The sequence below is a fragment of the Planctomyces sp. SH-PL62 genome (assembly GCF_001610895.1).
Classification (GTDB): domain Bacteria; phylum Planctomycetota; class Planctomycetia; order Isosphaerales; family Isosphaeraceae; genus Paludisphaera.
In genome coordinates this window covers 979,729-1,037,399 of record NZ_CP011273.1, presented here as the reverse complement: position 1 = coordinate 1,037,399, position 57,671 = coordinate 979,729, and the positions used below count along the sequence as shown (strand labels likewise).

The following is a 57,671-nucleotide window of genomic DNA, read 5'->3' as shown; positions in this document are numbered from 1 at the left end:
CCGACGAATCGTCGAGCTGACCAGACGGCTGGCCGAATCGAGCCCGATCGTCGACCCGTCCAGCCTGGCCCCCAACTATCTCCGCCGCAGCGCGGCCGAGGACCAGTGGGACGCACGCGTCCCGCGTCCGGACGTCCGCTGAGGCCCTCGATTGTGGCGGGGGGGCGGCTCGATTAGACTGGGGATCGTCCGTTTTGGTTCCGCCCGCCTGGAGGTCCCTGGCTTGTCTTCCCTCCGAACCCCCGCCCGCGCCGCGTTCACCCTGATCGAGCTTCTGGTCGTGATCGCGATCATCGCGGTCCTCATCGCGCTGCTCTTGCCGGCCGTGCAGGCGGCCCGCGAGGCGGCCCGACGCGCCCAGTGCACGAACAACCTGAAGCAGCTCTCGCTGGGGGCCTTGAATTACGAGTCGACCCACCAGACGCTCACGCCGGGCGGATTCACGAGGCGGGCGGCGCTGCCGGGCTCGATGTGGAATTTCAGCCCGTTCGTCCACATGCTGCCGTTCTTCGAGCAGGCGAACGTGTTCAACATGGTGAACTTCGCCCCCGGGGCCTTCACTGCGGAGAACGTGACGCTGGCGGGGATCAGCTTGTCGGCCCTGCAATGCCCGAGCGACGCGTCGAGCTACGACCTGACTCCCGTGAACGCCGGCCAGTACGCGAGCCTGCCGACCGGGGACTGGAAGCAGGCCAAGACCAGCTATTCCGGAATGGTGGGGGCGTGGAGCCTGATGCTCCACGTCGACAACCCGACCTTCGAGGCGCGGCGCCAGAACACCAACGGCTCGATCTACGCCCACAGCTCGACCCGGCTGGCGGAGATCACCGACGGCGCGAGCAACACGATCCTCTTCGCCGAGCACAACCACGGCCTGTTCGACTCCGCCGGCCGCGCCCAGTACCACGGCTGGAACTCGGGCTTCTGGACCGACTCGCTGATCGGCGGCTACTACCCAGTCAACGGGGCGCTCAAGGTCATGCGGCTGAGCGACACCACGGCGCGGGACTACATCGCCTTCAACATCGGCAGCCGGCACCCCGGCGGGGCCAACGTCGGCCTGGCCGACGGCAGCGTCCGGTTCCTCAAGGACTCCGTGGACTGCTGGCCGATCGACCCGGCGACCAAGACGGCGAACGGCCTGATCTTCAACGGCGACGGCCGGGGCGTGATGACCATGACCCCCGGGATGAAGGTCGGCATCCTCCAGGCCCTCTGCACCCGCAACTTCGGCGAGGTCGTCTCGGCCGATTCCTACTGATCCGACCCGACCCGCACCCGACCGGCGCCGCCATGCCACCAAGCCCTCCCGACCAGGCCCGGACGAAGTCGACCTACGGCCTCCAGTGGAACCGCTTCCGCATCATCCGGGAGGAGGAGGACCGCGCCACCTTCGCCAACCGGACGGGCCTGCGACCGGCCGACCTGGCCGGGACGCGCGTCCTGGACGGCGGCTGCGGGATGGGGCGATACCTCCGCGTAGCGGCGGCGGGCGGCCCGAGCCTGGTCGTCGGCCTGGACCTGAGCGAGGCCGTGCTCGCCGCCCGCGACCTGACCGAAGGCTCGCCGAACGTCGCCGTCGTCCAGGGCGACCTGCTGCGGCTGCCGCTGGCCGAGGGCTCGTTCGACCACATCTACTCGATCGGCGTCCTGGACCACACCCCCGATCCCCGCGCGGCGTTCCTCGGCCTGGCCCGGCTGCTCGGGCCCGGCGGGCGGATCGCGATCTGGATCTACCGCCGCGAGAGCCCGATCGTCGAGCGGATCATGAACGCGCACCGGGCGGTGTCGACGCGGCTGCCGCTGGGGCTCTTGCTGCCGCTCTGCCGGATCGCGGCCCCGATCGGGCGGCTGAAGCGTCGGCTGATGGCGAGCCCCCGGCGGATCGTCGAGCGGGCCGGGGTCGCGCTGCACGCGCTGACGATCGGCGTCTCGATGCACCCAGACGCCGAAGTTCGGGTCTGCGACACGCTCGACTGGTACGCCCCCAGGTACCTCTCGCGGCATACCGTCGAGGAGGTCGCGGGCTGGTTCGCCGAGGCCGGGCTGGTCGACGTGGTCGACCTGAGCGCCGGCCAGGTGTTCCACCACGAAGGCCAGGGCAACGGGGTGAACCTCGCGGGACGTCGCCCCCCCGCGCCGGCTTCGGTCGAGGGAGGCGGCGGCGAGGGGGCCGCTTGACCCCGGAGAGCGGGCGTTTCTAAGATAATGGTTCCCGTCGCGTGAACGCCCCGAGGGGGTCGGTCGTACTAATCTCATCCGTCTTCGCGGCGACGCCCCGTCCTGCGCCGGCCGTCTTCGATGCGGTCGTCTTAACCGGAGAATGAGCATCATGTTGCGGTGGGTCATCCTGGCGGTCGTGGTCGTCGTGCTGGCGGCGGGCTCGACGCTGCTCATGAATCTGTCGACGTCGCCCGGCACGTCCTGGAACCTGCCGGTCACCCCGGCGAAGGCGGGACCGATGCCGAAGGCCGTGGTCGAGGGGGAGCTGACCCACGAGTTCGGCGAGATGGGGCAGCAACAGACCGGCAAGAAGTCGTGGAAGCTGACCAACGAGGGTGACGCCGACCTCCAGATCTGGAAGGGGACGTCCACCTGCATGTGCACCGTCGCCAAGCTCCAGAAGGAGGGCGACAAGCTGACCCTCAAGCCGGGCGAGTCGACCGACATCGATATCGAGTGGAAGACCAACTTCGTCACCGGCGACTTCCACAAGGGCGCCAACATCGAGACGAACGACCCCGACCACCCCACCTTCCCCCTCTTCGTCCACGGCAAGATCAACCCGCCGGTGGTCGTGATCCCCGGCGACACGATCGACCTTGGCGCGATCAACAGCGACGAGCCCAAGACCGTGTTCGTTGCGGTCTACTCGCCGGATCGGCCCGAAACCAAGATCACCGAGATCAACACGTCCAAGCCCGACTACTTCAAGACCGACGTGGAGTCGATGTCGGCGTCCGAGCTGGAGAGCGGCGGCCTGAAGGCGGGCAACAAGATCAATCTCCACGTCCAGCCGGGCTTCCCGCTCGGGACGATGCGCGAGGAGATCGTGATCCACACCGATCATCCGTTGCGGCCCGAGATCAAGCTCACCGTCGTCGGCTCGGTGAGCGGGCCGATCAGCGTCGTGCCCGACCGCCTGCGGATGGTGACCGTCAAGAGCAAGGAAGGCGCCTCGGGCGAGGTCAGGCTCCTGGTCAGGGGGGGCAAGGAGGCGCATTTCGACGTCGCCCAGAAGCCCGAGAAGCTCGAGGTCTCCGTCGAGCCGATCGATCCGGTCGGCGCCAAGGGCCGCTACCTCATGAAGGTGAGCGTCCCGAAGGGGACCGCGCCGGGGCTCATCGACGGCGAAATCCTCCTGAAGTCCGACCTGCCCGGCGTGGCCGAGCTGAAGGTCCCCGTCAGCTTCCTCGTCGGTGCGAACTGAACGAACCGGGACGTCGCGAGGCGCCTCGTTATTGACCTTATCGGACCTCGGCCCGGCGAGTAGACTGCGCGTCGGCCCCGACCTCGCGACGACTCGCCAGGCCGTCGGCCGCATCGCGCCGGGCGCGATGGGGGATCCTGCAAGGAGGGAACGACGTTGCGCGGAACATCTCTGAGGTCGACGGCCGCGGTCGCCACGGCGGTCGCGCTCCTGGCGTACGTGGGATGCAGCCGCCCTGCCTCCGAGAAGCCGGGGGAGGCGTCGACCACCTCCGTCGCCCCCGCCGCCGGCAAAGGCGACGCGGGGGCCCCCGGGCCCGACGCGTCGGCCAAGCCCTCCGGCAAGTCCTCCAAGCTGTTCGCCCAGTGGACCAACCCCAAGGCCATCCTCGTCGTCTCCGGCGAGATGGACGGCTACCTCGAGCCCTGCGGCTGCTCCCAGGGCCAGATGGGCGGGCTCATCCGCCGCTATGACCTGATCCAGCGTATGGAGGCCCAGGGGCTCCCCCACGCCCTGATCGATCTGGGCAGCCTCATGAAGGATCCGGCCGGAGCCCGGGGCGGCTTCGAGCAGGCCAAGATCAAGTTCGGGATCGCCTTGAAGGCCCTCGGCGCGTTCAAGTACGACGCCCTGGCCCTGAGCGCCGACGATCTCAAGGTCGGCGTCGGCGAGGCGTTCGCCCAGTTCCTCAACGGCCTCAGCGAGCCCACGAAGCTGGTCGCGGCCAACGTCGTCCCCGGCGCGGGCTTCGAGACGATGATCGTGCCGCACGTCTTCGCCCAGGCGGGTCCGGTGAAGCTCGGGATCACCGCCGTCGTGGACCCCGAGGCCATCGCCAAGCTGGTCGACCCCGACAAGGCCGACCTGCTGCCCACCGTGAAGCGGCCCGACGAGGTGCTCGCCACGGTCCTCGGCGAACTGGAGGCCGCGAGCGACTACCAGGTCCTCATGGTCCAGGCCCCCCCGGCGGAAGCCCGACGGCTGGCGACGGCCTATCCCGGCTTCGACATCGTGGTCGCCACCTCGGAGGTCGCCGACCCCGAGCAGGACGCGCAGATGCTCAACAACGGCAAGACGATGCTCGTCAACGTCGGCCGCCGGGGCAAGTACGTCGGCGCGGTCGGCTTCTTCGACGGCTCCGCTCCCAAGTATCTCCGCCAGGCCCTCACCGAACGATTCGACGGCCCCGGGACCGAGGTCAAGAAGATCATCGAGGACGAGTATCGCGGCCTCCTGAAAGCCGTGGGGACCGTCGAGAACTTCCCCCTGCACGACTACGTCGGCGGGGCCCCCGGCGCGAAGTTCGTCGGGGCCGAGTCCTGCAAGACCTGCCATCCCAACACGTTCCTCAAGTGGTCCACCACCAAGCACTCGCAGGCGTACGCCTCGCTGGAGCACGACCCCAAGCCCAACGTGATCTACGACGCCGAGTGCATCAGCTGCCACACCACGGGCTTCGAGTACAACTCGGGCTGGAAGTCGGCGGAGGCCACCCCGAACCTCAAGGGGAACCAGTGCGAGAACTGCCACGGCCCGGCGTCGAAGCACATCGCCGCCCCCGACGACCTGGCGTTCCGCAACGCGCTCAAGGTGACCGCCGAGCAGGCCGACCGCAACCGCCTCTGCGTCCGCTGCCACGACGAGGACAACTCCCCCAAATTCGACTTCGCGACCTACTGGCCGCAGGTCATCCACAAGGGGCTCGACACCTACACCGACCCGAAGGTCCACCAGGGCGTCGCCGCCCAGGCCGACTGAACGCCGACAGGGAAGGCCCGAACATGACCCCGATCGCCGACGCCCCCGCGACCCCGACCACGACGCCCCCTCGCCTGGAGCGGATGCGGTCGACGTATCGCGAGGACCACCAGAATCCCATCAACCATTTCCTCCACGTCGGCGTCGGCTGGCCGATCATGGCCGTTGCGGTGATCCTCGCGCCGTTCCGGCCGTGGTGGGCGCTGGGCCTGTTCTGCCTGTCGTACGCGATCATGTGGACGGGCCATTTCGTCTTCGAACGCAACCTCCCCACCATCTTCCGCCACCCGACCACCCCGTTCGTCATGGCCTGGACCGTGACCGGCCAGCTCCTCGCCGGCCTCGGCCGACTCGTCGGAATCAAGCCCCGCCGGGCCTGAGTCTAACGGCGGCGAGTCGTCGGCGGATTGGCTTCGCTCGCGAGGGCCCGCAACCGAAGCCAATCGACGCAAACTGTTTCTCAACAGATCTTTAGCCGCGATTCTCTCGGCCTGAAATTGGCTTCGTTCGGCGATTTTCATCGAGGCTTCGTTCCTCGCGACGCCCTTCTCGCCGTCCACCTCGCGGATCGTCGGCGCAGCATCCCTTACCTTGAGGATGCACCGACATCGGAGATTGCGCCCAACTCGCCGCGAATGGGCAAGTGAGCCAACGAGCCGTCGACGTGACCCCTTCCCCCCTCGAGGGCGAAGGTGCCGCGCAGCGGCGGAAGAGGGGGCGACGAGCGCGGAAACCGTCGCCGGTTCGGTCACTCGTCGTCCATCGGGTCGTCCAGGATCGAATCCAGGATTCGACCGGGGCAGTCGTGGCTGAATCTCATGTGGACGAACTGCCATTCGTCGTCGGGCTGGTCGCGGACGCCGACCACCCAGCCCTCGATGACCACGCCTCGCGAGCGGGAGAGGACGAGGCGGAGGATGGCGTCCGTCGGGGGGGCCTCGCGGACCAGCAGCCCGGCCCCGCCGCGACTCAGGTTCACCACCCGAGCTTCCACGGCGGACTCGGCCAGGGCGGAAGACCACCGCAGCGTGGCCTCCGGAGATCGGACCGATCCCCGGGGGCAGGACCGGCGATCCAGGACGGGTGTATTGAGCTGGGGGGCGTCTCCCCGATGATGATGGCGGACGAATTTCATGGTCGGCGGCTCGTCGGGTTGCGGGTCGGGACCCGGGACCTCATCGTCAGCAGCCGAGCACGTCCTCGGCTTCCTAGAAAAGCCTAGGCCAGGCTTTTCAAGCCGTCACCCGGATCGCCCAGATTCCTGGAACGTCGGAGCTTCCGGGGCTTACGAGCCCGCCGGGGCGGGTTCGACCCAGTTGGGGAGGGCTCGGCCTTGCTCGAAGTTGGTCAGGCTTTCGACCACGGTCCGGGAGATGTTGCCGATGGCCTCGCGGGTGAAGAAGGCTTGGTGCCCGGTGATGAGCACGTTGGGAAACGTGAGCAGGCGGGCGAGGACGTCGTCCTTGATGACGCGGCTGGAGAAATCCTCGAAGAAGTAGCCTTCCTCCTCCTCGTAGACGTCCAGGCCGAGGTAGCCGAGTCGGCCCGATTTGAGGGCGTCGACCACCGCTCCGGTGTCGATCACGTCCCCTCGGCTGGTGTTGATGAGCATCGCTCCCGGTTTCATCGCGGCGAGAGTCCGGGCGTTGACGAGATGATGGGTCTCGGGCGTCAGCGGGCAGTGGAGGGTGACGACGTCGGACGCCGCCAGCAGTTCGTCCAGGCCGACGTACCTCGCGCCGATCGCCGTGCAGGCCGGGTTGACGTACGTGTCGTGGGCGAGGATCTCGCAGCCGAACCCCTTGAGGATGGAGGCGGTCAGCGAGCCGATCTTGCCCGTGCCGACCACGCCGACCGTCTTGCCGAACAGGTCGAACCCCATCAGCCCGTCGAGCGCGAAGTTCCCCTCGCGGACCCGGTTGTAGGCCCGGTGGATGTTCCGGTTGAGGGTCAGGATGAGCCCGACGGCATACTCGGCGACCGCGTGCGGCGAGTAGGCGGGGACGCGCGTCACGGTGACGCCCAGGTCGCGGGCCGCGTTCAGGTCCACCTGATTGACCCCCGCGCAGCGGCAGGCGAGCAGGCCCGTCCCGCCGTCCTTGAGGGCCCGGAGGGCGGCGGCGTCGGCCTCGTCGTTGACGAAGATGCAAACGGCGGGGAAGCCGCGGGCGAGCCCGGCCGTGTCGTGCGCCAGCCTCGCCTCGAAGTACCGGAGCTGATGCCCGGTCCCCTCGGCGGCGGCGTCCAGGAATTTCCGGTCGTACGACTTGGCGCTGAAGACGGCGACTTGCATGGCGGCGGCTCCGGTCGGTCGGATCGAGAGGGGGGTGGAGCACCGAAAGGGACCGACGCGGCTCAGGGCTCGCGGGCGGGGGCGGCGGCCACGAGCGCGAGCAGGACCTCGATGTCGACCGGCTTGACCAGATGCCTGGCGCAGCCCGCGTCCCGCGACCGCTCCCGGGCGACCTCGTCGGCGAGGCCCGACAGGGCGATCAACAGCGGGGGCGGGGACTCGCGGCGGAGGGCCTCGGCGAGCTGGCAGCCGTCCATGTCCGGCATCCCGATGTCGAGCAGGACGACGTCGGGCCGGAAGCGGCGGTCGGCCTGGAGGGCGTCCAGGCCGTTGTAAGCCGCTTCCGCCTGATGTCCCTCGAAATTGAGGACCATCACGGCGAGGTCGGCCGCGTCGCGGTTGTCGTCCACGATGAGCACGCGGGTCGGTCGCACGCGGGGCCCTCCCGGTCGGTCGTTTCAGTCGCGCGAGGCCGCTCCGGCGGGGACCGCGAGCCGCTCGCGAAGGTCGTCGAACGTCGATGGCGCGTCGCGGTCGAAGACGAACTGGGCCGGGAGGCCGACGATCCGGCTCGCCCCCAGCTCGAACAGGGCGCGCTGGCAGGCCGTCAGCTTCTTGGCCGCGACCAGGGCCGTGACCCGCCAGCCGGGGAGGCCGCGATCGTCCCAGACCTCGCCACGGGCCAGGTGCTGGGCCCCCTGCCCTCGCAGGTACTCGGTCACGGCCGCCGCCGTCTCCGGACCCGGCCCCGGCGCGGCGGGCGAGCCGACGACCTCCAGGTGGAGCAGCCCTTCGGAACGCCGCACGCCGTCCATCGCGTCCAGCAGCAGAGCCAGCGGCCCGGTCTTGCCTTCGGCGACCAGCGCCGCCAGGCTCGGCGCGTGGCCGATCAGGCAGGAGGCCGAGTCGAGCACGATCCCCCCGGCCAGCTCGCGGAGCCGGTTGTCCTTGAGCGTCACGCCGGAACTGGTCAGGTCGACGATGATGTCGGCGATGCCCAGGCTCGGGTGAAGCTCGAGCGCGCCCTCGGAATCGATCAACTGATAATAATAAATGCCCCACTTGCGGAAGTACTGCCGCACCAGGGCCGGGTACTTCGTCGAGACCCGGAACGTCTTGCCGGCCGCCTTGAACTCGGCCGTCAGGTCGACGAGGTCCATGATATGGCCGACGTCCACCCAGCTCTCCGGGACGGCGACGACCAGCCGGCAGCCGCCGTAACCCAGGTCGGGCACGACGACCGCCGCCTCCTGCGCCTCGAAGGCCTGCTCGGCGTAGACGTCCATGCCTGTGACGCCCAGGTGGCAACGCCCCTCCTGGACCTGGAGCACGATGTCGGTCGGCCGCATGAAGACGACGTGGAATCGGGGCTGGCCCGAGATCGTCGCCTCGTACTGGCGGTCGCTGGCGCGACGGACCTTGTAGCCGGCCGTCTTGAGGATCTCGATGATCCCCTCGTAGAGGTGCCCCTTCGAGGGGATCGCCAGGCGGATGGGGTCGATCGGACTCGCGTTCATCGGACTTCCCTCCGGGCCGCGGCGAGCCGACCCCGGATCTGTTCAAGCCATTCGCCCCCCTCGATCGGACGGAGGCCGTGCGCGTTGGGGTCCAGGTCCCAGGCCTCGACGTCCGGGCCGGCGGCGACGATCCGACCCAGGCCGAGGCCGCGGGCGTAGCCCTCGGCGGCGGCGGGCCCCGGATCGGCGAGGACCACGGGCGCGTCGAGCCGCTCGCGGAGGAACGCGGCCGTGATCGCGGCCTCGCGGCCGAGGCCCCGGCCGCCGCCGGTCACCAGCACGCCCCGGACCTCCGGCGGAATCGCCCCACCGCCGCCCTCCCCCGCCCCCTTGAGGGCCTGGTCGAGCCGCTCCAGTCCGAACGCAAACCCCGCGCCTCGGTCGTCGCGGTCGCGACCGCCGAGCACGCGGGCCAGGCCGTCGTACCGGCCGCCCCCGCAGACCTCGACGGGGCCGTCGGGGGTGTCGACGGAGAGTTCGAAGATCATCTGGGTGTAGAAGCCGATCCCCCGGCCGAAGCCCAGGTCGAGTTCCACCCGGCCGAGGTCGACGCCGTGGTCTTCCAGCATGGCGGCCAGCTCGCGGATCGCGGCCGTGGATTCGGGGGCCAGCCCCGCGAACCGGCGGTCGAGCCGGTCGAGGACCTCGGCGGCGGGGCCGCGCAGGTCGGCCAGGTCGCGGACCAGGTCGCGGACCTTGCCCAGGGCGTCGTGGAGCGAGTGCTCCAGGGCCCACTTCCGGCGCAGGCGGCCGACGATCTCGCCGGCCGAGCGGCGGCCGGCGACGTCCGGGACGAGGTGGCGGAACAGGCGGTCGACGGCCGGCTCGGGGGCCGCCGCCGGGGTGGCGAACGCCGCGGCGGCCTCCTCGGCCGTCCCGCTCGATCCCAGCCAGGTCGTCAGCCGGTCGAGGGCCGCCTCCAGGGCATGGACCCCCTTCCCCTCGCTGGCGGCCTCGCTCAGCGACTCGACCAGCGCGGCCGTCGCCGCCGCCGGCAGTCCCGCCCGTCCCAGAAGTTCCAGGATCAGGCCGACATGGCCGACCCGGATCTTCGGGGAGGCGACCCCCAGGGCCTGCAACGACCAGTCGGCGAGCCAGATCAGCTCGGCGTCGGCCGCCGGGCCCCCCGCGCCGATCAGCTCGACGCCGGTCTGCACGAACTCGCGGTCGAGCCCCCGCCCCGTGGACCGGAAGCGGAAGACCGGGCCGGAGACGCTCGCCCGCCAGGGGAGCGCCGGCGGCTCCTCGGCCTCGACGTAGGCCCGCACCAGACCGGCGGTCAGCTCGGGACGCAGGCAGATGCCCGCCGTCCCGGCGCCCGAGACCTCGAACAGCTTGCCGACGATCCCCGCGCCGCTCTTGCGCTCGTGCAGGTCCGAGAGTTCCAAAATCGGCGTCCGCGCCGGGCGGTAGCCGGCGCGGGCGAAACGGTCCAGCAGCGTCCGCTCGTAACCGAGCAGACGTGCGTAGTCGGCCTGGAGCCGGTCTCGCGTGCCCCGGACCTGGCCGACGTGGCGTTCGGTCGCGACCGACCCGGCCGTCGCGGCTTCGTTTACGTTCGAAGGGAGCCCGCTCATGAGGGGAGCCTCCCGTTGTCGAGGACTTCCAGGGCCCCTCGCACCGAGTCTTCGAGGACCGACCACGCCAGCCCCTTGTCCTCGTGCCGCGTCTCCAGCGAGCGGAGGTTGAAGACCTCCGCGGCGACCTCGTCGGGACCGACGATCACGGCCAGCTTGTAGCCGTGCTTGGAACCGTAGCCCATCTGCTTGCCCACCTGGATCGGCTCCGGGTAGATCTCGCAGCCGACCCCGGCCTTCCGGAGCCTCGCGGCCAGCCGGACCGCCACCGCCGGGTCGGTCCCCGGGAAGTTGGCGATCAGGACCGGCGCGGTCGACGTGGCCGCCTTCAGCGCCCCGGCCTCCTCGAGCAGGGCCAGCAGCCGGTCGAGGCCGATCGAGGCCCCGACGCCGGGGAGTCGGCGGTTCGTGTAGAGGCTCGCCAGGTCGTCGTACCGGCCGCCCGAGGCGATGCTGCCGAACTTCTCCCAGCCGTCCACGGTCGTCTCGAAGACGACGCCGGTGTAGTAGTCGAGCCCTCGGGCCAGGCCGAGGTCGATCGCCAGCCGGTCTTTGGGCACGCCGCCGGCTTCCAGGAGGTGGACGATCGTGCGAAGGCCGGCGATCCCTTCCGCGGCCCTGGCGTTCGAGCCCAGCGCCGACTCGGCGGCGTCGAGCACCCCGGCGTCGCCGCGACCGGCCTCGGCGTAGTCCAGGATCCGCGCGGCCTGGTCGGCGTCGAGCCCCGCGCCCGCCGCCTCGGCGGGGCGTTGCAGCTCCGTCGCGACGCCGTCGCGGCCGATCTTGGCGAGCTTGTCGAGCGAGCGCAGGACCAGCCCCGACCGATCGGAGAGGTCCAGCGTCTCCAGGAGGCCGTCGAGGATCTTGCGGTTGTTGAGCGTGATCGTGAACGGCGGGACGTCGGCGGCGGCGAGGGCGGCGTGGATCATCTGCGCGGTCTCGGCGTCGGCGAGCCGGCTGTCGGTGCCGATCGTGTCGAAGTCGCACTGGACGAACTCGCGGAACCGGCCCTTGGCCGGGCGCTCGCCCCGGAACACCGACCCGATGGCGTACCGCTTGAACGGTACGCCGACCTCGTCCATGTGCCGGGCGACGAACCGGGCCAGCGGCACGGTCAGGTCGAACCGCAGGGCCAGCTCGCCGGGCGTGCCCCCCTTGTTCGTGACCTCGAAGATCTGCCGCAGCACCTCGTCGGAGCCGGCCCCCTTGCCGGTGAGGACCTCCATCCGCTCGATGTGCGGGGTCTCGATCGGCACGAAGCCGAAGGACGCGAAGGTCTCTCGAAACGTCTGCAAGATCCGCTCGCGGGGGATCATGACGGCGGGGAGCAGGTCTCGCAGCCCGCTGGCCACCCGGGGGTCGATCATCGGCTTCTGCCCTATCGCGGCCCCGCCCCGGTTCACCGACCGGAGGCGGACCGCCCTCAACAAGTTGCGACGAAGATTCCGCGCGTTCGCGCGGAACCAGACTAGCAGAACGACGCCCATCCCGGCAATCGCGACGGGCCGCCGCGACCCGAAGCCCGCGTCAGGGCGCGATCTCCGGCCAGGGCTTCGCCGCGCCAAGTCGTTCGGCCAGCGTGCGGGGCCACTCCCAGTAGGCGGCGGGGGAGCCGACGATCCGCACGTCTTTCGGGAAGAGCAAGGCGACGGCCTGGGGCATGTCGAGGATGCGGCCCAGGTTGAGGAAGGCCGGGCCGTCGCGGACGGTCGCCGGCGGGTCGATCAGGACGAGCTTCGAGACGTCGTCCCGGAACGCCGCCGCCCAGAGGGCGAGGGCCGCGGCCTCGCCCCGCCCGACGAGGGTCAGGGGCTTGCCGTCCGATGGGGTCATGCAGCGGACGGCCCGGCGGACGTCGAGCACGCGGACGCCGTCCACGGTCTGGCCGAGCAGTCCGAAGCGGCGGCGGACCGACACGTCCTTCGACTTCGGCCAGGCGGTCCGGCCGACGCCCGTCGGCGCGACGAGGGCGAGACGAGGGCTACCCTCGGGCCGCGCCTTGAGCGCCGCGAACTCGGTCGCCGCGAACCCGGGAAGTGTGGAGGGGTCGCCGTCCTTGTCCTCGAAGGCGTCGATGAGCGGTCCGTAGTTCTCCCAATCCTCGGGCGTCAGCACGACCAGCTCGACCCCGCCCGTGGGCGTGGCGCGGCCAGGCTCGTGGAACATCCAGATGCGCAGCTTCCGTTCCGGCTGCGCCTCGATCCAGTAGTCGTACGCCGTGACCGCCAATCCGTGCTTCGCGATCTCGGTCGTTTCGCCCCCGGAGCGCGATTGATAGGGACGATCGACGACGACGGGCGCGTCTGCGTTCGGCGCGTCGCCGGCGAAGCATCGTGCCTCCAGGGCCTGCCGCCAGGTCGCCTTGAGGGCCTCCCACTCGGCCTGGTCCTTCGGGACCGGGGGCGCGGCGGCGAGGGGGATGAACGACTCGTGCACCGTGTCGTTGACGTTGGCCGGGAGGGGCTTCCTGGGCTCCAGGACCTTGAGAAGCTCGATCGGCACGGCGCGGTCGGGTTCCTGGATCGCGGCGAGGGACTGCGCCGAATCGCCCTTGAACCAGCGTTCGAACCAGGCGAAGGCGGGGTGTCGGATCTCGGGAGTGTCGACGTGGCCCCCCTTGCCGACGACGAGGTCGAGCTTCTCGCGGGCGCCGTACCAGCCGTAGACGGTCTCCAACTGCTGGAAGATCCGCCGCACGCCGGCCTCGGGGAAGATCGGATCGACGTCGGTGTTCGCGACCAGAAGCGCCCTGGGGGCGACGAGCGCCGCGAGCATCGTGTGGTCCCACTGGTCGGTGTTCACGAAGTACATGCAGTCGCAATGGCCGTCGACGACCCCCGCCGGGTGGGCGACCTTGGGATTGCCGGCGATCAGGTGGTCGTGCAGGTCGGTGATCCCGGCGACGGGGACGACGACCTTGAGGCGGTCGTCCACCGCGCCCAGGTACCACGAGATCGCCCCGCCCCCGGACCGGCCGGTGACGCCCAGGCGTTCGGGATCGACCTCGGGGCGGGAGGTCAGGTAGTCGAGCGCCCGGATGCCGTTCCAGACCTCGACGCCTGCCGGGGTGTAGCCGCGCGACTGCCACCACCACATCCCCTCGCGATACGTGCCGTGGTGGAGGCCGGGGACCTCGCCGAGCTGGAGGGTGTCCAGCACCAGGCAGACGTAGCCGTTGGCGGCGAACCAGGCGGCGTGGTGCTGGTAATGGGCCTTGTTGCCGTAGATCACGCCGTCTTTCTCGACGTTGGCGTGGCCGCAGACGTAGAGCACCGCCGGCAGCGGCTTCTCGACGACCTTGGGCCGGTACAGGTTCCCCGTGACGTACAGGCCGGGCGACGACTGGAAGACGAGCCGCTCGACGACGAAGTCCGGACGCTCGACGACGCCCCGGACCTCGGGCTTGACGTCGGTGCGCGGGGGGAGCGGGTCGAGGCCCAGCATGTCGCGGAGCCGGCGCTGGAACTCGGGGCGTCGCGCCTTCCACTCGTCGGCCGTCTGGACGCCGAGCAGCGGCCGCGCGGCGAGGCGGCCCGCCTCGGCGTCGAGGTAGGCCTTCAGCGGCGGCGGGATCGGATCGTCGGCCAGGGCGGAAGTCGCCCACGTCGCCAGGATCGCGGCGAGGAGCGTCGTCGTTCGGAGGCGGGTCGTCATGGCGGCGGGCTCCGGGGGGGTCAGGGTCTACGCTTCCAGACGTCGAAGGCGGCGTCGGACTCGCCGGCGACCGCCAGGTCGGCGATCGCGCGGCCGACGAGGATCGAGAACTTGAAGCCGTGCCCGCTGCAAGGGCTGGCGACGATCACGTCGCGGCGGGCCGGGTGGAAGTCGACGAGGAATCGCTCGTCGGGCGCCACGGTGTAGAGGCACGTTTCGGTGGCGACGATCTCGGCCCCGGCCAGCGAGGGGAGGTGCTCCGCCAGGAAGCCTCGGATCAGGGCGATGTAAGGGTCGGTGATCGTCGAGTCCGGCGCGTCCGGATCGGCGTCGGGGCCGTCGTGCCGCGCCACCTTGACGCCCGTCCCCAGGAACTCGGGCATGCCGTAGAACGCCTCGTCCGACGTCCTCCCCATGTGGATGAAGGTCGGGAACCGACCGACCTGGAATGGGGATGGGTCCCGGGGGCGGAAGTAGAGGACCTGCTGGCGGGTGGGGCGGAGCGTCGGGGCGAGTTCCGGGACGAGCCGGCCGATCCACGAGCCGGCCGCCAGGATCAGCCGCTCCGCCTCGATCGTCAGCCCGTCGGCGACGACCACCGGCCGTTCGCCTTCCAGGTCGATCCGGCGGATCGGCGTCTCGGCCAGGATCCGCGTGGACGGGCTGCGTCGGGCCAGCTCGATCATCGCCTCCTGGGCCCTGGCGGCGGCGAGGACGCCGGCGTCGGGCTCGAAGACGACCTCATAATCCGCCGGGAGCGTAAAGGTAGGCTGGGCGGCGTTCCAGGCGTCGCCGGTCATCGTGCGATGCGGGACGTCGAGTTCGGCGAGATTGGCGGCGACCCGGTCGACGTAGCCGACCCCCGGCGGGCCGAACGAGGCGCCCCCGGTGCTGACGTAGAACGCGCGGGCGGCGTCCGCTTCCAGTTCGCGCCAGGCGCGGAAGGCGGCGGGCATGAGCCGGGCGGAATCGGGATCGGCGTAGGAGTGGCGGGTGATCCGGGCCGCGCCGTGGGAGCTGCCGCGTGCGTGCCCGAGGCCGAACTGCTCCACCAGGACGACCGGCTCCCCCCGACGCGACAGGTGGTAGGCGGCGGCCGATCCGACCGCCCCCGCGCCGACGATCACGTTCCTGGCGACGAGAGACTCCATGCGGCGGGGCTCGCGGGGGATACTGGCGAGGGATGCGACGCCTCGTCAGCCTAACTCACGCGGGGGGGCGTTCAAAGCCCCAGGCGGCGGGCGAGGAACGCGACGAAGTCGCGCGGCACGCCGTCCTCGGGGTCGGGACGATCGCGGTAGTCGTCGTCGTGGACCAGAACGCACTCGATCCCCATCGGGTCGAGCCGCTCCTTGAGCGCGACGCCGAATTCGGGATGGTGGATCCCACGGCCCGGCGGGTCGTCCTCGGAGAGCGGCGCCCTGGGCTCGGAGTAGGCCAGGAACGCCGGCGGCGCCCCCGGCCCGACGTGGGTCAAAGGCGAGGCGTCTCGATAGAGCGCATCGAGGGCCGGGTCGTTCAGATCCGCCCCCGGCGCGAGCCCGAAGAACGGCCGGATCGCGACGTGATCGGCGGCCCTCCCGCCGATCCGCTGCTTGATGAACCGGGGGTCGTACGAGGTCTGCGCGCCGATGACGGCCGTGCAGGCGAGGCGGGACGACCGCCGAGCGACCGGATCCGGGTCCGAGGGGTCCGCCAGGTCGGGATGGAAGGCCAGCCAGAGGACGATCCCCGCCCCCGCCGAGTTCCCCGAGCCGGCGATGCGGTCGCCGTCGATCCCCAGCTCGACCGCATGCTCACGCAGGTACTGGACGGCGCGGCCGCCGTCGCGCATCGGCGCGGGGTACGGGGCCTGGCGCGAGAACCGGTAGTTGGCCGAGGCCACTGCGATCCCACGCTCCCGGCAGCGCCGGATCAGCCACGCCGGCACGCTCGACTTGTCGCCCCCCAGGAATCCGCCGCCGTGGAAGAAGATCACGACCGGGGCCGGGCGGGGAGGTCCCACGAGCGGGCCGGTTGGGAGCCAGAGGTCCAGCACGTTCCGCTCGAACGGGCCGTACCGCAGCCCCGCCCGATCGGGCCGATGCGAGATCGACGAGAGTGCGGCCATCCGGTCGCGCAGCCGCTCGAAGCCGTCGAGGGCCAGCGGCGCGACGAGTAGGGTCAGGGCCGACAGGGCCACGACGGGAGGGCGGTGAGACCAGCTCATGGGGACGCCTCGGGGTGGATCGCCCGCCGACGCAGGCCGGCGTTGCGAATCGACATAAAGAGCACGAGCCGTTCCAAGCTCCTTGGGAATTCCTCAAGTTTTCTCTCCGGCCCGCCGATGAGTCCGATTGCAGCGGCCACAAGGGGTCCGCGACCCGCTGGAGCGGCGGCCAACTCGCCTTGACCCCCCGACGGGGCCTGCTAAAAGAGCGGCGTTCGCCCACGACTCCGCATCGACTCGCCCGGTCGGATTGTCATTTCGGCCCGACCCGGCGGCGTTTTGTCGAATTTACCAGGGACGGCCGCTCCGCCGCGACGGGATGCGCGGCGTGATCCAGCAGCCAGGGACGGGAGCTCCACGCTCGTGAGCAAATCAAGGAAGAGGCGGCGGTCGCCGGCCGAGCGGTCGGCGCTGCTCCGCCGGATTCTGTATTTCGTCGTGATGGCCGCCACCGGGGGGAGCGCCGGCATCGGCGGCTGGCTCTGCAAGGACTACCCCCAGCTCCAGCCCATCATCGCGATGTTCCTGGGCCAGCCCGACGAGCCCGGCCGGGCGTCCGAGTTCAGGGACCCGGTCGGGGCGGCCGGGGAGACCGTCAAGGGCATGTTCGCGGAGTCGTCGAGCCGGCCGGGCGTCTACCAGGTGAGGATCGACTCCGTCCAGCTCGACCCCAAGGCGTTCACCCCGGGCCGCACGGTCGACATCCAGGCCCAGGTCCGGCGGATCGACGTCGACGGGGCCGAATCGGTCGTCTGGGAGAGCCGGACGTTCGGCGAGAACCTCGCGGTCGTCGGCCGCGACGAACTGTCGGCCCACTGGTCGAACCGGCCGTTCGAGATCGAGTGGCGGAAGGGGGACCGGTTCCTCGTCGAAGTTTGGGACCGCAAGGCGGGCCTCTTCTCGACCCGGTCCTTCCGAATGGCCCGGCGCGAAGTGGACTCCTTCCCGCTCGGCTCGGGGGAATTCGCCCTGGAGCCCGAGGGCCGCGTCCGCCCCGGCGCCGACTCCCCGCGGAACCGCATCGTCCTGGCCTCGCGCCGCACCGGGGATTCCGCCCGGCGGCCGGACCGGCCGCTCCGGAACGATGCGCCCGCCCCCGCCTCCGCCCCTGCCCGGAGGGGTCCCGACCTCCCCGCCCAGGTCGCCGAAGGCCCGATCATCATCCGCTGATCCCCCGACGGAGGCCCCGCCGTGACCGTCCAGCTCTCGGTCGATCGCTTTGAAGGTCGCGACAAGTCGATCGCCGTCCTCGTCTCCGAGGACGGCGCGTCGTGCGACGCCCCCCGCGCCTGGCTCCCGGAAGGCGTCGCCCCCGGCGACGTCCTGACCGTGACCTTCGAGCGCGACGACGAGGCGACCCGGAAGCTCGCCGCCGAGACGAAGAAGGTGCAGGGGAACTCGAGGCGACCGACCCCGGAGGGGACATCTCGCTGTGAAGTTCCTCGTTCGCCGCCGATTCCTGGCCCTCCTGACGCTGACGGTCGCGATCGTCGGCCTGGCCGCGCCAGCTTACGCGCAATGGCCCTCCCGGTCCCGGTCCGCCCAGATCCTGGCCGTCGACGTCCTGGACGTCGGCCAGGGAGACGCGATCCTGGTCCGCTCGCCCGAGGGGAAGACCGCGCTCATCGACGCCGGCCCGACCCGAGACGGCGCGGCGCAGCTCCTCAGGGACAAGGGGATCGAGGCGATCGACATCGTCGTGGTAACCCACCACCACCTGGACCACCACGGCGGGATGGAGACGGTCGTCCGCGAGTTCCGCCCCAGGTACTTCGTCGCCACCAATTCCTCGCACACCTCCAAGAGCTACCTCAAGCTCCTCCAGACGGTGAAATCCGAGGGCGTCACCGCCGTCGTCCCCACCTCCAAGCCCCGTCGCATCGAGCTGGGCTCGGTCAGCCTCACGATCCTCCCCCAGCCCCCGGAGGACCCCAAGGAGGAGAACGACAACTCGATCGGGATCCGCCTCCAGTACGGCGGCTTCTCCATGCTCATGACCGGCGACAGCGAGCCCCCCTCGCGACGGTGGTGGACGGCCAACTGCCCGGAACTCCTCCGCGATTGCTCGGTCCTCAAGCTGGCCCATCACGGCAGCCACAACGGCACCGACGCCTCGTGGCTCGACCTCGTCCGTCCCGAGATGGCCGTCGTCAGCGTGGCCAAGATCAACAGCTACGGCCATCCCCACTCCGAGACCCTCGAACTGCTCCGCGCGACCCAGATCCCCCTCGTCCGCACCGACCAGTGGGGGACGATCACCCTGGTCAGCGACGGCGAGACCTGGAACCTCGTCTCCTCCTCCCTGGCCCGCCGTCGCTCTCCTCGCGACGACTCCCGCATTGCAAACGGGGCCTCCGAACGCGTCGGCGCGCGATCCTCCCGCCGACGGTGATCCCCCGCCACATCGCCGACGCTCCAACGCCTCGCGACTCCCACCCGCGAGCCGAGGGTCGTCACGCAGGCATGCCGACGCCATAATCCTGGCGAAGAACGCGTGCGATCGCTAAAATCGGCGCGACCAGTCCGGAAACGACACCCGAGACGAGACATCACGACCATGCATCGCCGCACCGCCGCCCGGCGCGTCTCGCGCAAGGCCCAGCCGCTCGTCGAGCGGCTCGACGCTCGCGTGGTCCTCAGCAGCGCGGTCGGCCTCCCGACGGTCCAGCCGAGCTACCCGACCGACCCCCAGTTCGGCCTGCAATGGGGCCTGAACAACCGGTCCGACGTCGACGTCGACGCCCCCGAGGCGTGGCGGACGACCGCCGGCTCCTCCTCGACGATCGTCGCGGTGCTCGATTCGGGGATCGACCTGAACAACCCCGAGTTCAGGGGGAGGCTCTGGATCAACCCCACGGCGTCGCGCCGGGGTCGCGCCGTCCACGGTTGGAATTTCGTGGCCGGTTCCGGCGACGTCCAGGACGATTACGGCCACGGCACCCACGTCGCCGGGGTGCTCGGGGCCGCCGCGAACGACGGCCGGGGGATCGTCGGCGTCGATCGGAACGCCCGGATCATGGTCTTGAAGGTCCTGGACTCCCGAGGGGGCGGGACCCCGGAAGTCGCCGCGGCCGCCCTGATCTTCGCCGTCGACAATGGGGCGAAGGTCGTCAACGCGAGCTGGGCCACCGACACCTACAGCCAGACGCTTTACGACGCCGTCGCCTACGCCGACGCCAGGGGGGTGGTGGTCGTGACCGCCGCCGGCAACGAGGCGTCGGACGACGACCTCCGCCCGGTCTATCCCGCCGCCTTCGATCTCCCCAACATCCTGGTCGTGACCGCCGTCGATTCCTCCGGGAACCTGGCCGATTTCGCGAACTACGGCGCGACCACGGTCGACGTCGCCGCGCCCGGCGTCGGGATCTACAGCACGTTCGCATCGCGGTCCCGCTACGCGACGCTCTCCGGCACGTCGATGGCCGTCCCGTTCGCCACGGGCGTCGTCTCGCTCGTCGCGGGCCTCCATCCCGACTGGTCGGCCGAACGCCTCGTCGAGCATGTGAAGGCGACCGCCCGCCCCCTGGCGAGCCTGACCGGACGGACGACGACGGGAGGGCTCGTGAGCGCGGCGGGGGCCGTCGGCGTCGCGGGCTCGGGGCCGAACGGGGACGTGTACGTCGCCGGCTCCCAGGCGAGTCCCCGGCGGATCGCCGCCCGCGGCCTCCGTCCGGCCGTCGCCCGGGGCCTTCGCGGCGCGGCCGTCGCGCCCGTCTGGCGAGCGACCCCGGCCTCCCACCTCGTCGGCATGCGGGCGGCGGGGGCGTCGTGAGCCGATCCGGCGATCGGCCTTCCCCGGGCGGGGGCGTGCGAGTACGATGCCGGGCCCGTCCGGAAAGGGCGACGCGCATCGAGGACGCTCAAGGAGGAGCCGGCGATGTCACTCTCGATCCAGCCTTCGGCCCCGCTCCCCGGCGGGCCTGAAGATCGCCGCTTCGGAGCCCTGCGCGACCCGCGAACCTTCGTCCGGGTGTTCGTCGGGGTCTTCTTCCGCGACCTCGAATCGTTCTTCCCCGGCTGCCGGGTCGAGCCCCTGGACGCCGACGCCCCGGCGCGACCGGGATTCCCCCGGACGCGGAGCCGTCCCGGAGGCGGGATGGACTTCCGCATGATGGTCGAGGGGCCTCGGGAGGGCCGGGAGCGGGGGGTGGCCGTCTCGCTCTTCGGATCGTGGTATCGGATCGTCGCCGATGGGCCGATCGGGCTGGGCGAGGAGGACTTGCGGCTGATCCGGGCGATGGGCTCGGTGCTCGACCTCAACTACCAGATCCTGTTCCGCCGATCGCGGATGTCGATCCTCCAGCTCTTGCGAGGGATGCCCGAGGACCATTACGTCGCCGCCTGCCTGGAGCCCTCGGCCTACGCGCCGGCGGCCTCGGCGCCGAGCCGGGTCGCCGAGGCGATCCTGACGCTCCGCACGATGGCCCTGTCCACCTATGAGAACCGCCGCGTGACGACCGGGGCCCTGATCCTCGGGCCGTCGCCAGTCGCGGACGAGTCGGCCGCGCCGCCGGGGGCCCTCGCGTTCGGCGTCGAGCTGACCAGCCTGAAGAGCCTGCACCGGCTCTGCGACGGCCGCCGCACCCTCTTCCTGGTCGACCGCGACGGCCGGATGGCCGACGTCGTCGACGTCCGGCGATGGGTCGACCGCGACGGCGCCACCGCCGGCGCCGAGCCGGACGACGGCGGCTTGGAGGTCCCCTGCGCGCGGCTCTACCAGGCGCACGCCCGGGCCACGCGGGCGGGAGGACACGTCTGCCTGGTGCTGAGCCCGCATCAGGAGATCAAGGTGTTCGCCGGCGGGATGCAGACCTTCGTCTTCGCCCACGGTCGCTGGCGGGTGCTCGACCCGGCGTCGAAGTTCGCCCTCTGGCGGGAGTCGCTCGCCGACCCCCGACTCGCGCGCGTCCTCTTCCAGACGGCCCTCGAGCTGGCCGAGGAGCGCAAGGGGGGACTCCTCGTCGTCGTCCCCGTCCCCGCTGAGGTGATCGGCCGGTTGATCGCCCCCGAGGACGTCCTCGACTACCGGCGCGACGACCAGGACGACGCCGAGCCGACGTCGATCGAGCCCGGCGGGCCGACGCTCCACGTCGTCGACGACGAACGCGCGGTCGGCGAGATCCCGGCCTCGTTCGCGATCCCGGGCTTTCGCGGCCCCGGCGCCGGGCGGGGCGATTCCCCGTCCAAGCGCTCGATCCACTATCTGGCCGAGGGCCGGTCGCTGCTGACGCTGGACTCCTCGGTCGTCGAGGCCCTGGCCTCGCTCGACGGCGCCCTCGCGGTCGACGGCGAGGGGCGGCTGCTGTCCTTCGGCGCGATCCTCCGGCACGACCTCTCGCCCCCCGGCGACGGCCACCGGACCCCCTCGCGCGACACCGCCGAGGGCGCCCGGACGACCGCCGCGATCGTCGCCAGCCGATTCGGCCCGGTTCTCAAGATCAGCGAGGACGGCATCGTCTCCTGCTTCCTCGACGGCAATCGGGTCTGGGATTTGTGACTTGCCGCCGACCGCCCCGGAGCCGAAGATGAGGCGACGGATGCGGGACCAGGAGCGAAGGAGCCACGTGGAGTCGACATGAGGGACGAGACGGATTACACCCGGGAACTGGAGTTGGTGAAGGATCTGGCCCGCGAGGCCGCCGAACTGGCCCTGAAACGGTCGCGAAGCGTGACCCCGGTCGAGAAGGCGAACAACAGCTACGTCACCGACCTGGACAACGACCTGGAGAAGTTCATCCGCGCCCGCCTCGGCGCCGCGTTCCCGGACGATCTCCTCACCGGCGAGGAATACGCCCCGGAGGGGGGCGAAGGCCCCCGACGCTGGTCCATCGACCCCATCGACGGGACCGGCAACCTCGTCCACGGCCTCCCCTTGTGGGCCGTCAGCATCGGCCTGATCGAGGCCGACGTCCCGGTGCTGGGCGTGATCGCCGTCCCGCCGCTGGGCGAGCTCTACTGGGCGGTGAAGGGCCAGGGCGCCTTCCGCGACGGCGAGCGCCTGCGCGTCAAGGACGCCGACGCCTTCCACCTCCAGGACAACGTCTGCCTGGGGACCAACGCCATGCGCAAGGTCGACCCGCGCTCCATGCCGGGCCGGCTCCGCGACCTGGGGAGCGCCTGCTGCGAGCAGGTCTTCGTCGCCTCCGGCCGGCTCAAGGCCTCCGTCTTCCTGGGCGAGCAGGCGCACGACGTGGCCGCCGGCGTGGTCATCGCCGGCGAGGCCGGCTGCGTCTTCGGGACGCTCGAAGAGGGCCGGCTGGAGGCCACCGACGTGGTCATGCGGACGCCGATCGCCGTCCCCACGTTCGTCGCCCCGCCGCGGCTCCTGGACGCCATGCTCAAATCGGCGCGGCCCTACCCCGCGCCCAAACTCTCCTGACCGGACGGGACCGTCGACGATGGGATGCTGGGGAATCAAGAGCTACGAGAACGACGACGCCCACGAGGCGCTCGACCGGGCCTTCGAGCGCGTCCACGGCGACGCCTACGACGAGCTGATGGACGATCGCAGCCCGCTGAGCCTCGAGGACGTCCAGAAGAAGCTGGCGAACGAGCAGACCCTCGCCGCCGCGCTCGACCTGTTCGAGGACGAGGCCGGATCGAACCGCGACCTCTGGGACGACCTCGACCGGCTCGGCTACGCCGGGATCGTGGTGCGTCACGTGGAACTGGGGGTCCCCGCGGCGGCCGGCGTCGTCGCCTCGGCGATCGCCTTTTTGGAGGCCGAGGAGGTCGAATGGGAAGGCGAGGCCACGCACCGCAAACTCCGTCGCGACAAGGAGCTGACGATGCTCCGCGCCGCCCCCGGGACCTGACCGCCCACGCTTTCTCCGACGGGCCGCGATCCGTGCGTTATATTACCTGCAACAGCCGGCTTCCCCTCGGGGCGGCCGGTCGTCGGTTTTCTCGGCCCTCGGCCGGGGACAGGCTGGACGTGATCTTTAGGACCTTGTCGCGTTGCGGCGGCAGCGATTGCATCTCCGAGCTTCACCTTACCGCGGCCGGCAAGAAACAGCCGGGGAATCCACACTCGATCGTCAGTCCGGTTTATCAGGAGCCTGCGACCGGGCCTCTCGACCTGAATCTCCCCGAGCGGTCACGCTGGGGGACGTACGGGGAGGGGGGCCCGGGCCGACGCCTTCCGCTTTCGAGTCGTCCCCCCCACGTCGCGGCCTGCCTCCCGAACCGTGCGGATCGACCACTCCCGTGACCACTCCCACCCCCCGCCAGCCGTCCGACCCGGCCGCCGCCGGCCCCATCCCCGATCCCGGCCCCGCATGGGTTTCGCCGCGGCGCGACCTCGCCGTCGTCGCGATGATGCTCGCGCCGGCCCTCGCCGCCATCTGGTCGATCCCCTGGTTCCTCACCCAGGACGGCCCGGCGCACCTGTACAACGCCGCGATCATCATCGACTCGCTTCGCGGCTGCCCCGTGTTCGGCGATTATTACGTGGTCCGCTGGGAGCCCCTTCCGAACTGGGGCGGTCATCTCACGCTGACGGCCCTGCTCGCAACCTTCCCCCCCCGGACGGCCGATCGGCTGATGACGACCCTGACGCTCCTGGCGGTCGCGTTCGCGGCCGTCTGGCTTCGCGGCAAGGTCGCCGGGGGACGCCCGTCCGTCTCGGCGCGGGCGCTCGCCGCCCTCTCGGCCATGAGCTTCTCATGGCTCATGGGGTTCGCCAGCTTCCAGCTCGGCGCCTGCCTGTTCGCGGTCACCCTGGGCGTGTGGTGGCCGGGCCGCGACGCGCTGCGGCCGGGGCGCATGGCCGCGCTCGCGGCGCTGCTGACGGTGGGCTACTTCTGCCATCTCGTCAGCCTGGGCCTGACCGTCTTCGCGCTGGGCTTCCTGGCGATCGCCGCGCCCGCCGACTGCGGTGAACGTTCCTGGCGAGACCGAATCGTCCGTCTGGGCCTCTGCCTGTCCCCGCTCGTGGTCCTCGGCTTCGTCTACCTCGGGCTCTCGCGCCGGGGGGGGGCGATGGTCCCCCGGATGCCGAGGCCCGACGAGTTCCTCTCGATCGCCGGCTGGATGGGAAGGCTCGGGTGGGTGGACCCGGTGTCGCTGAAGATCAAGACGATGCTGCCGTTCACCGATCGATCGGCCGGGGCTTACCTCGCGTTCGCCCCGATCGTCTGGCTGGCCGCGGGGGGCCTGGTCCTGGGCCTGTCGGCCCTCCGGGCGTCTCAGGATGAGGATCGACCGGCGGGTGCGGGTGCGGGCGTGGGCGTACGACGGGCCTGGCTCGGCCTCTCGGCGCTCCTGATCCTCGCGGGGATCTTCGGGCCCGATTCGATGGGGCCGGGCCACGGGGACTACCTCCCGCAACGGGTGGCCCTGCTCGGCCTGATCGCCGCGATCCCCGCCATCGGCCCGCCGTCCAGGTCGGTGGTCGGCGGCCTCGGCTCGGCCGCGCTGGTCGTCGCCCTCGCGCTCCAATCCCTGAGCGTCTGGGACTACGGCCTGGCGACCGACCGGACGGCCGGTCGCATCGCGAGGGCCGCGCCGATGATCGGGGAGGGCCGCCGGGTCGGCACGCTGCTGGGGGACGTGCGGACCCCGTTCCGGGTCAACGCGATGCTCCACGCCGACTGCTGGCTGGGGGTGGACGGTGGGAACATCGTCTGGAGCAACTACGAGACCCGCCACTACTACTTCCCGGTCCACTTCCGCGACGATCTCCACCGCCCCGACCCGTACGACCTCCAGGAGATCGCCCTGCTGGGCACGGCCCCCGCGGCGGCCGAGCGCCGCCGGCTCTGGTGGGAGCGGCTGATGGACGAGTACCACCAGGCGATCGATGTGCTGCTGGTCTGGCGGGAAGATCCGGCCCTCGACGCCGTTTCGGCGAGGTGGTTCGAGCCGGACTCCCGCGACGGCGAGGTGCGGGTCTTCAAGCCTCGCGAAGCCCGCTGAGGGGGGGCCTCGCGGGACCGTGAGCCGGGTCGGTCACTCGGCGTCCTTGGCCTTCGTCAGCTCGAACAGGAAAGCCTCCCCTTCGACGGGGTCGAGGGAGGTCGGGCGGGCCTCGCCGGGAGGGCTCAGGTTGACGTAGAGCTTCTCTCCGTCGAGCTTGTAGACGCCCTTGGCGACCTTCCCCTTCACGTCGCCCGGCCCCTCAGTGATGTCGACGGTGAAGGTCGGGTGGGGCTTCGCCGCGTCGTCGACCGAAACCTTGCCGAGATACTGGGCCCCGTGGACCATCGCCTTGAAGGCGTCCCCCTTGATGGTCCACTTGGCCGGAACCTCGCTGTCGTCGCGGGTCGACCAGACGCCCTGGACCGACTTCAGCGCAGGCGAGGCGGTCGCATCGTCGCCTCGGGAATTCGCGGCGCCGATCGCCGGCCCGACGAGGAACGCCAGGGCCGAAAAGGTCGCCAGGGCGGCGAGGCGGAAGAGTCTCGAAGTCGAGAACATGGTCGCGGGGTCCTCCGGGAATGAGGGGGGAAAGGAGCGGCGAGATTCGCCGAAGGCGATTGGATCACGCGGTTGGACCGAAGGCAAGCCGGGGCCCGGCCGCGCGGTCGGATCTCGCCAGGCGGGCCGTCGAGAGGGTATCGTGGTAGGGGTCGGGGCCGGATCCGTCCTCCACGCGACCCTTCAACACGGCGGCTCGCCATGCGTCGATCTGAGAACGGCCCCCGGCTCATCGGGGTGATCGCGACGCTCCTGGCGGCGGGACTGCTCGGCTCGCCGGGACGTGCGGACGCCCAGTCCTCGCGACGCCCCGACCTGGACGAATCGACCACCGGATCGCCTCACGCCGCACGCCCCTCCCGTCCCGCCGGGGACGCCGTCGAGCCGGGGGACGACCGGACCTTCCGGCCGACCGTGGTGATCCGCATGGCGGGCTCGCAGGGGAGCGGCACGTTGATCGCCTCGACCGCCGACGTGACCCTCGTTTTGACGGCCGCCCACGTGGTGCGCGGCGAGGGGCCGATCGCGATCGAGCTGCACCGTTACAACCTCGGCCTGGAACGAAAGGCCGGCGGCGCCTGGCCCCTGATCGTCCCGGCCGAAGTCGTCGCGTCCGACCCGTCGGCCGACGTCGCGGTCCTTCGCCTTCGCCGGTCGCCCCCCCTCCCCTACGTCGCTCGGCTCTACGAGGACGAGGCCGAAGCCCTCGCGGCCGGCACGCTCGTCACCTCGCTCGGCGTCGATCTGGGGAGCCGGCTGACGAGCTGGAAGACGAAGGTGGTCGAGACCGCGCGGTTCCAACTGGAGAACGGCGACGTGGAGCGGCCGTTCTTGATCACGCTCAAGATCCCCGAGCACGGCCGGTCGGGCGGCGGTCTGTTCACCCGAGAGGGCCGGCTCGCGGGCGTCTGCGTCGGCCACGCCGAGATGATCGAGGGCCGTCGCATGGGGGTCTTCGCGTCGATCGAAAGCGTCCGGGGGCTGCTCCGCCGGCACGACCTGGCGGCCGTGGTCTCCCGGTCGTCGGCCCGCAGCTCCGGCGCGAGGCGGGGCCTATCCCCGACCTCTCGGCCCGCGTCCTCGGCGGCCGACTGATCGGGTCAGCGCCCCGACCCGGCTCGCCTGGGATCGAGCCGGCCCAGGAACCAGAGCATGATCAGGGTCAGCACGCCCGCGGCCCCCGCGAGCCTCGCATTCTGATCGAGGAATGCGATTAGCAACAGGAACAGCGAGACGGCCAGGCCCGCGACGGCCGCCCTCCTCACGTTGCGCGCGGCCGGAGACAGTCGGCGGCGGGGATCGACCGGCCGGGCGGGCCAGGCGGGCCGGGCCGGGTCGCGAAGGTCGCCCGAGGCGATCCAGGCCGCGGCCTGGACGCCCGCCCCCATCGCGAGGCCGCCCGCATCGCCGGGCGTCGGCGGGGCGAAGCCGGGCGAAGGCGGCAGGCCTGGCTTGCCGCAGGCCGGGCAGAGCAGCCAGCCCCGCCAGCGGCCGAGAATCGCTTCCAGCTCGACCCGGCAGTGCGGGCATTCATAGCGGACGTCGATCTTGCTCGGGACGCTCATGGACGATCCTCCTCCCGGCAACGATACGCGACGCCCCCAGGCGGGGGAAGTGAGCCGAAGCGGGTTCGCCCCGGCGCTCCCTTTCGATCGCGTCGGCCGCTCGCTTACCATGGGTCCTCCTCTCAACCACCAGGAGAACCCCATGCGAACCTCTTCCGTCGCCTCGGCCCTCATCCTGGCCGCCTTCGCCTCCGGGGCTTCCGGGGCGGACTTCCCTCGCTTCGAGATCCAGGAGATCGACCCCCATGTCGGCGAGGTCTGCTACGCCGTGACCGTCGCCGACATCGACGGCGACGGCAAGCCCGACGTCGTGGCCGCATCGGAAGACGCCGTGGTCTGGTATCAGAATCCCTCCTGGACGAAGCACGAGGTGATCCGAGGCCGGACGAAGCGCGACAACGTCTGCATCCAGGCCCACGACGTCGACGGCGACGGCCGCATCGACCTGACCCTGGGCGCGGGTTGGAAACCCTCCGACACCGCCCACGCCGGAACGCTCCAGTGGCTCGGCCGCGACGACGCGGGGGACTGGCAGGTCCACCCGATCGAGTGCGACGAGCCCACGATTCACCGCATCCGCTGGGGCGACGTGCAGGGGACCGGCAAGGAGCAACTCGTCGTCGTCCCGCTCCAGGGTCGCGGCGCCAAGGGGCCCAACTTCGGCGCGGGGGCCGGCGTGAACGTGGTCGTCTACGACGTGCCCGGCGATCCGACCTTCCCCCACTGGCGTTCCGAGATCGCCGACCATTCGCTCCACACCACTCACAACGCCCAGATCGTCGACGTCCTCGGCGCGGGCCGCAACCAGATCGTCGTCGCCGCCTGGGAGGGGGTGTTCGCCCTGGACCGCCGGGGCAAGAACGAATGGACTCGCATCAAGCTCGGCGCGGGTGACGAGGCCGGTGCCCCGTTCAAGGGGGCTAGCGAGGTCAAGGTGGGCCGCCTCGCCGACGGCTCCCGGTACATCGCCACGATCGAGCCCTGGCACGGGAATCAGGTCGTCGTCTATACGCCGCCCCGCTCGGGCGAGCCCCTTTGGCGCCGGCAGGTCATCGCGACCCCGATCGCCTGGGGCCACGCCGTCTGGTGCGCGGACCTCGACGGCGACCTCGACGACGAGATCGTCATCGGCCAGCGCGACCCGAACGCCGAAGGCGCGGAGGCGCCCCGAGGGCCCGGCGTGTTCGTCTTCGCCCCGAAGCCGGGGGACGACGGCCCGGTCTTCGAGCGACACGCCGTCGACGACGGCGGCATGGCCTGCGAGGACGCCCTCGCCGCCGACCTCGACGGCGACGGCCGCATCGACCTGATCGCTGGCGGACGCGCGACGCACAACGTCCGCATCTACTGGAACCGACCGCGATGAGGATTGCGTGAAGCCCTTCCGGGACCGTTGGCAACCCCGGCCCGATCTGGGAGACTCGACGGTCCCGAAGGAATTCCCCGACCCGTTTCGCGAGGTGAGCCCTGATGGCCTGGACGTCGAGCCTGCTGATGTTGTTGACGATCGGAACCCTGGGCCCGGAGGCGTCGAACGTGGAGTTCGTCTCGCACCGCGGCGAATCGGCCGACGCACCTGAGAACACCCTGGCCGCCTTCAATCTCGCCTGGGATCGCAAGGTCGAGGCCGTCGAGTTGGACGTCCACCTCTCGCGCGACGGCGTCCTCGTCGTCACCCACGACGCCGACGCGAAGCGCACCACCGGGGTCGAGAAGAAGATCAAGGAGACCGACTGGGCCGACCTCAAGGACCTCGACGCCGGTCGCTGGAAGGACGCGAAGTGGGCCGGCGAGACGATGCCGACCCTCGAAGAATCGCTGGCGACGATCCCCGACGGCGCCCGCATCTTCATCGAGCTGAAGACCGGCCCCGAGATCGTCGCGCCGCTCGTCGAGGCCGTCCACAAGTCCGGCAAGAAGCCCGAGCAGATGGCGATCATCAGCTTCCACGCCGAGACCGTCGCCGAGTCCAAGAAGCGGCTCCCCGAGCTGAAGGCGTACTTCCTCTCCGGCTTCAAGACCGACCGCGAGACCAAGGCCGTCACCCCGACCGTCGACGAGTTGATCGCCAAGGCCAAGGAGCTGAACGCCGACGGCCTGGACCTCGCCTATACCGGCCCCATCGACCGCGCCTTCGTCGACCGCGTCAAGTCGGCGGGCCTGGCCTTCTACGTCTGGACCGTCGACGACCCCGACGTCGCCCGCCGCCTCATCGCCGCCGGCGTCGACGGCATCACCACCAACAAGGCCGAGTGGCTCAAGCGACAACTCGCCGCCGAGTGAGCCCCAGCCCATCAAGCCCTTCCCCCCTCGCGGGGGAAGGTGGCCGAAGGGCCGGATGAGGGCGGGACGAGCACCGAGACCGTCGGCGTCATGGTCGGCCGGACTGCAAATCCCGACGGCCGACTCGCTCGTCTTCCTCCTCATCTGACCGCGAAGTGGTCTGTCTTCCCCCGCGAGGGGGGGAAGACCGTTCGTTGATGCGAACGCGGCGGGCTTCGAGGCCCACGCCGGACTGGGCATGCGACGGCTGTCGCCCCCTCATCCGGCCCTGCGGACCACCTCCTCCCACCAGTGGTGAGGAGTGAAGGCGACGGCCTCGGTCCGAGATCGCTCTTCTCGCATTCTGGAAAAATCGGGACCGATCGCGCCGCGTCCGTGCATTATCCTCGGAATCTGGGATTCGGGGAGGGCTGCGGAATGACGAGGGCGCGGGACGGGGTGGGCCGACGGCTCCAGAGCTTGCTGGAGGCGGGGACGGTCGGCGACCTGTCGGACGGTCGGTTGCTGGAACGCTTTCTGACTCGGGACCGCGAGCTGGCCGAGGCCGCCTTCGCGAGCCTGATGGAGCGCCACGGGCCGATGGTCTGGCGCGTCTGCCGGTCGATCCTGGCCGACCCGAACGACGCGGACGACGCGTACCAGGCGACCTTCCTGGTCATGGTGCGACGGTCGCGATCGCTCCGGGTCCGCGATTCGCTCGGGCCCTGGCTGCATCAGGTCGCTCGACGGACGGCCCTGCGCGCCCGCAAGCGGGCGTCCCAGCGTCGACTCCGCGAGCGCGCGGCCGTCGGCGATCGCTCCCCGCTCGTCGAGGAGAAGCCCTCGGACGACCTGGCGGTGATCCACGAGGAGATCGACCGGCTCCCCGGGCGTTATCGCGCGGCCGTCGTCGTCTGCCTGCTCGAAGGCCTGCCCGACGAACAGGCCGCGATCCGCCTCGGCTGCCCGCCGGGGACCGTCCACAGCCGCCTGGCGCGGGGTCGGGAACGCCTCCGACGCAGCCTCGCGCGGCGAGGGGTCGCGCCAGGCCTGATCCTCGCCGGGCCCCGGATCGCCACGGAGGCGGCCTCGTCGGTCGTCCCCCCTCATCTGGTCGAGGCGACGCTCCTCGCCGCCTCGCGAATCGCCGCCGGCGGGCTCCGCTCCGCCCCCCCGCCGGCCTTCGTCGCCGCCCTCCTGGAAGGAGTCTCCCGCATGTTCTGGCTCGCCCATGCGAGAATCGGCCTCGCCGCGCTCATGCTCGGCGGCGCGGTCGTCGCGACCACACTCGGACCGCAAGAGGGGGGACGGCCCGCCCCCGAAGAGGCGATCAGGCCGGAGCCCCCGGTCTCCGCGGCCCCCCGGTCGCGGTCCCCCCGGCCCAGGAATCGTCCGCGAGGTCCCATCCCGCCTGGAGCACCGTGAAAGTTCGCGTGACGAGCGACGGCGCGGGCGGCCCTGGAATGAACCTCGGCACGATCATCTCCAGCGCCAGCGAGGAGACGCTGATCCTCACCTGCCCCCACAACCTCGGTCCCGACGGGGAACCGCGCAAGATCACCGTGATTTATCCCGATCCCACCGGCGCAGACCTGTCGCAGGACCGGCCCTCTCGCGACCTGGATGTCGCGGTCAGTGGCGAGCTGGTCGCCCGCGACGACGATCGCGACCTGGCCGTGCTCCGCATCAAGCCCGGTCGTCCTCTCCCCGGCGTCCGGCTCGCCCCGCCGGGACGACGGCTGCAGGAAGGTCAGGAACTGCTCCGGACCGAACGCACCGAGGATGAGACGACCACGCTGAGATACACGACGGTCATTCAGTCGAACGCCACCCTCCTCAACTCGGGAAAGAAAGACTACCTCGCCACCTGCTGCCTGGGCCTGCCGATGCCGGGCGACTCGGGCTCCCCGCTCCTCCTCCGGTCGGACGATCCCGGCCGACCTTCCTGGGAACTCGTCGGGGTCTTCAATGCTTCGGTGCCGCAGGAGAGCAAGGGCTACTACGCGTCCCCGGAAGCGATCCACGCCTTCCTCGACGCGAACGGCCTGACCGCGCTGATTCCGGGCGCCGCACCCGGCCCCGATCACGTGCCGGCCGTCGCGGCCCCAATCGTCGCGGCCCCCGCCGTCGAGAGCCCGCCGACGCCCGCCCCCGCTCCGCCCGAGAAGTCAGCCTCGGCCCCCGCCCCACTGCCGAACGAGCCGGCCTCACCCCTCGTTCACATCGGCGTCGAGGGAACGCCGGCCGCCGAGGGGTTCGGCGTCATCGTCCGGAGCACGGCCGACGAGTCGATCGTCCTGACCGCGGGGAGCCTCTTCGACACCGAGGAAGGAGCGCCGCGCGTGGAGCCGAAGGCATTCTCCCGCAAGGTCTCCGTAACCCTCGCGGCGAGTCCGAACGCGGTTTACACCGTGCCCGCTCCGGCGGAGTTCACGCTCCCCGGCGAGGTCGTCGACTACGATCTCGCGCGGAACGTCGGCCTCATCCGCATCCGTCCCGGTCGACTCCTGCCCGCCGCCACGGTCGTCCCCCGGGGGTGGCCGGTCATCAAAGGCCGGAGCCTCACCGTCTACAAGCTGGGCGACGACGGCCACATCGCGGCGAAGGACGTGCGGATCGTCGACCCCGACGTGCGCGGGGAGGTCGACGGCGTGATCTACGCGGCGATCGAGTGCGAGCGAAGTCCGAAACGGGACGAACTGGGTATGCCCCTCGAACTCGGCCTCGTGGTGGAAGGCGAGCCGCGATTCATGATCATCGGAGTCTGCAACTACTCCGAATCGTCGGGTCCGGGGAAGGGCACCGGCCTTTACGCCTCTCCCGAGATGATTCATCACATCCTGGAAACCAACGGCTACGCCACCACCGGACCCGAGCCCAAAACCCCGGAACCGCTCGCTCCCGCCAGGCCGTTCCGGCGGCTTCCGAAGCCCGATGCGGCCCCCACCACGCCCAGGCCTGACACGGCCGTGGGAGAGGCCCCGCGTCTGGATCGGGTCGAGCGCCGGGTCGACGACATGGGCCGCAAACTCGATCGGATCCTGGAGGCGCTGGAGAAGCCGCGAACGCCCCCACGTTGAGGGGACTCGCGACGGATTCTCGAGGGCGCGGCGTCCCCGATCGGCGTTCGTCGCGCATGGTCTCCCTGGGGGATTCCGCGCGCGGAGGCACCCCGAAGCCGCCCAGGGGAGCGCGGCGAGAGGCTGTCGGACGAGTCGAAAATGGCCGAACGAACCCAATTTCCGAAGCCGAAATCTCGACTCAAGCCTAAACCTTCAAAGGCTTTGAAGCCGATGGGTCCGTTCGCGGGGCGGGGCGAACGAACCCGATCGTCGGTCGGTCGGGGCCGACGATCGGGAGTCGGGGGCTTCGGCGGCGGCTCAGTGCTTGTGGTGGAAGCCGCGACGGCGCTGGGCGCTGTAGCGCTGGAGGGAGTCCTCGATGATGGGGCGGGCGGTGTCGGCGGACTGCATCTCGTCGACCTCGACGGACTTGCCTTCGAGGTACTTGTAGTCCTGGAAGAACCGTCGGAGCATCATCAGGCGGTGGGGGGGGAGTTCGGCGGCCTCGTGGAAGCTGTTGAACTCCGGGTCGCCGACGGCGACGGCCAGGATCTTGTGGTCCTTCTTGCCGCCGTCGACCATCGTCATCAGGCCGATCGCGCGGGCCGTGACCAGGGTCATCGGCGCGACGGCCTCCTGGCAGAGCACCAGGACGTCGAGCGGGTCGTCGTCCTCGGCGTAGGTCTGGGGGATGAACCCGTAGTTGGCCGGGTAGTAGACCGCCGAATACAGGACGCGGTCGAGCCGGAGCATGCCGGTCTGCTTATCCAGCTCGTACTTGACGCTCGATCCCATCGGGATCTCGATCAGGGCGTTGAACTCCAGGGGGAGGTGTTCGCCGGGGGTGACGTCGTGCCAGGGATGCATCATGGGACGGATCCAGATCCGGTTGGGAGGAAGGACGCGGCGCCCCGAAAGGGGGCGCGGGCGTCTCGCGACCGAGTTGATGTCGAGGCCGGAGCGGCGTCCGACGCCGCCGGCGCCGGCTCGTCAATGACGTTGTTCGTCGAGGGCCTCGGCCTGGTGTCGGGGGGCGAAGGCGTCGTCCTCGGGGAGATAGCCGAGGACCTCGGCGGCGACGGTGAGGTCCCAGAGCCCCCCACCGTTGCGGGAGACGCCGTTGACGACCAGAACCAGGCGGTCCTCGATCTCGGCCTCGACGGCGGCGTCGAAGAGGCGGACGAGGTCGCCGTTGGAGAGCCAGGCCTTCTTCTCCCAGTCGTCCGGGAGGGTCTCGGGGCGGTTCGGGCCGGGCTGCACCGCGCCGAGCCGCAGCGAGATGAACGTGAGGTCGAACGCGTGCGCCAGGCTCTCGCCGAACCGCTCGCCGGCGTACTTCAGGATCCCGTAGGCGCCCGAGGGGCTCGGCGGCGTCTCGGCCGAGATCAGCTCCGGCAGGTTCTCGCGGAGGCCCGACATGACCTGCACCGAGCTGGCGAAGACGACCCGCTCCACCCCGGCCAGGGCCGCGGCGTTGAGCACGTTCGCCAGGGCGTCCAGGTTGGGCTTCACGAGGTCGGCCAGGGGGGCCGACTCGTCCGGGCTGCCGGCCAGGTGGACGACGGTGTCGACGCCGTGGAAGTGGGTGATCCACTCCTCGTCGAAGACGCTCAGGTCGACGTTGAAGACCTCGGGATCGTCCTCGCCGGGGTTGCCGTCGACGAGGATCAGGTCGTAGACGTCCTCCCAGGCCGTGCGGAGCTTGCGGCCGATGTTGCCGCAGGCGCCGGTGATCAGCACGGTCCGGGGCTCGTCGTCGACGTCGAAATCGTCGAGATCCTCGTCCGGGTCGAACCCTTCCTCGTCCTCCACGAAGGGCTCGTCCTGGCCGAGGATCGGCAGGCCGCCCAGGGGAGGCGGCATGAAGCGCGAGCCCTCGGCCTGGACTTCGGGTTCGTCTCCACCCGTCGGTTCTTGGGTCGGGTCGGGCTGCATGTTCCGGATCCTCTCTCGGCTCGGAGAATGGGCTCGCGCGTACCGCGGCGCGTCGCCGCTCCGGGACGAAAACCCCAATCTACCACAATCCCCCCGCGCCCGCACCCGGCGCGCGGGGAATCGAAAGGGATCGCGGCCGGTCGAGCCGGGCGCGGCAGCGTGGCGGGCGACGGGCGTGGTCAGTGGGCGGGCACGGCATACACGCCCATCGTGGGATCGCGTTTGCGATCGGGGTCCGGGTAGCTCCGCTCCAGCGTCAGCCGGCCGTCCTTGAACGAGTACTCCTCGATCAACTTGTCGCGTACAAGCATCAACTCGTAGAATTCGTTCCGGGCGGCGGGCTTGACGTGGACGAGAGCCCACCAGCCGCCGGGGATCGGCCGGATTTGACGGATCCACAGCCCCCAACCGCAACGGACCAGAGGGATCGATGGTTCATACTCGGTGGGGAACGTCCCCAGCTTCGGGATCGGGACCGTCACCAGGTTTTTGGGGAATGTGGCGGCGCGATCCGGGTTCTCCGGACGCTCGGCCTTGATCGTCCGCTGGGCCTCCTCGGCCAACTCCTTCACTTCGGGAGTAATCGCCTTGAGGTCGTCGACATGGAAGCCCAGGAGGACGTCGACATGGAACTGATCCTCGTCGTAGGGCTCGATCGTGAACCCATTATCATAGAACGGGCTTCCTTTCGGTCCTCGCCGAATGAACTTCACCCCCGGCTCTTGATAGAGCCGCACGCGTTCCTCGCGGGTGAGGTATGATCGGTCCATCGGCAAGATGTACTCGTTCGGGTTGAGTGGACCCACGGGGACGAGAGGCCCGGTCGCTTCATCCCGCGGACGCGGCGGCTCCTCCGCGTCCGACGGACGACGCGACGGATCCTCGCGCGGGACCTTGCCCTTGGGAGCCGCGCCGTCCTTGTCCCATCCCCACCCGGCGAAACCGATCGAGGCGGAGGCGACCGCGACGACGGTGGCCGACTTCAACGTCCAAGGCATCGCACGTCCTCCTTCAATCTCTCTGAAGTTCCCAATGGAACGCCGAGGTCTTGACCATCTTCCAGGAAAGCGTGTCGAGAGGGACATCGAAATCCACCGGAGTCGCGTTCCCTCCAACCAAAGCCGTGAGCTTCCATTTATATCTTAGCTCTTGTCCGTAGGTGACGAACGTACCGCCGATGGGGATCGTGTTCCAGTCCACCCCCACCCCGCCGAGATGGGTGTAGCCGGCGGCGACCTGATCGAACAGGACACCGTTCGACAAGCGGAACGACGTGGTCGGGTCATTTGGGGGAAACCAATCAGGATTGAACTCCTGGATTCCACCGTTGGCATCGATGAAGAATGGAATCCGTTCCTGGATCATCCCGGTGGCGTAGACTCCGATCTTCCCGGTCGAGGAGGTCACGTCGCTCATCACCTCAGTCGACGAACCGAGAAAAATCGGCGTATCGAAACCAGCGAAGGGGGTCGCCGTGGTCGGGGGTAAGACGGTGGCCGTTGCCGTTTTGGTCGTCGGCGGCGGGGGCGGAGCCGAGGGATTGGTTGAGGTGTAGGTCGTGACGGCTTTGATCTCGTATATGCCGGGGACAGGGAGGTAGACCGTCGCGGATGTGTTCGTCTTCATGGGAGGGGTCGAACTGAGCGACGTGTATCCCCCGTAGCTAATGGTATAGGTCCATGTCGTGCTGGCGATCATGAACCCGCCGAAGTTGTCGACTGACAGGGTGGCTGACAGCCCTTGGCCGAGCGTGGGGGTCGCGGACGACAGGGTGATCCCAGACACCCACTGCATCGGCTGGACGCCGAAGTCCCGCTCGACCGGGGGGATCGGCCCCATGAAGTCGGCTGGGTACTCGATCAGGGAGGCCGCCGTAGAAAGCTGGATTCGCGATTCCAGGCGTTCGCATCCGAAACCGACAGCGCGTCGCCTACGTCGATCCATGGACATGGTGTTGCTCCGGGGAGAGGGCGGAACGACAATTCCGACTGGGGGTGCGTCACTCGGAACTCAACTTGTTCAATTCGTCTCGTCCTGGATAGTAAGCATGTCATCGCCCATGATACCAGGCTGCGACCCCTGAATTATTTTTTAACATGGCTTCCTCCCGTGCGGCCTTCGCACTGCCTGCCAGTTGATCACATTCCGCATCAAAGCGACTCGCCCCCGATGTTCATGGTATGATGGCCCCTACCCCGGCGAACGCGCCGGTCGCAGGCGGAAGGGGGGGGCCGGCGTGGAGAGATTCCGCGCGGTCGGGGCCCAATAACGGCGGGCGACGAACGAAAGCCTGTCGAGGAGGTATCCTGATCATGTCATACGGCGGAACGAGCGATCCTACGGGTGTACAGGTGACGTTCTTGGACCAGACCGGGGCCAAGTCGGTCAAGGCGGTGATCGCGTTCACCGTGCCCGTCAGCCGGATCATCCCGAACATCATCACCAAGATGAACCTGCCGGCCACGAGCCCCGACGGCCAGCCGATGAGCTACGCCCTCGACCACAAGGAAGGGGGGCGGCGACTGCTGGAGAACTGGAACCTCGTCGACGCCGGGATCCGAGACGGCGACCATCTCATCGTCTATCCCGAGGTCGTCGCCGGCTGAGCCGGGCCGGGGCGAGGCGAGGGGGCGGAAGTCTCGACGGGACGGGTGGGAAGGAAGCGGGACGAGACGGATCCACGACCATGCATGACTCGCCAAGACTCCGGCGGCTCCGCAACGACCTGGCGGCCCTCGAGCGCCTCCGCGCCGAGAGCACCGTGTTCGACTTCCGAACCCAGGGGGAACCGCCGCACCACTACCGGATCAACTTCCGGGGCAAGGGCCTCCAGCGCGAGCACGGCAAGGTGAAGGTGGTGGCGGCGCACCAGATCGAGATCAAGCTCGGCTCGTCCTACCCCCGGTCGATGCCCGAAATCCGCTGGCTGACCCCCGTCTACCATCCCAACATCTCCGAAATCGGCATGGTCTGCCTGGGGGGCTACGGGACGCACTGGGTCCCCAGCGTCCAGCTCGACGAGCTCTGCACGATGCTCTGGGACATGGCCCGCTACCACAACTACGACGTCCGGAGCCCCTACAACCGGGACGCCGCCCTCTGGGCCGGCAACCAGACCTCGGTCCCTTTCCCCACCGATCCGCGCCCGCTCCGCGACATCCGCGAGGCCCGGGGCCGGATCGAGATGGTCGCGGCCGAGATCGCGGCGACGACCGCGCCGAGGACCGACGCCGGATCGAGCCCGAGGGGCTTCCTGAGCGGGGCGGGCGGAGCGGCGACCGATCGCGTGCGCCGGTTCCTGGACTGGCGGAATCGGCCGATCGAGGACGCCCCTCGCCCCTCGCCGACATTGGCCGCCGCCGCCGAGGAAGGCGTCGTGATCCTGGATGCGAACGTCGACGCCCCTCGCGCCGTCGAGCCGCCGCCCGCCCCTCGCCACGAGGGCGACATCCTCTTCATCGAATGAGAATGAGAGCGCGCCGCGCCGGCCCGGCCGGGACGAGGCGGGAGACCCCATGACCACGCAGCCGCCCCCCACGACCGACGAGCCCCCCCTGCGCATCGACGACGAGGATCGCTACGGCCGGCTCCGCCTCATCTCCTGGTGGAAGCAGGAGCGGCTGGCCGCGGCGAAGGTCCTCGTGGTCGGCGCGGGGGCGCTGGGGAACGAGGTGCTGAAGAACCTCGCGCTCGTCGGCCTGGGGACCACCTACGTCATCGACCTCGACGTCGTCGAGCCCTCGAACCTCTCGCGGTCGGTCCTCTTCCGGGCCGAGGACGGCGGCCGATCCAAGGCGGCCGTCGCCGCCCGACGCGCGACCGAGCTGAACCCCGACGTCGCCTTCATCCCGATCCACGGCGACGTAATCACCGACGTCGGCCTGGGCCTCTTCGCCCACGTCGACCTGGTCATCGGCTGCCTGGACAACCGCGAGGCCCGGCTCTGGGTCAACCGCCAGTGCTGGAAGATGGGCGTCCCCTGGATCGACGCCGGCATCCAGGAGATCCAGGGGGTCGTCAAGGTCTTCACCCCGCCGACCTCGGCCTGCTACGAATGCACGATGACCGAGCGCGACTACCAGCTTTTGAACCTGCGGTACAGCTGCCCGCTCCTGAAGCGCGACGAGATCCTGGCCGGCAAGGTCCCCACCGCCCCGACGATCGCCTCGATGATGGCGGCGCTGCAGGTCCAGGAGGCGCTCAAGCTGGTGCACGGCATGGACGTCTCGGGGGGCTCCGCGATGGTCTTCAACGGGGTCGCCAACCAGTTCTACACGACGAAACTGCCGTTCCGCGAGGACTGCCTGAGCCACGAGACCTACCCCAGCCCGATCGCGATCGAGCTGGGCCGATCGGCGACCCTCCGGGAGTTGTTCGACGCGGCGGCCCGCGAGGGCCTGGCGGGGCCGATGTCGCTCGGGCTCGACCGCGAGCTGGTCGAGGCCGTGGAATGCCCGCGCTGCGGCGGTCGTCGGGAGATCATGCGGCCGAGGACTCGGGTCCGCCAGTCCGAGGCCGTCTGCCCGGAATGCCGCGAGGACGCGCGGCCGGTCGTCCTCAGCGCGATCGCCGAGGGCTCGCCCCTGGCGTCGCGAACGCTCGCCGAACTCGGCATCCCCCCCTTCGACGTGGTCCGGGTCGACGGCGACGGCGAGTCGCGGTTCTTCCTGCTGGACGGCGACCGCGACCGCCTCGCGACCGGCGGGGGGGGCGACTCTTGAGCGGCGACGACATGGTCTTCGGCGAGATCCGGTTCCGCGAGCCGGCGAAGAAGAAGCGGCCCGACCGGGACGCCCGGTTCGCCTGCGTCGCCTGCCAGTGCCCCTCCCCCGACGACCTGCCGATCTTCCTGGACCTCGGCCCGGCCGATCTGATCGAGCGGCACGCGCTCTCCGACACCTCGGTCGAACTGGGGGGCGTCCTGCTGGGGAAGGAATGCGTCGACCCGGCGACCGGCCGCCCCTTCGTCTGGATCACCCAGGCGCTCCCGGCCAAGCACTACGCCAACACCCAGGCCAGCTTCACCTACACCCACGACTCCTGGGAGGAGATCACGCGCGAGCGGGACCGCCTCCACCCCGACCTGGACGTCGTCGGCTGGTATCACACGCATCCGAATTTCGGGATCTTCCTGTCGCATCACGACCTGTTCATCCACCAGAACTTCTTCTCCCAGCCGTTGCAGACGGCCTACGTCGTCGACCCGATCCAGGGGACGCGCGGGTTCTTCCAGTGGTCGGACGGCAAGATGGTCCAGGTCGGCGGCTTCCACCTCTGCGCAGAGCGTTCCGGCCGGGTGGCGCTCTCCCGGTTGGTCGACCAGCTGGAGAACCTTCCGGGATCGCCCGACGGCGGCGTCGGCGCGTCCCTTTCCCCTCGCCTCGAGGCGGAGCTGATCAAGATGCTGAACCGACCCGCCCCGCCCCTCGAAGGCCCCGGCGACCGCCTGGCGCTGGCCGCGCTCCTGGGGTTCCTCGGGACCTTGCTGCTCGTCCTGACGGCCGCGGCCGGCTACTGGCTGGTCCGGGTCGACGCCCGGCTCGCGGAGCAGGCCGAGGCGATCGCCTCACTGGGCCGGGAGGTCGACGAGTCGGCGGCCGGGCGCAAGGTCGCGGTCGACATGCTGCTGGAGAAGGTCGGCGGCGAGACGCCCGAGCTGTTCGTCGAGCGTTACGAGAAGCTCGCCCGGACCCGCGACGAGGCCCGCCGGCAGCTCGCCGCCCAGGCGTCGGTCAACGAGGCCCTCGGGGTGCGCGTGAAGGACCTGGCGACCCTCTCCGGCTCGCTCCAGTCCGAGCTGGAAGCCGCGAGGAAGTCGCTGACGACTTACGAGGCCGACGCCAAGGAGGCGCCCAGGCTCCGCGAGCGGGTGGCCGTGCTGGAGCAGGCCGCCGACGAGCACCTCCGAGAGATCCGGGAGCAGCGGGCGATCCTCGCCACCGCGGACGGCAAGAAGGCGGCCGAGACGCACGACGTGCTGGCCCGCTACCGGCTGCTGTCCTACGCCGGGGCCCTGTCGAGCCTGCTCCTGGCCCTCACGGCCGTCTTCTTCTACTACCGGGGGCTGTCGGAGCCGTCGCCGCTCTCCCACGAGGCGGATTCGCGCCGGAACTCCTGAGAGAGCCCGGCCGATCCGGGCGCCGTCCTCGGCCTTACGAGGCGAGGGCGGCCTCGGCGTCGCGGACGAGGGCGTCGAGCGTCGGGTCGGGCGCGCCGCCCCGCTCGTCGCGCCATCGGGAGGCCTCGACGAGCCATCGGGCGGCCTCGTCCCGCCTCCCCATCCGCGCCTCGCCCAGCGCCAGCACGGCCATGTCGTAGCCGTTCCAGGAGGCGTCGAGCTCCATCGAGCGTCGCGCCGCGGCGAGGGCCCCGGCCTCGTCGCCGGCGCGGCAGAGGGCCAACGCCAGCGTATTCCAGTAGGTCGGCTCCTCGGGGGCGATCGCGACGGCCTCGCGGGCGAGTTCGGCCGCCGCGGCCCGATCGTTGGGACCGGGGTCCGGTCGAGTGGCCAGCAACCAGCCCAGGTCGTTCAGGCAATCGAGCCGCATCCGCGCCGCGACGCCGTCGGAAGGGTCGACGTCGAGCCGGCCGACGAGGAGTTCGAGAGCGTGGCGACGGGCCGCCGCCGCCTCGTCGCACGCCCCCGCGATCCGAGAAGTCCTCGCCATCGCGATGTAGCGCTCGGCCAGGCGGACCTCGACCGAGGCCTCGGCGGGCTCGCCCGGACGGTCGTCCTCGGAGGACGCGATGTGCTCTCGATCGTCGACGAGGGCTCGCGCCCCCGCCGCCAGCCGCGACGCCAGGCCCCCGGCCGCAACGGCGTACACCGCATTCGGGAACGCGTTCAGCAGGCAGTCGATCGAGTAGAGCCCGAGGAAGCAGGAGACCACCGCCATCTCCCCCACGTCGGGCTCGGTCCAACGTCGGGCCGGATATCGCTTCACGAACAGGATCGCCGGCCCCAGCAAAAGGCTCACAAACGAAAACAGCCCCACACACCCGGAAGAGCCCAGCAAGATGACCCAGAGGCCGTCGGTGATCGTGAGGTCCTTGCCGGACTCGGTGTAGACCCGCGACCGACCCCATCCGCCCCATCCGAAGACGGGCTGCTGGACCGCCCTGGCGATGAGCAGGTCCTCGTTCTGGAATCGGAACTCCAGCGACTGCGCACGCTTGGGGTCGAAATTCTTGGCCAGGAACGTGATCAACCCCTGGTAGTCCCAGCTGTCCGAGACCCGGACCCCGATATAGAGGAAGGTCGTCGCGATCAGCAAGATCATCGGCAAGCGTCTGCCGAGCCTGCTGGAGAGCCAGAGCACCAGGACGCCCACCCCCAGCAACAAGATCGCGCCGCTGGCCCGGCAGAGGATCGTCGTGACGACCAGGGCGGGGAGCACCACGGCCCCGAACGGGAGGCCGAACAGGCGCCTCAGCGAGCCGCACCTCCAGAGCCAGATGCCGGTGAGGCTGGCGAAACTCATCCACAGCCCGAGTTCCAGCCCTTTATAGAGGAAAACCCGCGGTCGGTAGCCTCCCAGGCGGACGTCGTCCCAGAAGGTCAGACTGTAGACCTTCGAGGCCAGGATGGGGCCGATCACCATCTCGAGACAGCACAGAGGGATGTAGATGACGGCCCCCACCACCATCGCCACCAGGAGCGCGCGAAAGTCGGCGGCGGAATCCAGGTGCAGGCGACCCAGGAGATAGGGGATGCCCCAGGTGACCACCGTGCCGAACGCCGACGACAGTCCGTCATACGGCCCCAGACCGTTCGCGACCGATGCCAGGAACCCCGCGCTGCAATAAAGAAGAGCGCCCAGGTCCACGATCGACCATCGCAGCCGCTGGAACCGCTCCGGCGTGAAGATCAGGCTGGCGAGCAGGCCGCCGTAGCTCACCGCCCCGGTCTTGGTGTAATCCGGCAGGCCGCCCAGCTTGATCCCGGAGGCCGGGAGAAAGAGCCAGGCGCCCAGGAGCATCGTCACCACGGCCACCCGACGGGGGAGGATGGTGAACAGGATCAGGGAGACCGGGATCCAGCCGATGAGGGCGATGGGCACCAGGATAGCCACGGGCGATCGATCCTACTTCCAGCGTGGAGGGCATTCGCCGCATGAATCGTCCCGACGGACTCCCGCGTCCGCGGCGCTCCCGCTCCAGGCGGAGGGGGACGACGTCGACGCCCGTCACTCAAGACTAGTTCGTGCCCGCCGCGTGGGAAAGCCCATTCGGCGGCCGAGATCGGACGACGGCTCTCCCAGGCCCGGGCCGTGACATGAGCGGCTGCGTTGCTTGGAAGAGGTACAAGTCTAGTTTAACGAGCGGGCGGCCGGGCGTGACTCCCAGGTCGGTCCGTTTCGTCGTCGCCGCCGGCGGCGCGAGATGGGATCCGCCTCCGTGCCGAGGCGTCCACCAGGTCTGACGACCGATCCCGCCGCCTCCATCTCCTCCTCCGCAACCGGGACGACCCGTCCGAACGCGCGCGGCGACCCGACCGGCCGACGCCGGCCCCGGCATTCCGGCACACGGTTCGCGAGCTTAAACCTTCATGCCGACGACGAGCCTCCCGCGCAACCGCTGCAATCGCCAAACTCGCCCCCTTCATAACAAGGCGGACTCCTTGGTCCGCATTGTAAAGTTGTTATGATGTTGTCGTTCGGCGGCCCTGCGCATGAAGCCGTGGTGGTTCACCGGGGCCCTGTCGAGCATCTTTCGAGGATACCTACGATGCGCTCCCGTGGCTTTTGGTCGCTCCTCCTGGCGGCGACTCTCTGGGCGATGGGCACCGGGCGCGACGCTTTGGCGTACGACGTCTGGGTCGAGACGGTGGATTGGGTGCCGACGTCGAGCGTGACGAGCGTTCCGTCCTACCTCGCCGCGTCCTACGTCGTGCCGACCTCCTACGTCGCGCCGACCGTCTATGCGACGGCCTACGCCACCGACAGCGTCGTGCTCGCGCCGACGAGCTACGTCGTCCCCAGCAGCTACGTCGTCCCCACGTACTACGAGACGCGATTCCGCCGCAGCCTCTTCGGCCGTCGCCTGATCCCGACCGGCCGGACCTACTATGCGACGAGCTACGCGGCCAACTACTTCCCGACCACCCTGTACTACCCGACCTCCTACGTCGTGCCGACCACGTTCTCCAGCGCGCCGATGGTCGTGGATCGCGGCGTCGTCGCGACCGCGTACATGCCGTCGACCGCCTGCTGCGGCGACGCCGTGGTCGAGCCGACGTCGATTCGCGTGATCGCCCCGGAACCGGCGGCCTCTCGCCCGGCGACCGAGCCGGCCCGCCGAGCCCCGAGCGCGCGGTTGGACGAGGATCTGGACGAGGCCCCGGCGCTGCCGTCGAACGTCGACCCGGTCGCCCGGCCCCGCACGACCCCGAGGACGGCCCCCGTCGAGTCGAAGCCCGCACCCGCCGCGGCCGAAACGGCGACCCCCCCGGCCCCGCAGTCGGTCGAGCGGCAGCAGTCGACGGCCCGCCCGGACGGCGAATCGAACGCCCCGGCCCCGATCCCGGCCCCGGCCCCCGCCGGTCCCGCCCCCAAGGGCGCCGCGGACGAGACGCCCCCGCCGTCGACCCCGGCCGACGACGGCCTGCTCCCCGCGCCCCAGGACAACCTGGGGTTCAACCGCCGCGAATCGCTCCGTCCGGTCTATGACCCGGCCCGCGCCGTCGATCCGGCCACCCGCAACGTCCTCTTCGGTCGGGTCCGCGAACGCGTCAGCAGCGAGCCCGAGGAGGGCGTCCGCGTCCTGCTCTCCAATCGCACCGGCGCGTTCGACGAACGGACCGCCATGACCGACGCCTTCGGCCGATTCGCCGTCCGCGTCCCCGACGGCGACTGGACCGTCAAGGTCTCGATGCCCAGCGGGCGCGTCTATGCCGTCAGCGAGATCACCGTCAGCAACGGCCTGATCATCGACGACCAGGGCCGGGACGTCCCCAGCCTGACCATCACCCGCTGAACCAACGGCGGGAGCGACGGCGGGTCGAGGTCCATCCTCGTCCCGCCGCCGCGATCCACGCCCACGACCGACGCCCGGGCCATCCAGGGCCCGGGCGTCGCCCCGGCTCCGAGGGAGGAGAGGAATCCGATGAGCGACGAACTCCAGTCTGAAGAGGTCCGCCTCTGCGAGGTCGCCAACGAGGTGGAGGCGACCCTGGTCGTCAACCTTCTCAAGGACGAGGGCATCCCGGCCCGAAGCGACGCCACGACGGCCGGCGGCGTCTTCGGAGGCCTGCCCTTCGAATCCGGCCACGGCGTCTACGTCACGGGGAACAACGCCCGGAGGGCCGTCGCAGTCCTCTCCAACTACCCCCACTTCAAAGACCTGAAGCACGTCCACGAACCGATCAGTGATTGATCGCCCCCCGTCGCTCGACCGTCCCCTGCGAGTCGGCCTGGTCGTCAGCTACTTCCACCCCTTCGCCAGCGGCGCCGAGCGACAGGCCCTGGCGCAGGGGGTCGAACTGGTGCGCCGGGGGTTCTCGGTCCGCGTCCTCACGCGGTCCGTCCCCGGCTATCCGATCGACGACGAGGAATACCGCGGCGTCCAGATCCACCGCTGGATCAAGACGTCCGACCGAGGCCCCCTCTTCGCCGTGTCGTTCGTCGCCGGGCTTGTCCGGGCACTCCGGCGGCTTCGCGGCGAACTCGACGTGGTCCACACCCACCAGGCCCTTTGGGAAGCGGTGTCGACCGGATTGGCGCGGCCCTCGCTGCGCGGCGTCCCGACGCTCGTCCAGCCCGCCAGTTCGGGCTACTACGGCGAGGCCCAGGAGTTGATGCGAACGCGCGGGGCCCCGCTCCTCCGCCGCGCGATCCTCCGCAACTCCCACTTCGCCGCGATCTCCGACGACATCGCCCGCGAGTGGCTCGCGCTCGGCGTCGCGCCCGACCGACTGACGCGAACCGCCAGCGGAGTCGACACCGAGGTCTTCCGCCCCGGCCCGAGCGCCGTCGAAGCCGAACTGCTCCCCCGCCCTCGCGCCGTCTTCACCGGACGGCTCCACCCGCAGAAGAATCTGCCGCTGCTCCTGAACGCCTGGGTCGAGGTCGCCCGCCGGAGCCCGGCCAACCTGATCCTCGTCGGCCCCGGGAGCGACCGCCAGGCCCTGACCGAGCTGGCCGAATCCCTGGGCGTGGCCGACCGCGTCCAGTTCGTCGGGCCCGTACCGAGCCCGGCCGAGCACCTCCGCGCCGCCGACCTTTTCGTCCTCCCCAGCGTGGCCGAGGGGATGAGCAACTCGCTCCTCGAAGCGATGGCCTCCGCCCTCCCCTGCGTCGTCTCCGGCGTCGGCGGCAACACCGATCTCGTCACCCCCGGCGCGACCGGCGTCCTCGTCCCCCAACCAACCCCCGAAGCCTGGTCCGCCGCCTTGCTTGGCCTCTTGCAGAATCCCCAAGACGCGCATCGACTGGGCCGCAACGCCCTCGCCCGCGTCGAGGCCGAGTTCTCGCTGCGGGCGGTGGTCGACCGATACGTCGACCTTTATCGGAATCTGATCGCAAGGAGTCCTCGGTGACGAGGGGCTCAATGGTTCATGGGAATCCGGAAGCGGAGTACTCGGTCGCGTTCGAGACGTCGATCGACGCCCATTTTCCGGTCTTGCCGCTGAAGACGTGGAGCCGGCCCCGGCTCTGATAGGTGATCGTCTCCGGATTCGCCCAGAGTAGGTCGGGACCGTCCTCGGGTAGTTCGAGGACGTCCCACTTGTTGGCCACAAAGCTGAAGGCGTAGATGCGTCGGCCGATCTTGTATCCCACGGCGGCCGCGCCAATCTGCGGCATGGCCGACCTGGTCGGCTCGACGAGATCGTAGGGATGCCATTCTCCGTCGGTGGCGCTGAACACCGCGATCCGATCCACGGCCTCTCCTTCCAGGGCGAGGGCCGCCACCGACACCCCAAGATATGGCGTCACTTTGATCTTGGCTCCTCCTTCCGGGGCCAGCCGGATCGACCGGGCCTCGCCGCCGGTTTCCGAACTGTACCCCGTCACGACGTGTCCGTCCTTGGAGGATACGAGGATCATCTTGGGCGAAGCGAGATAGGAACGCTTGCCGCTCCCCGCGGCGCTGGACGACAACGGCCTCCGATCCAGAAAGGGAGCGACGGTCGCGGCGGGATGAGCCGGATCAGAATCGCTCGTCTCGCCGTGCCGGGTCGGTGCTCCGGCCTCGCCCGGCGCGGGCGTCGGAGCAGCGGGATTCTTCTCCGAAGGCCGCATCAGATCTCTCAACTTTTCCCTCACCACCTCGCGGTCCTTGATCATCATGTCGTACTCGGCCTCGGCGGATTGCCGCTTGATCCCCGCCACGTGCAGCTTCTTTTCCAACTGCTCCAGGTAGTTTCGAAGCGAGTCCGCAAGCGGGAGGGTCGATGCTTCGGGCTGGGGGACCTGGCTCTTGATGGGCTCATCGTAAACGACGACCCCACCAGAGGTTTGCAGGCGGCTTCGCAAGCGGACCACACTCGTCCGCAGATTGTCGATCCGCGTGGCGAGGGCCTCGCGCTGGGCGAGAGCTTCGTCCAGCTCTTTCTGCATCCCCTCCAGACGTTCAACCGTCGTTTCCGGCCCGTCCAGGGTCGCCGGAGCGGCGACGACCTCCGGCGCGACTGGATCTGGACGTTCCTCCACCCCTTGCTGGAGCGCGTGGCCGCTGACGCCTCCCAGGGTGAGCATCATTCCCAGCGCGACGGCGGCGAGCTTGGCTTTCGAGATGAGCATGGCGTTGAGGGCTCCATTGGCGAGGACCGCAGCACTGGCGGAAGCCAGGGGAATGGTCGGGGTGGAGGCGAATGCGACGGCTGAACGAAGAGTCGATTCAAAGAGGGCCGTCGGGAGCTGGTGCGCGATGACGACCAATCCCATGCGCGCGTCGTCGACCGAGACGCCCCGGCGGGCGAGTCGGTCGCGAAGCCGCTCCCGGCCGCGCGAGAGCCGGCTGCGGATCGTGCCGACGGGCTGCCGCAGCGCGGCGGCAGCCTGGTCGTGAGTCAGACCCTGGAGATGACAGAGGACGAGCGGATCGCGGAGCCGTCCCGGCAGGCGACCCAGTTCCTCATCCAGGATTGACCGCAATTCGAGGCGCTCGGCGTCGCAGCCCGGCGGGACGTCGGTCGCGGGATCGACGTCCAGGCCGATCCCCTCGCGGACGAGGCGGCGGGCCGAGATCGCCCGCGCCCGGACGGCGACCCGATGGGCGACGCCGTGGAGCCAGGGCCCGATCCGCTCGCGACTCCGGATCGTCCCCGCGCGACGGGCCAGGATCAGGAAGGTCGCCTGGAAGGCGTCCTCGACATCGCGACCGTCGCGGAGGATCCGTCGGCAAACGCCCAGGACCAGCGGGCCGTGACGGTCGACCAGCGCCGCGAAGGCCCCTTCGTCGCGCTCGGCGAGGAACCGCTCAAGGAGGAGATCGTCAGCCTCTCCCGTCGCGGTCCCCCACCGCAGAACGCGATCGATCAGTCTCACCTCCAGCGAATTGCGGCCCACCGGCGGTCCCTCCCGAATCGATTTCCGTCCCTTCCCTACTTCCCTGTGCGGCGTACCGCCCGAGCAATCCCGATTTTCCTAGAATCGGGTGCGATCGCATCACCGGCCGTGGAGGAGAGCCGCCCTCGGCTACAATGCGGACCACCTCCGAAACCTCTCAGTCGCCGGCAAACCCCGCAACCCGCACAGGCCGCACACGCGAAACGACGACGCGAGATTCCTGGCGTTCGTCTCAAGATTCATCACATACAATATCGGTAGTGAGACGTGCGGCGGCTCACCGAGCGGCTCCGCTACCTCCTATTGATTCGACACCCTGGCCTGGCCGCAAGGCGAATTGAGAATCGACGGAATCATGATCGGGCGTCTAAAGGCTCCCATCATCCTGGCCCACGGATTGTTCGGGTTTTCGCGGATCGGCTTCGGTCCGCTGACCTTGACCTCCTACTTCCGTGGCATCCCGCAGGTGCTTCGCGAGGCGGGGAACCGGGTCCTGACGACCCGCGTCCACCCGATCGCGTCGATCGACTTCCGGGCCCAGCGGCTCGGATTCCGCATCGACACCTATTTCCCCGATGAGCCGGTCCACATCATCGGCCACAGCATGGGAGGGCTCGACGCGCGCCGGCTGCTCGCCGAACCCGGCTGGCGCGACCGGATTTTGAGCCTGACGACCATCGCCACGCCCCACATGGGGTCGATCATCGCCGACTTCGCCAAGCTGAGGGTGGGCCGGATCTACCGCCTCTTGAACGCGATGGGAATCGACTACCGGGGCTTCCTCGACGTGACCCGGCAGGCGTCGCGGCGGTTCAAACGCAAGTATGGGCCGATCGCCGACCTGCCCTGCTTCAGCATCGCCGGCGAGCCCGACCCGGCCGACGTCGCGTGGCCTTTGCGTCGGCTCCACGAGGCGCTCTCGGAGATGGAGGGTGCGAACGACGGCCTGGTTCCGGCCGAGTCGGCCCGGGCGTTCGGCGAGGCGTTGGAGCCCTGGCCGCTGGACCACCTGCGGCAGATGAACTGGCTGACCCACGCCAAGGACGAGGCGGAGACCCGATACGTCCCCGCGTATTACGGCCGCATCATCGACAACCTGATCAGCCTGGGGTTCGGCGTCGACGACGGCGAAGTCCCCGCGCCGGTCGCCCCGGGGCTCCCCGTCGGCCGCTGACGCCCCGACGTCCTCCGTTCATGCGAACCCCCGGCCTGGATCAAGATCCAGGGCCGGGGGCTCGCGAGTTCGTCGATGGCCTGTCAGCTCAACGCATGCCGCGACGGAAGGCCAACGTCGAGGCGCCGCTCGGGAATCCGGTCGTCCGTCCGTTCTTGCGAACCGTCGAAGATGCGAAGGCGTCGACGGGCTCCAGCACCTCGACGAACGTGGCGGTCGTCGCGTCCGAGGCTCCCGACGTCGAGGAGAACGTCGACGGCGCGGCGAAGGACGAGGCGACTCCCGAGGAGCCGGCGGCGTTGACCTGGAGCTGATAGACGCCCGTCGAGGACGCGAACAGTTCGGGATTGCCCAGGAACGCGAACTGGAGGTAGTGCGTCCCCGGCGACAGTTTCGTGGTGAAGGTCGCCGTCGCCGTCCCGTTGCCCGAGGGCTTGACCTGCGGGTAGGCGATCGGCTGGCCGCCGTCCATGATCATCACGCCGCCCGTCGAGTTTTCCAGGTTGCCCGAATAGGTCATCACGGCCGACAGCGTCACCGACTGGCCGGCCTGCACCGGCTGCGAGGGGACCACGCCGACCAGGCTGGTCGTCCCCCGCGTCACCACCTGGCTCAGCGTCGCCTGGGCCGCTCCGAAGACGGGGTCGGTCGAGCCGTCGTAGGTCGCGGTGGCGGTGTAGGTGCCGGTCACGGTGAGCGGCGGCACGGCGAACTCGGCCTTGCCGTTGAGCAGGGTCGCGATCAGGCTATGGGCCCCGATGTCCAGGAAGACCTTGCCGGTCGGGACCCCAGCGCCGGCGACGGCCGCCGACGCCTCGACGGTCATGATCAGCGGATCGCCGAGCCGTCGCGGGTTGACGCTCGACGAGATCTTCAACGTCGTGGTCGCATCCACCACCGTCAGCGTCGAGGGGGCGCTCGTCTCGCTTATCCCGCGAAGGTTCGTGAAGACCACGCGGTACCGCTTGCCCGAATCGGCCAGGCTCGGGATGAGGGTGTACCAGGTCTGATTGGCGCCGACGATGTTCGACCAGGTCGTCCCGTCGGCGCTCACCTGCCACTGGGAGAAGCTGGTCGCCGCGGAGGTCGGGGCGGAGGTGAACGTCACGGGGCTCCCGGCCGTCGCCGTCTTGTTCCCCGGATTGATGAGGAATAGTCCCGGACCCGTCGGGGCGTCCGAGGTCGCGGGCCCGGCCTGGGAGACGATCGGCGCCGCGGGGGCCGTCGCCGCCTGACTCGTCGCCCCGGCGGAGTTGACCTGGAGCTGATAGACGCCCGTCGAGGACGCGAACAGCTCGGGATTGCCCAGGAACGCGAACTGGAGGTAGTGCGTCCCCAACGCCAGCGTGGTCGTGGTGAAGGTCGCCGTCGCCGTCCCGTTGCCCGAGGGCTTGACCTGCGGGTAGGCGATCGGCTGGCCGCCGTCCATGATCACCACGCCGCCCGTCGAGTTCGTCAGGTTGCCCGAATAGGTCATCACGGCCGACAGCGTCACCGACTGGCCGACCTTCACCGGCTGCGAGGGGACCACGCCGACCAGGCTGGTCGTCCCCCGCGTCACCACCTGGCTCAGCGTCGCCTGGGCCGCTCCGAAGACGGGGTCGGTCGAGCCGTCGTAGGTCGCGGTGGCGGTGTAGGTGCCGGTCGCGGTGAGCGGCTCCACGTCGAACACGGCCTTGCCGTTGACCATGTTCCCGCTCAGGTTGTACGCCCCGATGCTGAGGGAGACCTTGCCGGTGGGCGTCCCCGCGCCGGCGACGGCCGCCGCCGCCTCGATCGTGATCGACAGCGGATCGCCGAGCCGTCGCGGATTCAGGCTCGAGGAGATCGTCAGCGTCGTGCTCGCCTTGACGACGGTCAGCGTGGCCGCGGCGGTGTTCGCGGTGGCGTTCGTGGAGTCCTTGAAGACGGCGCGGTATCGCTTGCCGGAATCGGCCAGGGTCGGGGTGACGGTGTACCAGGTCCGGGAGGCCCCGGCGATGTTCGTCCACGTCGTCCCGTCGGTGCTCACCTGCCACTGGACGGTCCGGCCGGGCAGGCCGGTCGAGGAGGCGGTGAACGTGGTCGCCGCGCCGATCGTCGCCGTTCGGCTCGACGGGTTGGAAGCCACGGTCAGGGTGGGCTGCTGGTGGAAGAAGTAGGAGGCGCCCTGGAAGAAGAAGGTGTTGACCGTCGACTTGGGAGAGCCCGCGAGGGTCGTCGAGCCGTCGGCGCTGAGCGCGACGGCCAGTCCGAACTGGTCGCCGGTGGCGCCGTCGGAGGAGGTCAGCCTGGCCGTCTGCGTGTAGCTCCCCCCCGCCCGGGCCAGCATGTACACGGCGCCCCGGTAGACGTTCGCGCCGGCCGCGGAGACGGCGGCGGTCTGGCCGTCGGCGCTGAGGGCGACCTGCGCCCCGAACTGGTCCGACGCGGCCCCGTCGGCCGCCGTCATCTTCGAGGATTGCGCCCAGGCCGCCGCGAATCGGAAGTAGACGTAGGCCGCCCCCTGATCGGCGTCGGCCCCGATGTTGGCGTAGGGGGAGCCGACGATCGCGATCGAGCCGTCGTAGTTGGTCGTCACAGAGGCGCCGAAGCCGTCGTTGGCCGCACCGTCGGAGGCGGTGAGCTTCGACACGCCGGCGCCCTGCACATACGCGTAGACCGCACCTTGCTGGCTTTTGCCGCCGATCGCGGTTCCGGGCGCCCCGACCATCACCGTGGAGGCATCGCCGCTTACAGCGATCGAGGAGCCGAAGAGCGCCCCCGCCGCGCCGTCGCCGGCGGTCAGCTTGGCTCCCTGCGACCAGGTCGAGCCCGACTTGCCGAAGACGTAGACGGCACCCTGGTTGGCGTTGCCGCCGACCGCCACGCCGACCGCCCCGGCGGCGATCACCGAGCCGTTGGCGCTGATGCCCGCCGAGTAGCCGAGGCCGTCCCCCGAGCCGCCGTCGGAGGCGGTCACCTTCTGCACCTCGGTCCAGGCTCCGCCGCTCTTCGTGAACACGTAGAGGGCGCCCTGCCCGGCGTCGGCGCTCTTGGCCCCGGCGACGATGGTGGTCCCGTCGGCGCTGATCGCCGTGGAGAACCCGAATTCGTCTCCCTGGGTCGAGTCGGAGGGGAGCAACCGGGCCGCCTGGACCCAGGACGCCCCGCTCCGGCTGAAGACGTAGGCCGATCCGTGGATCGACGAGTTCGCCACGCTGCGGGCGCCGATCACCGCCACGCCGCCGTCGGCGGTCAGCGAGACGGCGGAGCCGAAGAACTGCCTGCCGCCGGAAACCGAGCCGACCACCCTGGCCTGCTGGACGTACGGGTCGACGATCAGCGGGTACTGGGCTCCGGCGTCGTCCACCTGGATCGAGAGGACCTGCCCCTGGTCGGTGGTCGTCACCGACATGGAGGCGGGAAAAGCCGCGCCGGTCGCGTCATACGCGATCAGGCCGCCGTAGACCAACGAGGACGAGCCGTCGAGCCGCGACAGGGTCGCGCTCGCCCCCCCCGCATCGGCGGACGCGATCAGGCTGCCGCCGAGGGCCAGGTCGATCGTCAACGGCCCGGCGCCGACGTCGCCCGTGGGGCGTTGGGCCAGCGTGAAGCCCTGCTGGAGGCCGAGCGGGCCGTTGACGAACCACTGGGAGACCGCGCCGTAGTCGTACTCGACGCGGTTCGCCGTCGCCGTGGCCGTCGCCTGGCCCAGCGGCGTCGTCGCCGCGCCGTAGCCGATCCCGGCCACGCTCAACGACCAGGCGTCGCCGCCGGCCGACACCCGCAGGCCGCCGGCGTCGATATAAGCCGAGTAGGCGTTCGTCGCGTTCCCCAGGTTGAAGCCGTCGCCCGAGGTCGTCAACGCATAAGACGCGTCCGCGGCCCCCAGCGCCTCCGACGCCGCGTACTGCAGCCCCAGCGGCAATTCGGAATCGCCCGTGCTCGTCGTCGAGACCGCCGTGGTCGGAGTCGTCCCCGGCGCGAGGGGCCCCATGAAACCGACCGCCGACCAGGCGCCCGTCGCCGGGGCCAGTCGGTCCTCCAGGAGCTCCCGTTCCGGCCGCCAGGCGCGACGACGCCTCGCCTCGGCGGCTCGCGCCACTGCCCGAGAAACGGCCGGCCGCGGCTGCGGAGCTCTGCTGCGATCAAAGATCATGAGGGCGATTCCCATGGATGTTGAAACCAGGTGCCGCTCGCGGCGGCGTCCCGGGCGGCGGACGCCGAAACCCGTGGACTTCGAAGTCACCGGAAGGACCCACGACCAGGGCCGACGAGCGCGGAGTCATCGCAATCTAGCACCCCGTGAAGGTTCGTTTCCACCCAAATCGTTCGGGGGACCACGCGCGTCGCTCCCAGACTCGCTGAAAATGCACGAATCACAACTCCACCTATGGATTCGTCGGTAATAAACGTCCAAAAAAACGCCTAAGATAACCCTGCCTTATGTTGCCCGCACGCAACAGACGCGGCCGTACCGCCTCGGGCGACTCTCGCCCTCGGAGGCACCGCGGGGTTGCGAGCGTGGGCGGGACGATCCATATTGAGGACACTGCCCCCCGAGGGGGGGCGACGGCACTTCAGGAGGGTTCCACGATGGCACCGCCTCCGGGCATGAATCGGCGCGATTGGATGAAGACCACGACGGCGGCCGGCCTGGCCTCCACCGTCATCCCCGTCCGGGCGGCGACCCCCGCCGACCCCGACCGCATCCGTGTCGAGAACCAGAAGCCCGGCACGCGGGACTGGATGAACACCAACGTCCGGGTCGATCCCAAGACGAATTTCCGTTCTCCCGGGATCGAGGGCTACGTCTCGCACACCAGCATCCGCCCCGGCGAGACGATCACCTTCCACGTCAGCACCAATCCGGCCTCGCGGTTCACGATCGAGCTGTACCGGATGGGCTTCTATCAGGGCCACGGGGCGCGGCTGGTCGAGAAGCTGGGAACGTTCCCCGGTCAGGTCCAGCCCGATCCCGAGATCGGCCCGATGCGGCTCCGCGAGTGCCTCTGGGAGCCTTGCGCCTCCTTCAAGATCCCCGACGATTGGGTCAGCGGCGTCTACCTGGGCAAGCTCAGGGCCGAGCGCGAGGGGTTGGAGAGCTACGTCGTCTTCGTGGTCCGCGACGACCGCCAGGCCGACTATCTGTTCCAGGTCTCCGACAACACCTGGAACGCCTACAACCGATGGCCGTCGCAGTTCGCGCTCTACGACGACGGCAAGAAGAACTGGTACTGGGGCCCGGACGTCCAGACCAGCTTCGATCGCCCCTACGGCAAGTACTGCCAGATCTTCGACGCGCCGCTCTCCGTCGGCTCGGGCGAGTGGCTCCTCTGGGAGTTCCCGCTGGCCTTCTGGATGGAGCAGCACGGCTACGACCTGACCTACATCTCCAACATCGACACCCACCTCGATCCCGAAGGCCTGCGTCGCGCGAAGGGCTGGATCTCGATCGGCCACGACGAGTACTGGTCGCTGGAGATGTTCGAGAACATGAAGAAGGCCCGCGACGACGGGCTCAACCTGGCCTTCCTGTCCGGCAACAGCATCTGCGGCGTCGTCGACATCCACCCGTCGAGCGACGGCCGACCCGGCCGGATCATCGAGCGCGTCGGCCGGTTCGGCTCGCCTCGCAAGGAGGAGATCGAGCAGGGCTTCCCCGAGGAGGCGCTCTTCAAGAAGAACGGGCCGAACGAGGCCACGCTGATCGGCGCGCAGAGCACCTTCCCCGTCACCGGCGGCGGCGACTGGATCTGCACCAAGCCCGACCACTGGCTCTTCCAGGGGACGGACATGAAGCAGGGGGACGCGATCGGCGGCCTCGTCGGCTGGGAATGGCACGGCGAGCCCTGGGACATCCCCGGCCTGGAGATCGTCGCCAGCGGGCCGACCAAGAGCCCCCGAGGCGAAGGGGTTTACACGGCCACCATCTACCCCGGCCCCAAGAACAACTTCGTCTTCAACGCCTCCACCATCTGGTGGGCGACCGGCCTGTCGAGCCCCCCCGGGTTCATCATGCCCGACGTCTACACCCGGCCCAAGGGGGTCGACCCGCGCGTCCAGCGGATCACGACCAACCTGCTCGAACGCCTGCGCGGCACTCCCTGAGCCTCGCCGAACGTCGCCGGGGGGTGGGGTCGACCGGCTCCCTCCCCCGGTGGATCGTCCCTCCACCTCACTTCCTCACCCTGACCGGCGGCTCCCTGATGCTCCGCAATTCGTCCCGCCCGATCGCGTTCCTCGCCGCGTTCCTGCTCTCGTGCGCCCTCGCCTCCGGTGAGGACTGGACCAGGCCCCGGCCCCTCCGCGCCGGCGACGTCATCCGATTCGTCGCCCCGGCCGGTGTGGTCTCCGGCGACGAGGTCCGGCGCTGTCGCGAACTCTTCGAGGCCAAGGGCTACAAGGTGGTCGTCCCCGAAAACATCGAGCGCCGGCACCTCTATCTGAACGGGACCGACGAGGAGCGGGCGGCCGAGTTGAACGAGGCCTTACGCGACCCCGAGGCCCGCGCCGTCTTCGCCTGCCGGGGGGGCTACGGCCTGACCCGCATCCTGGACCGGCTCGACTATGACGCGCTGGCCGAGCACCCGAAGATCGTCCTCGGCTTCTCCGACCTGACGGGGCTCCACCTGGCGATCGGCGCGAAGTGCCGACTCGTGAGCTTCCACGGCCCGATGCCCCTGGCCTCGCTCAATCGGGAGGACGGCGACCGCAAGTACGCCTCCGACCTCCTCTGGCGGCTGCTCCGCACCGGGACGTACGCCGACTCCCCGTCGCCCGAGGCCGCGCTCACGATCCCGGCCCCCTCGCCGGCCCAGCGGCCCAAGGCGCTGGTTCCCGGCAAGGCGACCGGCAGGCTGACGGGCGGCAACCTCTCGCTGGTCGCGGCGACGGTCGGCACCCCTTACCAGATCGAGACGAAGGGCCGCATCCTGTTCCTCGAAGACACGCACGAGGCCGCCTATCGGGTCGACCGGATGCTCAGCCAACTTCGCCTCGCCGGCCTCCTCGACGGCCTCTCCGGCGTGGTCCTGGGGAGCTTCGACGGGGCCGACGAGAAGGAGCTGGCGGCCGTCTTCCGCGACTACTTCGCCGACAGGGGATTCCCGGTCCTCGCCGGCTTCCCGGTCGGCCACATCCCCCACAACGCCGCGCTCCCCTACGGCGTCCCCGCCGAGATCGACGCCGACGCCGCGACGCTCCGGCTGCTGGAGTCGCCGCTGGCGGCCGAGTGAACCGAGACGCCCGGCGGGCGAGCGACCCGGCTCCTCAAACAAAGCACTCAGCGACCGCTTCGCATGGCGGGGGGCCGACGCAGGGCGAGCCTCGCCAACCGCTCGGCCCTCGCGGTAAGGAGCGCGGCCCGCCGCATCTCGGCCGCGGCCAGGGCCTGTTCTCGCCGAGAAAGTGGGGTGGTGGTCTGGCTGATAGGCCCTTCCGAGGCCGGGACGGGCCTGGCGACCACGAGTTGGCCGAGGTGGTTCGATTGGCCCGGCGCAAAGCCGAGATCCCAGGCCCCGACGTAGACGGCGGTGATGAGATAGCCGCCGGGCTCGTCGAAGCGAGCCTTGAGCACCGCTCGGCCGTCGGAGTCGATCGGTCGTTCCGCGATCGGGTCGAGGCCGAGATAGAATCGGACCAGCCCGGAAGTCGGCCCGGGCCTGCCGGGTAGGGCGTTGCCCACCTGGGCGACGAAATCCAGCATCTGACCCGCCTGGCTCGGGTTCACGGACGACGCCACGGTGACGGTCGACAGCGGATACGAATGCGAAGACGGGCCGACCTTCTGCACGACCTGGTTGGAGACGCTCCCCTGGAGCCTGTCCGTCTCCACGAAGACGGCCGTCAGGGTGTAGGTCCACGGCGCGAAGTATTGGGTCAGCACGCTCACGCGGCCGTCCGGCCCGAGCTCGTACCTGCCGGTGAGTCGGCTCCCGACGTACAACTCGATAAACCCATACGCTCGCCTGAAATCCGAGGAGGCGTAGTGGACGGTCGCGGTGACCTTGGCCGTGGAGCCTACGGACAAGGATTGAACGTCGGTCGTCAGCGTCACGGTCGTCGGGGCCTTGTAGACGCCGATCGCCGCGGTGGTCGCGGGGCTCGAGTAGATCCCGTCCGGGTCCGTGTATGTGAACGTCACGAAATTCCCGCCGGGAGGCGCTCCCCGAACGGGGATGGTCGCACGTCCCATCGCGTCGAGGACGTAGGCGCGCCTGTCCGAGTATGTGGGAGACTTGACGGTCACGAAGCCGGAGGCCGGGCGGAGGTCGTCCGTCAGGACGGTCACCGTGTAAGAGACCGCCTCCCCGTAATCGGCGTACTGCGTATCCGGAGGATCGAGGT

The 57,671-nt window shown here is 70.0% G+C and carries 47 protein-coding genes and 1 pseudogene (2 of these 48 only partly in view); 29 read left to right on the top strand and 19 right to left on the bottom strand.

Annotated elements, in window-relative coordinates; translation table 11 throughout:
• From tsaB to VT85_RS04035, 6 genes are all read left to right on the top strand, one after another.
• A protein-coding gene (gene tsaB, locus VT85_RS04060; RefSeq protein ID WP_068410877.1) for a tRNA (adenosine(37)-N6)-threonylcarbamoyltransferase complex dimerization subunit type 1 TsaB crosses the window boundary here: on the top strand, nt 1–142 show its 3' end. 587 nt of this gene lie to the left of the window's left edge; 142 of the gene's 729 nt are visible here — the last part of the coding sequence; the start codon falls outside the window, past its left edge; its stop codon occupies nt 140–142.
• A gap of 81 nt (nt 143–223) precedes the next feature.
• Nucleotides 224–1,261 carry a DUF1559 domain-containing protein gene (locus VT85_RS04055; protein ID WP_068410873.1) on the top strand — a complete coding sequence of 346 codons (1,038 nt, stop codon included), beginning with the start codon at nt 224–226 and terminating at the stop codon, nt 1,259–1,261.
• 32 nt (nt 1,262–1,293) lie between these two features.
• Nucleotides 1,294–2,181, top strand: a complete 888-nt coding sequence (locus VT85_RS04050) for a class I SAM-dependent methyltransferase (protein WP_068410871.1) — start codon at nt 1,294–1,296, stop codon at nt 2,179–2,181.
• A gap of 151 nt (nt 2,182–2,332) precedes the next feature.
• A complete protein-coding gene (locus VT85_RS04045; protein ID WP_197491078.1) occupies nt 2,333–3,430 on the top strand; it encodes a DUF1573 domain-containing protein in 1,098 nt (365 codons plus the stop codon).
• Nucleotides 3,431–3,586: 156 nt separating this feature from the next.
• A complete protein-coding gene (locus tag VT85_RS04040) occupies nt 3,587–5,188 on the top strand; it encodes a multiheme c-type cytochrome (protein WP_068410867.1) in 1,602 nt (533 codons plus the stop codon).
• Between the two features lie 23 nt (nt 5,189–5,211).
• On the top strand, nt 5,212–5,568 hold the full coding sequence (locus VT85_RS04035; protein ID WP_068410864.1) for a DUF962 domain-containing protein: 357 nt from the start codon (nt 5,212–5,214) through the stop codon (nt 5,566–5,568).
• 368 nt (nt 5,569–5,936) lie between these two features.
• Here the strand turns inward: VT85_RS04035 and VT85_RS04030 are convergent, their stop codons facing one another.
• From VT85_RS04030 to VT85_RS03990, 9 genes are all read right to left on the bottom strand, one after another.
• Nucleotides 5,937–6,323 (bottom strand): PilZ domain-containing protein, encoded by a 387-nt coding sequence (locus VT85_RS04030; protein ID WP_068410861.1) that lies wholly within the window; start codon nt 6,321–6,323, stop codon nt 5,937–5,939.
• Nucleotides 6,324–6,473: 150 nt separating this feature from the next.
• On the bottom strand, nt 6,474–7,481 hold the full coding sequence (locus VT85_RS04025; RefSeq protein ID WP_068410858.1) for a 2-hydroxyacid dehydrogenase: 1,008 nt from the start codon (nt 7,479–7,481) through the stop codon (nt 6,474–6,476).
• A 62-nt stretch (nt 7,482–7,543) separates the two neighbouring features.
• The gene (locus tag VT85_RS04020) at nt 7,544–7,915 is read right to left on the bottom strand and encodes a response regulator (RefSeq protein ID WP_156512665.1); all 372 of its coding nucleotides are present in this window, start codon (nt 7,913–7,915) and stop codon (nt 7,544–7,546) included.
• A gap of 24 nt (nt 7,916–7,939) precedes the next feature.
• A complete protein-coding gene (gene hisG, locus VT85_RS04015) occupies nt 7,940–8,998 on the bottom strand; it encodes an ATP phosphoribosyltransferase (protein WP_068410852.1) in 1,059 nt (352 codons plus the stop codon).
• Nucleotides 8,995–10,575: an ATP phosphoribosyltransferase regulatory subunit gene (locus VT85_RS04010; protein ID WP_068410849.1), complete on the bottom strand. Its 1,581-nt coding sequence runs from the start codon at nt 10,573–10,575 to the stop codon at nt 8,995–8,997. The genes hisG and VT85_RS04010 overlap by 4 nt, the downstream gene beginning before the upstream one ends.
• Nucleotides 10,572–11,942: a histidine--tRNA ligase gene (gene hisS / locus VT85_RS04005; protein ID WP_068421354.1), complete on the bottom strand. Its 1,371-nt coding sequence runs from the start codon at nt 11,940–11,942 to the stop codon at nt 10,572–10,574. The genes VT85_RS04010 and hisS overlap by 4 nt, the downstream gene beginning before the upstream one ends.
• A gap of 160 nt (nt 11,943–12,102) precedes the next feature.
• On the bottom strand, nt 12,103–14,229 hold the full coding sequence (locus VT85_RS04000) for an alpha/beta hydrolase (protein ID WP_068410846.1): 2,127 nt from the start codon (nt 14,227–14,229) through the stop codon (nt 12,103–12,105).
• A gap of 20 nt (nt 14,230–14,249) precedes the next feature.
• Complete coding sequence (gene solA / locus VT85_RS03995) at nt 14,250–15,380, bottom strand: N-methyl-L-tryptophan oxidase (protein ID WP_068410843.1); 1,131 nt, start codon at nt 15,378–15,380, stop codon at nt 14,250–14,252.
• Nucleotides 15,381–15,451: 71 nt separating this feature from the next.
• Nucleotides 15,452–16,438, bottom strand: coding sequence for an alpha/beta hydrolase (locus VT85_RS03990; protein ID WP_068410840.1), 987 nt, complete (start codon nt 16,436–16,438; stop codon nt 15,452–15,454).
• Nucleotides 16,439–16,801: 363 nt separating this feature from the next.
• Between VT85_RS03990 and VT85_RS03985 the strand changes: the two genes are divergently transcribed.
• The 8 genes and pseudogenes from VT85_RS03985 to VT85_RS03955 all read left to right on the top strand — a co-directional run bounded on the left by VT85_RS03985 (nt 16,802) and on the right by VT85_RS03955 (nt 25,354).
• On the top strand, nt 16,802–17,608 hold the full coding sequence (locus VT85_RS03985; RefSeq protein ID WP_068410837.1) for a hypothetical protein: 807 nt from the start codon (nt 16,802–16,804) through the stop codon (nt 17,606–17,608).
• Between the two features lie 21 nt (nt 17,609–17,629).
• Nucleotides 17,630–17,815: pseudogene (locus tag VT85_RS29935) on the top strand (DUF3006 domain-containing protein); the annotation flags it as partial.
• A 55-nt stretch (nt 17,816–17,870) separates the two neighbouring features.
• Nucleotides 17,871–18,830 carry a ComEC/Rec2 family competence protein gene (locus VT85_RS03980; RefSeq protein WP_068410835.1) on the top strand — a complete coding sequence of 320 codons (960 nt, stop codon included), beginning with the start codon at nt 17,871–17,873 and terminating at the stop codon, nt 18,828–18,830.
• A gap of 165 nt (nt 18,831–18,995) precedes the next feature.
• Nucleotides 18,996–20,210 carry a S8 family peptidase gene (locus VT85_RS03975; RefSeq protein WP_068410832.1) on the top strand — a complete coding sequence of 405 codons (1,215 nt, stop codon included), beginning with the start codon at nt 18,996–18,998 and terminating at the stop codon, nt 20,208–20,210.
• A gap of 105 nt (nt 20,211–20,315) precedes the next feature.
• Nucleotides 20,316–21,935 (top strand): hypothetical protein, encoded by a 1,620-nt coding sequence (locus VT85_RS03970; RefSeq protein WP_082858339.1) that lies wholly within the window; start codon nt 20,316–20,318, stop codon nt 21,933–21,935.
• 78 nt (nt 21,936–22,013) lie between these two features.
• Nucleotides 22,014–22,817 (top strand): inositol monophosphatase family protein, encoded by an 804-nt coding sequence (locus VT85_RS03965; protein ID WP_068410829.1) that lies wholly within the window; start codon nt 22,014–22,016, stop codon nt 22,815–22,817.
• Between the two features lie 19 nt (nt 22,818–22,836).
• Nucleotides 22,837–23,253, top strand: coding sequence for a hypothetical protein (locus VT85_RS03960; RefSeq protein WP_068410825.1), 417 nt, complete (start codon nt 22,837–22,839; stop codon nt 23,251–23,253).
• A gap of 391 nt (nt 23,254–23,644) precedes the next feature.
• The gene (locus tag VT85_RS03955) at nt 23,645–25,354 is read left to right on the top strand and encodes a hypothetical protein (RefSeq protein ID WP_068410822.1); all 1,710 of its coding nucleotides are present in this window, start codon (nt 23,645–23,647) and stop codon (nt 25,352–25,354) included.
• A 33-nt stretch (nt 25,355–25,387) separates the two neighbouring features.
• On the opposite strand, the gene VT85_RS03950 is transcribed toward VT85_RS03955, so the two are convergent.
• Entirely contained in the window at nt 25,388–25,855 is a 468-nt protein-coding gene (locus VT85_RS03950) for a hypothetical protein (RefSeq protein WP_068410819.1), read from the bottom strand.
• A gap of 201 nt (nt 25,856–26,056) precedes the next feature.
• Between VT85_RS03950 and VT85_RS03945 the strand changes: the two genes are divergently transcribed.
• The gene (locus tag VT85_RS03945; RefSeq protein ID WP_068410815.1) at nt 26,057–26,950 is read left to right on the top strand and encodes a serine protease; all 894 of its coding nucleotides are present in this window, start codon (nt 26,057–26,059) and stop codon (nt 26,948–26,950) included.
• Between the two features lie 5 nt (nt 26,951–26,955).
• Here the strand turns inward: VT85_RS03945 and VT85_RS03940 are convergent, their stop codons facing one another.
• Nucleotides 26,956–27,420, bottom strand: coding sequence for a hypothetical protein (locus VT85_RS03940; protein WP_068410812.1), 465 nt, complete (start codon nt 27,418–27,420; stop codon nt 26,956–26,958).
• A gap of 142 nt (nt 27,421–27,562) precedes the next feature.
• Here VT85_RS03940 and VT85_RS03935 point away from each other — a divergent pair, with 142 nt between their 5' ends.
• The 4 genes from VT85_RS03935 (at nt 27,563) to VT85_RS03920 (ending at nt 32,762) form a co-directional block, all read left to right on the top strand.
• Nucleotides 27,563–28,786, top strand: coding sequence for an FG-GAP repeat domain-containing protein (locus VT85_RS03935; RefSeq protein ID WP_082858914.1), 1,224 nt, complete (start codon nt 27,563–27,565; stop codon nt 28,784–28,786).
• A 104-nt stretch (nt 28,787–28,890) separates the two neighbouring features.
• On the top strand, nt 28,891–29,703 hold the full coding sequence (locus VT85_RS03930; RefSeq protein ID WP_068410809.1) for a glycerophosphodiester phosphodiesterase: 813 nt from the start codon (nt 28,891–28,893) through the stop codon (nt 29,701–29,703).
• Between the two features lie 417 nt (nt 29,704–30,120).
• Nucleotides 30,121–31,107, top strand: coding sequence for an RNA polymerase sigma factor (locus VT85_RS03925; RefSeq protein WP_082858338.1), 987 nt, complete (start codon nt 30,121–30,123; stop codon nt 31,105–31,107).
• A complete protein-coding gene (locus VT85_RS03920; RefSeq protein WP_156512664.1) occupies nt 31,104–32,762 on the top strand; it encodes a serine protease in 1,659 nt (552 codons plus the stop codon). Before VT85_RS03925 ends, VT85_RS03920 begins: the two co-directional genes overlap by 4 nt.
• 300 nt (nt 32,763–33,062) lie before the next feature.
• Here the strand turns inward: VT85_RS03920 and VT85_RS03915 are convergent, their stop codons facing one another.
• The 4 genes from VT85_RS03915 to VT85_RS03900 form a co-directional block, all read right to left on the bottom strand.
• On the bottom strand, nt 33,063–33,614 hold the full coding sequence (locus VT85_RS03915) for an inorganic diphosphatase (RefSeq protein ID WP_068410800.1): 552 nt from the start codon (nt 33,612–33,614) through the stop codon (nt 33,063–33,065).
• A 120-nt stretch (nt 33,615–33,734) separates the two neighbouring features.
• Nucleotides 33,735–34,679, bottom strand: coding sequence for an NAD-dependent epimerase/dehydratase family protein (locus VT85_RS03910; protein ID WP_068410797.1), 945 nt, complete (start codon nt 34,677–34,679; stop codon nt 33,735–33,737).
• A 179-nt stretch (nt 34,680–34,858) separates the two neighbouring features.
• A complete protein-coding gene (locus VT85_RS03905) occupies nt 34,859–35,677 on the bottom strand; it encodes a hypothetical protein (protein WP_068410794.1) in 819 nt (272 codons plus the stop codon).
• Nucleotides 35,678–35,690: 13 nt separating this feature from the next.
• On the bottom strand, nt 35,691–36,629 hold the full coding sequence (locus VT85_RS03900) for a hypothetical protein (RefSeq protein ID WP_156512663.1): 939 nt from the start codon (nt 36,627–36,629) through the stop codon (nt 35,691–35,693).
• A 401-nt stretch (nt 36,630–37,030) separates the two neighbouring features.
• Here VT85_RS03900 and VT85_RS03895 point away from each other — a divergent pair, with 401 nt between their 5' ends.
• The 4 genes from VT85_RS03895 (at nt 37,031) to VT85_RS03880 (ending at nt 40,797) form a co-directional block, all read left to right on the top strand.
• Nucleotides 37,031–37,285, top strand: coding sequence for an EsaB/YukD family protein (locus VT85_RS03895; RefSeq protein WP_197491077.1), 255 nt, complete (start codon nt 37,031–37,033; stop codon nt 37,283–37,285).
• Between the two features lie 80 nt (nt 37,286–37,365).
• On the top strand, nt 37,366–38,145 hold the full coding sequence (locus VT85_RS03890; protein WP_082858337.1) for a ubiquitin-conjugating enzyme E2: 780 nt from the start codon (nt 37,366–37,368) through the stop codon (nt 38,143–38,145).
• Nucleotides 38,146–38,194: 49 nt separating this feature from the next.
• The gene (locus tag VT85_RS03885; RefSeq protein WP_068410785.1) at nt 38,195–39,400 is read left to right on the top strand and encodes a ThiF family adenylyltransferase; all 1,206 of its coding nucleotides are present in this window, start codon (nt 38,195–38,197) and stop codon (nt 39,398–39,400) included.
• Complete coding sequence (locus VT85_RS03880; protein WP_156512662.1) at nt 39,397–40,797, top strand: Mov34/MPN/PAD-1 family protein; 1,401 nt, start codon at nt 39,397–39,399, stop codon at nt 40,795–40,797. The genes VT85_RS03885 and VT85_RS03880 overlap by 4 nt, the downstream gene beginning before the upstream one ends.
• A 34-nt stretch (nt 40,798–40,831) precedes the next feature.
• Here the strand turns inward: VT85_RS03880 and VT85_RS03875 are convergent, their stop codons facing one another.
• Nucleotides 40,832–42,751: a tetratricopeptide repeat protein gene (locus VT85_RS03875; RefSeq protein WP_156512661.1), complete on the bottom strand. Its 1,920-nt coding sequence runs from the start codon at nt 42,749–42,751 to the stop codon at nt 40,832–40,834.
• Nucleotides 42,752–43,406: 655 nt separating this feature from the next.
• Between VT85_RS03875 and VT85_RS03870 the strand changes: the two genes are divergently transcribed.
• The 3 genes from VT85_RS03870 (at nt 43,407) to VT85_RS03860 (ending at nt 46,215) form a co-directional block, all read left to right on the top strand.
• Nucleotides 43,407–44,654, top strand: a complete 1,248-nt coding sequence (locus tag VT85_RS03870) for a carboxypeptidase-like regulatory domain-containing protein (protein WP_068410774.1) — start codon at nt 43,407–43,409, stop codon at nt 44,652–44,654.
• 129 nt (nt 44,655–44,783) lie between these two features.
• The gene (locus tag VT85_RS03865) at nt 44,784–45,053 is read left to right on the top strand and encodes a putative signal transducing protein (RefSeq protein WP_068410770.1); all 270 of its coding nucleotides are present in this window, start codon (nt 44,784–44,786) and stop codon (nt 45,051–45,053) included.
• Nucleotides 45,046–46,215 carry a glycosyltransferase family 4 protein gene (locus tag VT85_RS03860; protein WP_082858336.1) on the top strand — a complete coding sequence of 390 codons (1,170 nt, stop codon included), beginning with the start codon at nt 45,046–45,048 and terminating at the stop codon, nt 46,213–46,215. Before VT85_RS03865 ends, VT85_RS03860 begins: the two co-directional genes overlap by 8 nt.
• A 16-nt stretch (nt 46,216–46,231) precedes the next feature.
• On the opposite strand, the gene VT85_RS03855 is transcribed toward VT85_RS03860, so the two are convergent.
• Complete coding sequence (locus VT85_RS03855) at nt 46,232–48,187, bottom strand: RNA polymerase sigma factor (protein ID WP_068410767.1); 1,956 nt, start codon at nt 48,185–48,187, stop codon at nt 46,232–46,234.
• 355 nt (nt 48,188–48,542) lie between these two features.
• Between VT85_RS03855 and VT85_RS03850 the strand changes: the two genes are divergently transcribed.
• Nucleotides 48,543–49,361 carry an alpha/beta fold hydrolase gene (locus VT85_RS03850; protein WP_068410765.1) on the top strand — a complete coding sequence of 273 codons (819 nt, stop codon included), beginning with the start codon at nt 48,543–48,545 and terminating at the stop codon, nt 49,359–49,361.
• A gap of 88 nt (nt 49,362–49,449) precedes the next feature.
• Here VT85_RS03850 and VT85_RS03845 read toward each other — a convergent pair whose 3' ends face one another.
• Nucleotides 49,450–53,427: an Ig-like domain repeat protein gene (locus tag VT85_RS03845; RefSeq protein ID WP_068410761.1), complete on the bottom strand. Its 3,978-nt coding sequence runs from the start codon at nt 53,425–53,427 to the stop codon at nt 49,450–49,452.
• A 491-nt stretch (nt 53,428–53,918) separates the two neighbouring features.
• Here VT85_RS03845 and VT85_RS03840 point away from each other — a divergent pair, with 491 nt between their 5' ends.
• Together VT85_RS03840 and VT85_RS03835 are read left to right on the top strand one after the other, a co-directional pair.
• Nucleotides 53,919–55,433: a N,N-dimethylformamidase beta subunit family domain-containing protein gene (locus VT85_RS03840; RefSeq protein ID WP_068410758.1), complete on the top strand. Its 1,515-nt coding sequence runs from the start codon at nt 53,919–53,921 to the stop codon at nt 55,431–55,433.
• 98 nt (nt 55,434–55,531) lie between these two features.
• Entirely contained in the window at nt 55,532–56,560 is a 1,029-nt protein-coding gene (locus VT85_RS03835; RefSeq protein ID WP_156512660.1) for an LD-carboxypeptidase, read from the top strand.
• A gap of 47 nt (nt 56,561–56,607) precedes the next feature.
• Here VT85_RS03835 and VT85_RS03830 read toward each other — a convergent pair whose 3' ends face one another.
• A protein-coding gene (locus VT85_RS03830; RefSeq protein WP_068410752.1) for a hypothetical protein crosses the window boundary here: on the bottom strand, nt 56,608–57,671 show its 3' portion. It continues 2,119 nt past the right edge of the window; only the last 1,064 of its 3,183 coding nucleotides appear in the window; its start codon lies beyond the right edge, outside the window — the gene reads right to left on this strand; its stop codon occupies nt 56,608–56,610.

What these genes read in the sequence shown, in the direction of transcription:
- VT85_RS04050 (WP_068410871.1), top strand. Translation starts at nt 1,294, where the DNA reads ATGCCACCAAGCCCTCCCGACCAGGCCCGGACGAAGTCGACCTACGGC.
- VT85_RS04045 (WP_197491078.1), top strand. Translation starts at nt 2,333, where the DNA reads ATGTTGCGGTGGGTCATCCTGGCGGTCGTGGTCGTCGTGCTGGCGGCG.
- VT85_RS04035 (WP_068410864.1), top strand. Translation starts at nt 5,212, where the DNA reads ATGACCCCGATCGCCGACGCCCCCGCGACCCCGACCACGACGCCCCCT.
- VT85_RS04030 (WP_068410861.1), bottom strand. Translation starts at nt 6,323, where the DNA reads ATGAAATTCGTCCGCCATCATCATCGGGGAGACGCCCCCCAGCTCAAT.
- VT85_RS04025 (WP_068410858.1), bottom strand. Translation starts at nt 7,481, where the DNA reads ATGCAAGTCGCCGTCTTCAGCGCCAAGTCGTACGACCGGAAATTCCTG.
- hisG (WP_068410852.1), bottom strand. Translation starts at nt 8,998, where the DNA reads ATGAACGCGAGTCCGATCGACCCCATCCGCCTGGCGATCCCCTCGAAG.
- VT85_RS04010 (WP_068410849.1), bottom strand. Translation starts at nt 10,575, where the DNA reads ATGAGCGGGCTCCCTTCGAACGTAAACGAAGCCGCGACGGCCGGGTCG.
- hisS (WP_068421354.1), bottom strand. Translation starts at nt 11,942, where the DNA reads ATGATCGACCCCCGGGTGGCCAGCGGGCTGCGAGACCTGCTCCCCGCC.
- VT85_RS04000 (WP_068410846.1), bottom strand. Translation starts at nt 14,229, where the DNA reads ATGACGACCCGCCTCCGAACGACGACGCTCCTCGCCGCGATCCTGGCG.
- solA (WP_068410843.1), bottom strand. Translation starts at nt 15,380, where the DNA reads ATGGAGTCTCTCGTCGCCAGGAACGTGATCGTCGGCGCGGGGGCGGTC.
- VT85_RS03990 (WP_068410840.1), bottom strand. Translation starts at nt 16,438, where the DNA reads ATGAGCTGGTCTCACCGCCCTCCCGTCGTGGCCCTGTCGGCCCTGACC.
- VT85_RS03975 (WP_068410832.1), top strand. Translation starts at nt 18,996, where the DNA reads ATGCATCGCCGCACCGCCGCCCGGCGCGTCTCGCGCAAGGCCCAGCCG.
- VT85_RS03970 (WP_082858339.1), top strand. Translation starts at nt 20,316, where the DNA reads ATGTCACTCTCGATCCAGCCTTCGGCCCCGCTCCCCGGCGGGCCTGAA.
- VT85_RS03965 (WP_068410829.1), top strand. Translation starts at nt 22,014, where the DNA reads ATGAGGGACGAGACGGATTACACCCGGGAACTGGAGTTGGTGAAGGAT.
- VT85_RS03960 (WP_068410825.1), top strand. Translation starts at nt 22,837, where the DNA reads ATGGGATGCTGGGGAATCAAGAGCTACGAGAACGACGACGCCCACGAG.
- VT85_RS03950 (WP_068410819.1), bottom strand. Translation starts at nt 25,855, where the DNA reads ATGTTCTCGACTTCGAGACTCTTCCGCCTCGCCGCCCTGGCGACCTTT.
- VT85_RS03945 (WP_068410815.1), top strand. Translation starts at nt 26,057, where the DNA reads ATGCGTCGATCTGAGAACGGCCCCCGGCTCATCGGGGTGATCGCGACG.
- VT85_RS03940 (WP_068410812.1), bottom strand. Translation starts at nt 27,420, where the DNA reads ATGAGCGTCCCGAGCAAGATCGACGTCCGCTATGAATGCCCGCACTGC.
- VT85_RS03935 (WP_082858914.1), top strand. Translation starts at nt 27,563, where the DNA reads ATGCGAACCTCTTCCGTCGCCTCGGCCCTCATCCTGGCCGCCTTCGCC.
- VT85_RS03930 (WP_068410809.1), top strand. Translation starts at nt 28,891, where the DNA reads ATGGCCTGGACGTCGAGCCTGCTGATGTTGTTGACGATCGGAACCCTG.
- VT85_RS03925 (WP_082858338.1), top strand. Translation starts at nt 30,121, where the DNA reads ATGACGAGGGCGCGGGACGGGGTGGGCCGACGGCTCCAGAGCTTGCTG.
- VT85_RS03915 (WP_068410800.1), bottom strand. Translation starts at nt 33,614, where the DNA reads ATGATGCATCCCTGGCACGACGTCACCCCCGGCGAACACCTCCCCCTG.
- VT85_RS03910 (WP_068410797.1), bottom strand. Translation starts at nt 34,679, where the DNA reads ATGCAGCCCGACCCGACCCAAGAACCGACGGGTGGAGACGAACCCGAA.
- VT85_RS03905 (WP_068410794.1), bottom strand. Translation starts at nt 35,677, where the DNA reads ATGCCTTGGACGTTGAAGTCGGCCACCGTCGTCGCGGTCGCCTCCGCC.
- VT85_RS03900 (WP_156512663.1), bottom strand. Translation starts at nt 36,629, where the DNA reads ATGTCCATGGATCGACGTAGGCGACGCGCTGTCGGTTTCGGATGCGAA.
- VT85_RS03890 (WP_082858337.1), top strand. Translation starts at nt 37,366, where the DNA reads ATGCATGACTCGCCAAGACTCCGGCGGCTCCGCAACGACCTGGCGGCC.
- VT85_RS03885 (WP_068410785.1), top strand. Translation starts at nt 38,195, where the DNA reads ATGACCACGCAGCCGCCCCCCACGACCGACGAGCCCCCCCTGCGCATC.
- VT85_RS03870 (WP_068410774.1), top strand. Translation starts at nt 43,407, where the DNA reads ATGCGCTCCCGTGGCTTTTGGTCGCTCCTCCTGGCGGCGACTCTCTGG.
- VT85_RS03865 (WP_068410770.1), top strand. Translation starts at nt 44,784, where the DNA reads ATGAGCGACGAACTCCAGTCTGAAGAGGTCCGCCTCTGCGAGGTCGCC.
- VT85_RS03850 (WP_068410765.1), top strand. Translation starts at nt 48,543, where the DNA reads ATGATCGGGCGTCTAAAGGCTCCCATCATCCTGGCCCACGGATTGTTC.
- VT85_RS03840 (WP_068410758.1), top strand. Translation starts at nt 53,919, where the DNA reads ATGGCACCGCCTCCGGGCATGAATCGGCGCGATTGGATGAAGACCACG.
- VT85_RS03835 (WP_156512660.1), top strand. Translation starts at nt 55,532, where the DNA reads ATGCTCCGCAATTCGTCCCGCCCGATCGCGTTCCTCGCCGCGTTCCTG.